Origin of the sequence: Mesorhizobium sp. M0870 (assembly GCF_040319775.1) — a bacterium.
Taxonomy (GTDB): Bacteria; Pseudomonadota; Alphaproteobacteria; order Rhizobiales; family Rhizobiaceae; genus Mesorhizobium.
In genome coordinates, this window is record NZ_JAMYOI010000026.1 from 57,672 (window position 1) to 106,199 (window position 48,528).

The 48,528-nt window shown below is 63.5% G+C and carries 51 protein-coding genes; 13 read left to right on the plus strand and 38 right to left on the minus strand.

Annotated elements, in window-relative coordinates; all coding sequences use genetic code 11:
• Positions 1 to 28: 28 nt before the first annotated feature.
• The 3 genes from NKH97_RS25850 to flhA are packed head-to-tail and all read right to left on the minus strand — an operon-like array spanning position 29 to position 3,251.
• Complete coding sequence (locus NKH97_RS25850) at positions 29 to 412, minus strand: hypothetical protein (protein ID WP_352722610.1); 384 nt, start codon at positions 410 to 412, stop codon at positions 29 to 31.
• A gap of 2 nt (positions 413 to 414) precedes the next feature.
• On the minus strand, positions 415 to 1,167 hold the full coding sequence (gene fliR, locus NKH97_RS25855) for a flagellar biosynthetic protein FliR (protein WP_352799063.1): 753 nt from the start codon (positions 1,165 to 1,167) through the stop codon (positions 415 to 417).
• The gene (gene flhA / locus NKH97_RS25860) at positions 1,164 to 3,251 is read right to left on the minus strand and encodes a flagellar biosynthesis protein FlhA (RefSeq protein WP_127326668.1); all 2,088 of its coding nucleotides are present in this window, start codon (positions 3,249 to 3,251) and stop codon (positions 1,164 to 1,166) included. Before flhA ends, fliR begins: the two co-directional genes overlap by 4 nt.
• Positions 3,252 to 3,374: 123 nt before the next feature.
• Between flhA and NKH97_RS25865 the strand changes: the two genes are divergently transcribed.
• Positions 3,375 to 3,674 carry a putative quinol monooxygenase gene (locus tag NKH97_RS25865; protein WP_352794855.1) on the plus strand — a complete coding sequence of 100 codons (300 nt, stop codon included), beginning with the start codon at positions 3,375 to 3,377 and terminating at the stop codon, positions 3,672 to 3,674.
• 127 nt (positions 3,675 to 3,801) lie between these two features.
• The gene (locus tag NKH97_RS25870; RefSeq protein WP_352441893.1) at positions 3,802 to 5,583 is read left to right on the plus strand and encodes a chloride channel protein; all 1,782 of its coding nucleotides are present in this window, start codon (positions 3,802 to 3,804) and stop codon (positions 5,581 to 5,583) included.
• A gap of 49 nt (positions 5,584 to 5,632) precedes the next feature.
• Here the strand turns inward: NKH97_RS25870 and NKH97_RS25875 are convergent, their stop codons facing one another.
• From NKH97_RS25875 to NKH97_RS26025, 31 genes are all read right to left on the minus strand, one after another.
• Entirely contained in the window at positions 5,633 to 7,276 is a 1,644-nt protein-coding gene (locus NKH97_RS25875) for an MFS transporter (protein ID WP_023810021.1), read from the minus strand.
• A 229-nt stretch (positions 7,277 to 7,505) separates the two neighbouring features.
• Positions 7,506 to 7,772, minus strand: a complete 267-nt coding sequence (gene fliQ / locus NKH97_RS25880; RefSeq protein WP_013529773.1) for a flagellar biosynthesis protein FliQ — start codon at positions 7,770 to 7,772, stop codon at positions 7,506 to 7,508.
• 24 nt (positions 7,773 to 7,796) lie between these two features.
• Positions 7,797 to 8,204, minus strand: coding sequence for a flagellar hook assembly protein FlgD (gene flgD, locus NKH97_RS25885; protein ID WP_013529774.1), 408 nt, complete (start codon positions 8,202 to 8,204; stop codon positions 7,797 to 7,799).
• Entirely contained in the window at positions 8,204 to 8,647 is a 444-nt protein-coding gene (gene flbT / locus NKH97_RS25890; RefSeq protein ID WP_023810019.1) for a flagellar biosynthesis repressor FlbT, read from the minus strand. The genes flgD and flbT overlap by 1 nt, the downstream gene beginning before the upstream one ends.
• Positions 8,644 to 8,991 (minus strand): flagellar biosynthesis regulator FlaF, encoded by a 348-nt coding sequence (gene flaF, locus NKH97_RS25895; RefSeq protein ID WP_023810018.1) that lies wholly within the window; start codon positions 8,989 to 8,991, stop codon positions 8,644 to 8,646. Before flaF ends, flbT begins: the two co-directional genes overlap by 4 nt.
• Positions 8,992 to 9,022: 31 nt before the next feature.
• The gene (locus NKH97_RS25900) at positions 9,023 to 10,066 is read right to left on the minus strand and encodes a flagellar hook-associated family protein (RefSeq protein WP_023810017.1); all 1,044 of its coding nucleotides are present in this window, start codon (positions 10,064 to 10,066) and stop codon (positions 9,023 to 9,025) included.
• Between the two features lie 4 nt (positions 10,067 to 10,070).
• Positions 10,071 to 11,525: a flagellar hook-associated protein FlgK gene (gene flgK / locus NKH97_RS25905; RefSeq protein WP_352799064.1), complete on the minus strand. Its 1,455-nt coding sequence runs from the start codon at positions 11,523 to 11,525 to the stop codon at positions 10,071 to 10,073.
• A 27-nt stretch (positions 11,526 to 11,552) separates the two neighbouring features.
• On the minus strand, positions 11,553 to 12,809 hold the full coding sequence (locus NKH97_RS25910; protein WP_256745508.1) for a flagellar hook protein FlgE: 1,257 nt from the start codon (positions 12,807 to 12,809) through the stop codon (positions 11,553 to 11,555).
• Between the two features lie 79 nt (positions 12,810 to 12,888).
• Positions 12,889 to 13,557: a response regulator transcription factor gene (locus NKH97_RS25915; protein WP_013529780.1), complete on the minus strand. Its 669-nt coding sequence runs from the start codon at positions 13,555 to 13,557 to the stop codon at positions 12,889 to 12,891.
• A 222-nt stretch (positions 13,558 to 13,779) separates the two neighbouring features.
• Positions 13,780 to 14,367: a transglycosylase SLT domain-containing protein gene (locus NKH97_RS25920; RefSeq protein WP_050592657.1), complete on the minus strand. Its 588-nt coding sequence runs from the start codon at positions 14,365 to 14,367 to the stop codon at positions 13,780 to 13,782.
• The gene (fliK, locus tag NKH97_RS25925; RefSeq protein ID WP_352775073.1) at positions 14,297 to 15,403 is read right to left on the minus strand and encodes a flagellar hook-length control protein FliK; all 1,107 of its coding nucleotides are present in this window, start codon (positions 15,401 to 15,403) and stop codon (positions 14,297 to 14,299) included. Before fliK ends, NKH97_RS25920 begins: the two co-directional genes overlap by 71 nt.
• A gap of 263 nt (positions 15,404 to 15,666) precedes the next feature.
• On the minus strand, positions 15,667 to 17,046 hold the full coding sequence (locus NKH97_RS25930; protein WP_352441897.1) for a MotC family chemotaxis protein: 1,380 nt from the start codon (positions 17,044 to 17,046) through the stop codon (positions 15,667 to 15,669).
• Positions 17,043 to 18,377 carry a MotB family protein gene (locus NKH97_RS25935; protein WP_023810012.1) on the minus strand — a complete coding sequence of 445 codons (1,335 nt, stop codon included), beginning with the start codon at positions 18,375 to 18,377 and terminating at the stop codon, positions 17,043 to 17,045. Before NKH97_RS25935 ends, NKH97_RS25930 begins: the two co-directional genes overlap by 4 nt.
• Positions 18,374 to 19,000, minus strand: coding sequence for a hypothetical protein (locus NKH97_RS25940; RefSeq protein WP_023810011.1), 627 nt, complete (start codon positions 18,998 to 19,000; stop codon positions 18,374 to 18,376). The genes NKH97_RS25935 and NKH97_RS25940 overlap by 4 nt, the downstream gene beginning before the upstream one ends.
• A gap of 3 nt (positions 19,001 to 19,003) precedes the next feature.
• Complete coding sequence (gene fliF, locus NKH97_RS25945; protein WP_352775076.1) at positions 19,004 to 20,650, minus strand: flagellar basal-body MS-ring/collar protein FliF; 1,647 nt, start codon at positions 20,648 to 20,650, stop codon at positions 19,004 to 19,006.
• 123 nt (positions 20,651 to 20,773) lie between these two features.
• Positions 20,774 to 21,838: a flagellin N-terminal helical domain-containing protein gene (locus NKH97_RS25950; RefSeq protein WP_127290416.1), complete on the minus strand. Its 1,065-nt coding sequence runs from the start codon at positions 21,836 to 21,838 to the stop codon at positions 20,774 to 20,776.
• A 267-nt stretch (positions 21,839 to 22,105) separates the two neighbouring features.
• Complete coding sequence (locus NKH97_RS25955) at positions 22,106 to 23,092, minus strand: flagellin N-terminal helical domain-containing protein (RefSeq protein ID WP_023810008.1); 987 nt, start codon at positions 23,090 to 23,092, stop codon at positions 22,106 to 22,108.
• A gap of 198 nt (positions 23,093 to 23,290) precedes the next feature.
• On the minus strand, positions 23,291 to 24,022 hold the full coding sequence (gene fliP, locus NKH97_RS25960) for a flagellar type III secretion system pore protein FliP (RefSeq protein ID WP_128304917.1): 732 nt from the start codon (positions 24,020 to 24,022) through the stop codon (positions 23,291 to 23,293).
• A complete protein-coding gene (locus NKH97_RS25965) occupies positions 24,019 to 24,513 on the minus strand; it encodes a flagellar basal body-associated FliL family protein (RefSeq protein WP_352733656.1) in 495 nt (164 codons plus the stop codon). The genes fliP and NKH97_RS25965 overlap by 4 nt, the downstream gene beginning before the upstream one ends.
• Before the next feature lie 17 nt (positions 24,514 to 24,530).
• Positions 24,531 to 25,238 (minus strand): flagellar basal body L-ring protein FlgH, encoded by a 708-nt coding sequence (gene flgH / locus NKH97_RS25970; protein ID WP_127290408.1) that lies wholly within the window; start codon positions 25,236 to 25,238, stop codon positions 24,531 to 24,533.
• A complete protein-coding gene (locus tag NKH97_RS25975; RefSeq protein WP_027038251.1) occupies positions 25,235 to 25,819 on the minus strand; it encodes a MotE family protein in 585 nt (194 codons plus the stop codon). The genes flgH and NKH97_RS25975 overlap by 4 nt, the downstream gene beginning before the upstream one ends.
• 9 nt (positions 25,820 to 25,828) lie before the next feature.
• Complete coding sequence (locus tag NKH97_RS25980) at positions 25,829 to 27,070, minus strand: flagellar basal body P-ring protein FlgI (RefSeq protein ID WP_023810004.1); 1,242 nt, start codon at positions 27,068 to 27,070, stop codon at positions 25,829 to 25,831.
• On the minus strand, positions 27,067 to 27,594 hold the full coding sequence (gene flgA / locus NKH97_RS25985) for a flagellar basal body P-ring formation chaperone FlgA (protein ID WP_352799065.1): 528 nt from the start codon (positions 27,592 to 27,594) through the stop codon (positions 27,067 to 27,069). Before flgA ends, NKH97_RS25980 begins: the two co-directional genes overlap by 4 nt.
• A 3-nt stretch (positions 27,595 to 27,597) precedes the next feature.
• Positions 27,598 to 28,386 (minus strand): flagellar basal-body rod protein FlgG, encoded by a 789-nt coding sequence (flgG, locus tag NKH97_RS25990; protein ID WP_013529795.1) that lies wholly within the window; start codon positions 28,384 to 28,386, stop codon positions 27,598 to 27,600.
• Between the two features lie 11 nt (positions 28,387 to 28,397).
• Entirely contained in the window at positions 28,398 to 28,724 is a 327-nt protein-coding gene (gene fliE / locus NKH97_RS25995; RefSeq protein ID WP_023810002.1) for a flagellar hook-basal body complex protein FliE, read from the minus strand.
• Positions 28,724 to 29,140, minus strand: coding sequence for a flagellar basal body rod protein FlgC (gene flgC / locus NKH97_RS26000; protein ID WP_013529797.1), 417 nt, complete (start codon positions 29,138 to 29,140; stop codon positions 28,724 to 28,726). The genes fliE and flgC overlap by 1 nt, the downstream gene beginning before the upstream one ends.
• A gap of 2 nt (positions 29,141 to 29,142) precedes the next feature.
• Positions 29,143 to 29,523 carry a flagellar basal body rod protein FlgB gene (gene flgB / locus NKH97_RS26005; RefSeq protein WP_352775081.1) on the minus strand — a complete coding sequence of 127 codons (381 nt, stop codon included), beginning with the start codon at positions 29,521 to 29,523 and terminating at the stop codon, positions 29,143 to 29,145.
• 80 nt (positions 29,524 to 29,603) lie between these two features.
• Positions 29,604 to 30,446 (minus strand): hypothetical protein, encoded by an 843-nt coding sequence (locus tag NKH97_RS26010; protein ID WP_023810000.1) that lies wholly within the window; start codon positions 30,444 to 30,446, stop codon positions 29,604 to 29,606.
• On the minus strand, positions 30,433 to 31,836 hold the full coding sequence (gene fliI, locus NKH97_RS26015; RefSeq protein WP_352775084.1) for a flagellar protein export ATPase FliI: 1,404 nt from the start codon (positions 31,834 to 31,836) through the stop codon (positions 30,433 to 30,435). Before fliI ends, NKH97_RS26010 begins: the two co-directional genes overlap by 14 nt.
• A 3-nt stretch (positions 31,837 to 31,839) precedes the next feature.
• Complete coding sequence (gene flgF / locus NKH97_RS26020; RefSeq protein ID WP_013529801.1) at positions 31,840 to 32,562, minus strand: flagellar basal-body rod protein FlgF; 723 nt, start codon at positions 32,560 to 32,562, stop codon at positions 31,840 to 31,842.
• Between the two features lie 7 nt (positions 32,563 to 32,569).
• A complete protein-coding gene (locus tag NKH97_RS26025; protein WP_023809997.1) occupies positions 32,570 to 33,691 on the minus strand; it encodes a DUF1217 domain-containing protein in 1,122 nt (373 codons plus the stop codon).
• A gap of 146 nt (positions 33,692 to 33,837) precedes the next feature.
• Between NKH97_RS26025 and motA the strand changes: the two genes are divergently transcribed.
• From motA to NKH97_RS26055, 6 genes are read left to right on the plus strand one after another with little or no spacing between them, the layout of a single operon-like run.
• Positions 33,838 to 34,713: a flagellar motor stator protein MotA gene (motA, locus tag NKH97_RS26030; RefSeq protein ID WP_023809996.1), complete on the plus strand. Its 876-nt coding sequence runs from the start codon at positions 33,838 to 33,840 to the stop codon at positions 34,711 to 34,713.
• A gap of 32 nt (positions 34,714 to 34,745) precedes the next feature.
• The gene (locus NKH97_RS26035) at positions 34,746 to 35,693 is read left to right on the plus strand and encodes a FliM/FliN family flagellar motor switch protein (RefSeq protein ID WP_352775089.1); all 948 of its coding nucleotides are present in this window, start codon (positions 34,746 to 34,748) and stop codon (positions 35,691 to 35,693) included.
• A 16-nt stretch (positions 35,694 to 35,709) separates the two neighbouring features.
• The gene (gene fliN, locus NKH97_RS26040; protein WP_023809994.1) at positions 35,710 to 36,096 is read left to right on the plus strand and encodes a flagellar motor switch protein FliN; all 387 of its coding nucleotides are present in this window, start codon (positions 35,710 to 35,712) and stop codon (positions 36,094 to 36,096) included.
• A 43-nt stretch (positions 36,097 to 36,139) separates the two neighbouring features.
• Positions 36,140 to 37,150, plus strand: coding sequence for a flagellar motor switch protein FliG (locus tag NKH97_RS26045; protein ID WP_027038262.1), 1,011 nt, complete (start codon positions 36,140 to 36,142; stop codon positions 37,148 to 37,150).
• Positions 37,151 to 37,159: 9 nt separating this feature from the next.
• A complete protein-coding gene (flhB, locus tag NKH97_RS26050) occupies positions 37,160 to 38,242 on the plus strand; it encodes a flagellar biosynthesis protein FlhB (protein ID WP_127290384.1) in 1,083 nt (360 codons plus the stop codon).
• Entirely contained in the window at positions 38,239 to 38,676 is a 438-nt protein-coding gene (locus NKH97_RS26055) for a BspJ family T4SS effector nucleomodulin (protein WP_023809991.1), read from the plus strand. Before flhB ends, NKH97_RS26055 begins: the two co-directional genes overlap by 4 nt.
• 35 nt (positions 38,677 to 38,711) lie before the next feature.
• On the opposite strand, the gene NKH97_RS26060 is transcribed toward NKH97_RS26055, so the two are convergent.
• The 4 genes from NKH97_RS26060 to NKH97_RS26075 form a co-directional block, all read right to left on the minus strand.
• The gene (locus NKH97_RS26060; protein WP_128304927.1) at positions 38,712 to 39,482 is read right to left on the minus strand and encodes a helix-turn-helix transcriptional regulator; all 771 of its coding nucleotides are present in this window, start codon (positions 39,480 to 39,482) and stop codon (positions 38,712 to 38,714) included.
• The gene (locus NKH97_RS26065; RefSeq protein ID WP_352775093.1) at positions 39,479 to 40,189 is read right to left on the minus strand and encodes a helix-turn-helix transcriptional regulator; all 711 of its coding nucleotides are present in this window, start codon (positions 40,187 to 40,189) and stop codon (positions 39,479 to 39,481) included. The genes NKH97_RS26060 and NKH97_RS26065 overlap by 4 nt, the downstream gene beginning before the upstream one ends.
• Positions 40,190 to 40,736: 547 nt before the next feature.
• Entirely contained in the window at positions 40,737 to 41,768 is a 1,032-nt protein-coding gene (locus NKH97_RS26070; protein WP_352441906.1) for a histone deacetylase family protein, read from the minus strand.
• Between the two features lie 26 nt (positions 41,769 to 41,794).
• Positions 41,795 to 42,556, minus strand: a complete 762-nt coding sequence (locus tag NKH97_RS26075) for a TetR/AcrR family transcriptional regulator (protein WP_352441907.1) — start codon at positions 42,554 to 42,556, stop codon at positions 41,795 to 41,797.
• A gap of 156 nt (positions 42,557 to 42,712) precedes the next feature.
• Here NKH97_RS26075 and NKH97_RS26080 point away from each other — a divergent pair, with 156 nt between their 5' ends.
• The 5 genes from NKH97_RS26080 (at position 42,713) to NKH97_RS26100 (ending at position 48,402) form a co-directional block, all read left to right on the plus strand.
• Positions 42,713 to 44,392 (plus strand): amidohydrolase, encoded by a 1,680-nt coding sequence (locus NKH97_RS26080; protein ID WP_352441908.1) that lies wholly within the window; start codon positions 42,713 to 42,715, stop codon positions 44,390 to 44,392.
• A gap of 141 nt (positions 44,393 to 44,533) precedes the next feature.
• Entirely contained in the window at positions 44,534 to 45,628 is a 1,095-nt protein-coding gene (locus NKH97_RS26085) for an ABC transporter ATP-binding protein (protein WP_352441909.1), read from the plus strand.
• A gap of 2 nt (positions 45,629 to 45,630) precedes the next feature.
• Positions 45,631 to 46,551: an ABC transporter permease gene (locus tag NKH97_RS26090; RefSeq protein ID WP_352441910.1), complete on the plus strand. Its 921-nt coding sequence runs from the start codon at positions 45,631 to 45,633 to the stop codon at positions 46,549 to 46,551.
• Entirely contained in the window at positions 46,544 to 47,344 is an 801-nt protein-coding gene (locus NKH97_RS26095; protein WP_023809983.1) for an ABC transporter permease, read from the plus strand. Before NKH97_RS26090 ends, NKH97_RS26095 begins: the two co-directional genes overlap by 8 nt.
• A gap of 23 nt (positions 47,345 to 47,367) precedes the next feature.
• On the plus strand, positions 47,368 to 48,402 hold the full coding sequence (locus NKH97_RS26100; protein WP_023809982.1) for an ABC transporter substrate-binding protein: 1,035 nt from the start codon (positions 47,368 to 47,370) through the stop codon (positions 48,400 to 48,402).
• Positions 48,403 to 48,528 lie beyond the last annotated feature (126 nt).

Here is a 48,528-nt window from a genome sequence, read left to right on the forward strand (position 1 = left end):
TCCGCTTCGCGCCACACAATCCTCCCAGCTACTCCTCGCCCTGCTTCTGCGCGATGATATCGAGCCGCTCGCGGTCGGAGCGTTCGCGTTCGTCGCGGTTGCGTACGTCCTTGTAGGCGCGCTCGACCATGTTGGTGCGGGCGGTCGCCGCGGCGATGAGGTTGGCTTCCTGCCTGGCGCTCGCCAGGTTCGCCTCCTGGCGCACCACCGCCTGGGCAATGCGGCGATGGTAGAGATCGGGAAACAGGGCGGAGAGCGAATCGGCCTGGTCGAAATGGCCGACCAGTTCCTTGGCCTCGGCCTCGGCGGTACTGGCCGCCGCAAGGAAGGTGGCGTGGCGGGTTTCGTGCAGCGCCTTCAGCTGTTCCTGCACCTTGACCAGCTTCTTGAGGCGGTCCTTGCGCGTGCTCATTTCTACCTCGCCAATGTCAGGTCGACGAAGCCGTCGACGAACAGCGACAGCATGGTGCCGACGGCGAAATAGAAGATGATCATGCCGCCGGCGATGATGAAGGGCTGGGAGATGAAATAGATGGGGATCTGCGGGGTCAGCTTGTTGACGAAGCCGATCGTCAGATTGACGAGAATGGCATAGGCGACGAACGGGCTGCCGAGGCGGATGACCAGGAAGAAGGTGTCCGACACCGTGTCGGTGACATCGACAAGGGCTGCCTGCGGGTTGAAGAAGATGTTGACCGGCGCGACCGTGTAGGAGGAAACCAGCGCGCGTATTATTTCGTGGTCGAAATCGAAGACGAACAGCATCAAAAGCGCCGAGAACGAGATGATGGCGGCAAGGGCTGCCTGGGGTTCGGGCTCCTCGATCGCCGGTCCGCCGCTGCCGCCATAGCCCACCAGCATGGCGATGGCCGAGCCCATGAAGCGCAGGGCTTCCATGTAGAGCCTGGTCATGGCGCCGATCAGGCCGCCGACCAGAAGTTCCGAGATGATCATCGGCACCAGGATCTGGGGGCGCGGGTCGACGAAAGGAAAGATCTTGTCCCACAGGAAGGCGAGCAGGCCGCCGGTGGCGGCGACCGCCACGAACAGCCTGACCTGGAGCGGGACGCGGGCGCTGGAGAGGCCCGGCATCAGCATGAAACAGGCGCCGATGCGGCAGAAAGCCAGGAATGCCGCGATGACGACGCCTTGCGACAGCACGCTCACGATATGGTTCCGAGCACCTTGATCTCGACGCCCTTGGCGATTTCAACATGGCTGAGCACCGGCAGCGTGGTGAACAGGCGCTCGATGATCATGCGCACATAGGGGCGGGCGTCGGGCGCGGTGACGAGGACGAAACGCTCGCCGGCTTCCAGATATTTCTTGATCGCCTTGGTCGCGTCCTGGCCGAACTCCTCGAGCTGGCGCGGGTCGATGTCGAATTCGCGCACCTCGCCCTTGGCGTCGCGCTTGAGGCTCTGGTGGAAGGCGAGGTCCCAGCGGTTGCCGAGGCGCAGCACCTTCAGCACGCCGCCCTCGGACAGGTCGCCGCAGATCTGCTGGGCCATGCGGATGCGGACATGCTCGACGATCTGCTCGGTGCGGCGCACATGCGGCGCGATCTCGGCGATCGCCTCGATGATCAGGTGCAGATTGCGGATCGAGACGCGTTCGGCCAGCAGCAGCTTCAGCACCGCCTGCAGGCCGGGATAGGAGATGTGCGTGGTGCAGATCTCGTCGGCGAGCTTGCGGTACTCCTGGTCCTGGCGTTCGAGCAGCGCCTTCATGTCCTTGTAGGACAGAAGCTGCGGCAGGTTGTTGCGGATGACCTCGGAGAGATGGGTGAGCAGCACCGACATGTTGTCGGCGAAGGTGTAGTTCTCGCGCTTCAGATCCTCGGCGAAGGCTTCGACCACGGAATAGGCGCGCATGCCGAAGGCCGGCTCGCGGATTTCCTCGCCCGGTATCTCGGGTATGTCGCGGTTGCCGAGCAGCACCATGATCTCGCCGACGCGCATCTGATACTCGGCCACCACGGTGCCGTGCACCTTGATCTGGTAGCTCTTCGGCGGGATGGCGAAATCGTCGGCGACGCGCACCTCCGGCACCACGAAGCCATATTGGGTGGCGAATTTCTTGCGCATCTTGCCCATGCGGAAAACCAGTTCCTGATGCGACGTCAGCAGCCTTGTCGACAGCTGCTTGCCTATCAAAAGCTCGATCTCGGCGGTGGCGAGCGAGGCCTTGACCGAGTTCTTCTCCTCCTCGACCTTAGTCGCCTTTTCCTGGTCCTTGATCGCCTCGGCTTCGGCGACGGCGCGGTTGGCGCGCATCGGGATGACGTAGCCGAGGCCGGCCATGCCGGCGGCCAGCGCAAAGAACGGGAACAGCGGCAGGCCGGGCATCAGGCCGAGCAGCACCAGCAGCGATGCCGCGACATAGAGGGCGCGCGGGTGGGCGCCGAGCTGGCCGAACACCGCCTGGTTGGTCGAGCCGCGCGTGCCGCCCTTGGAGACGAGCAGGCCGGCGGCGAGCGACACGATCAGGGCCGGGATCTGGGTGACGAGGCCGTCGCCGACCGACAGCTTGATGAACACGTCGGCGGCTTCGCCCATGCCCATACCGTGCCTGATGTAGCCGATGGCGATGCCGCCGACGATGTTGATGGCGGTGATGATGAGGCCGGCGATGGCATCGCCGCGCACGAACTTCGAGGCGCCGTCCATCGAGCCGAAGAAAGAAGATTCTTCTTCCAGTTCACGGCGGCGCAGCTGCGCTGTCTTGTCGTCGATCATGCCGGCCGACAGGTCGGCGTCGATCGACATCTGCTTGCCTGGGATGGCGTCGAGGGTGAAGCGGGCGCCGACTTCGGCGATACGGGTGGCGCCCTTGGTGATGACTATGAAGTTCACCACGATCAGGATCATGAAGACGATCAGGCCGATGACGAAGTCGCTGGCCATCACCAGCTTGGAGAAGCCGGCGATGACATAGCCGGCGGCATGCGTGCCCTCATTGCCATGCGACAGGATCATGCGCGTGGTGGCGATGTTGAGCGACAGCCGCAGCATGGTGGCGATGAGCAGCACGGTCGGGAACGACGAGAAATCGAGCGGCCGCTGGATCCACAGCGCCACCATCAGGATCAGCACCGAAAGCGCGATCGAGAAGGCGAGGCCGATGTCGATGAGAAAGGCCGGAATCGGCAGAAACAGGACGGCCAGGATGATGACGATGCCGATGGCGAAGAAGACGTCGCGGCCGTTCTTGGCCACCGCGCCGGGCTGAATGCTTTCGCTGATCGCCATATCGTCCTCAAACCCCGTAGACTGCCGAGCGCACGACAGCCCTGTGAGGGTAGTCCGCCAAGCTTGCGCGAGGGTGGGAGACTGGCTACTGCGCCTTGGTCCGCGTCTTCGAAAGGAAATCGCATGCTGCTGATCATTGGCACAATCCGCCTGCCGCCCGATAAGCTTGAGGAGGCAAAGCCTGCCATGCAGCGCATGGTTTCCGGCAGCCGCGCGGAACCCGGCTGCCTCGAATATTGTTACGCGCAGGATGTTTTCGATGCCGGGCTCATCCGGGTCACGGAAGTCTGGAGCGACAGGGCGGCGCTCGACGCGCATTTCGCCTCGCCGCACATTGCGGACTGGCGTGCGAGCTGGCCGGCGCTTGGCATAGGCGAGCGCAACCTCGTGCTCTATGAAGCCGGCGAGCCCATGCCGACCTGAACGGTCCATCGGCCGATCGATATCGCGCCCGCTGTGTGATGTCTGTCGGCATTGTGGTTGCCATGCCGTGCCGCCGGGCGTATCAGGCTGGCTTTCCACTGCCTTTCGATATCGGCGAGCCGCCCGGGTGCTTTCCAGAAACCACAGCGAAGTCTACGCCCGCCGGTTGCGCGCGGTGCTGGTCAGGTCGTTGCCTCTGCTCGAGGCACGCGGCATCGTGGTGGTCATCCTCGCAGGTGTCGTAGGCGTGATGGCTGGCATATTGGTCACGGCGATGAGCCAGATCGTGCAGGACCTGCACGGGCTGCTGTTCGGCGTTCAGCCAGGCGGCCGGCTTTCCGGCATGTTCTCGCTCGCCAATCCGATGCAGGCGCTGATACCGGCGATCGGCGGCATGCTGCTGGGGCTGACGGTGGTCTGGCTCAGGATACGGAAATTCCGCACGCCGATCGACCCGATCGAAGCCAATGCGCTCTATGGCGGGCGCATGTCGCTGACCGACACCTTCATCATCGCCGGCCAGACGATGATCTCCAGCGGTTTTGGCGCCTCGGTCGGGCTGGAAGCCGGCTATACGCAGGTTGGCTCCGGGCTGGCATCGCGGCTGGCGGGCATCTTCAGGCTGCGCCGCAACGATGTCCGCATCCTGGTCGGCTGTGGTGCGGCCGGCGCCATCGCCGCCGCCTTCGATGCACCGCTGACCGGCGCCTTCTACGGCTTCGAATTGGTCATCGGCATCTACTCTGTCGCCAATGTCGCACCGGTCTTGACAGCCGCGATCTGCGCCTCGCTGACCGCCGAAATGTTCGGCGGCGTGCCGTTTCCGCTCGAGCTTTCGGGCCTGCCTGCGCTCACCGCCAGCCAGTATGTGCCGTTCCTGCTGCTCGGCCTGCTCGGCGGTGCCGCCTCGATCGCCATCATGCATCTGGTGACGTTGATCGAACGTGGTTTTGCCAGACTGTCGATCGATGCGGCGCTGCGCCCCGTCATCGGTGGCGTCATCGTCGGGCTGCTGGGTCTTATCACCCCGCAAGTGCTGTCAAGCGGCCATGGCGCGCTGCATCGCGAATTCTCGATGAATTACGGGCTGGCCGTGGTGGCCAGCGTCTTCGTGCTCAAGCTGACGGCGTCGGCGGTGTCGCTGGGGTCGGGTTTTCGCGGCGGATTGTTCTTCGCCTCGCTGTTCCTCGGCGCGCTGCTCGGCAAGGCATTCGCGGATGTGATGATTGTCGTCTCGCCGGCAACCGGCATCGACCCTGCCGTTGCCGCCGTCGTCGGCATGACGTCGCTCGCAGTCGGTGTCGTCGGCGGTCCGCTGACGATGACCTTCCTGGCGCTGGAATCGACCCGCGACCTGACGCTGACCGGCGTTGTGCTGGCCGCCTCGATCATGTCGGCGATCCTGGTGCGCGAAACCTTCGGTTACTCGTTCTCGACATGGCGCTTCCATCTGCGCGGCGAGACCATCCGCAGCGCCCACGATGTCGGCTGGATGCGCAGCCTCACAGTCGGTTCGATGATGCGCAAGGACATCAAGACCATCTATGCCTCGACGACGCTGGCAGCCTTCCGCAAGCAAGTGCCGCTCGGCTCTGCCCAGCGCGTCATCGCCGTCGACGCGGGCGACCACTATGTCGGCGTGCTTATCGTAGCCGAACTGCACAGCGATCCTTCCGGCGGCGAGGTCCCGGTGCGCGATCTTGCCAAATACAAGGACGCGGTGCTGGTGCCGAGCATGAACGTGCAGGCCGCCGCGGAAACATTCCAGCGGGCGGGCGCCGAAGAACTCGCTGTCGTCGAGGATTTCACCGACCACATCGTGCTGGGGCTGTTGACCGAAGGCCATTTGATGCGGCGCTATGCCGAGGAGCTCGACAAGGCGCGCCGGGACCTGTCGGGCGAGGGGTGACGGGAGGGCCAAGCGGGGTGCCTGCGACAGGGGGCGCGGTTGCGGAGCCCTAATGCTCGATCGGTCCCTTGGCCATCACCAGGGCCGTGCCGGCGGTGGTCGGGCGCTCGATCATGCGTCGCACCCGCGGCGGTTCGTCGCCGCTGTGCAGGGCCCGCACGCGTTCGCCGATGACAGCGTCGGCATGGGTGATGCGTCCATTGTGCCTGATATATTCGATCCAGGTCGGCGTGTGATAATGCTCGATCCATACGGTGGGATTCTCGAGATCGCGCGCCAGCGTCCAGTTGCGGGCGCCGTCACGACGGCGGATGCGGCCGCGTTCGGCCATGATGGCGAGGAACTCCGGTTCGTCCTCGTGCCGGATCACATACTCGATCATGATGGCGATGGGACCACTGCGCGGCTTCAGGTCAAGCGCAAGGTGCGGTTCCTTGAAGCGATTGAGCGGGTCGAGGTTGAGCACCTGCTGTTGCGGCAGCGGGAGCAAAAGACCGATGGCGCCGCCGGCCAGCATGGCGACGCTGGCTGCGATCAGCGCGGTTTCGGCGCCGTGCGCATCGGCGACGACACCCCAGATCCAGCTGCCGAGCGCGATGCCGCCGAAAGTCGCGGTCTGGTAGACCGACAGCACCCGGCCGACCACCCAGCGCGGCGTCGCCATCTGCACCGTGACGTTGAAATGCGAAAGCGCGATCACCCAGCAGGCGCCGCCGACAAGCAGGCCGAGCGACGTCTGCCAGGCATGCTGGCTGACGGCGGCATTGAATGCGCAGACAGCGAAGCCGGCAAAAGCACAGCGCACCATCGTCTCGCTGGACAGCAACTGCCGCAGCCTGACGCTGATCAAGGCGCCGCCGACCGCGCCGATGCCGAAGGCGCCGAGCATGATGCCATAGGTCAGCGCATCGCCCTTGACGACATCGCGCGCCACCAGGGGCAGCAACGCAAGCACAGCGCCTGCACTGAAGCCGAACGCAGCACCTCTGACCAGCACCTTGCCGATGTTAGGCGACATGGCGACATAGCGCAGGCCGGCGCCCATGGCGGCCCCCAGCGATTCGCGCGGCAAGGTCGATACCGGCACGTCCGGCTTCCAGCGCGCCAGCACGACGATCAGGCCGATATAGCTCACCGCATTCGCCGCGAAGGCGGCCGCCGCACCGGCCGCGGCGACGATGATGCCGCCGATCGCCGGACCGACGCTGCGCGTCAGGTTAAAGCCCATCGAATTGAGGGCGACGGCCGCCGGCACCTTGTTGCGGGGTACGATATCGCCGACGGAGGCTTGCCATGACGGGCTGTTGAGCGCGGTGCCGCTGTCGATCAGGAAGGTGAAGGCAAGCAGCGTCCATGGCGTGATCAGGCCGGAATAAGTGAACACGGTCAGGAGCACCGACACCACCAGCATGAAGGTCTGGGCGACCAGCATCACCTTGCGCCGGTCGAAACTGTCGGCGATGGCGCCGGCTACGAGTGCAAACAGCATGATCGGCAAGGTGGTCGAAGCCTGGACCAGGGCCACCTGATAGGGCGAGGTGGCGATCGTGGTCATCATCCAGGCGGCGCCGACACCCTGGATCAGGCCACCGAAATTCGAGACGAGACTTGCGCCCCATACGGCGCGGAAAATGCCGTGACGGAAGGGCGCCAGCGCCGAGACGCTCTCGCTGTCCGGCTTTTCGTCAATCATTTGGGGTTCCTGCCATGTCGTGCCTGCTCGTCAGACAATCCGTTTGCGCAGACCGTTTGCCGAAAGTAGGGCATGGCGCCGCAAAGGGCAAAAAAGCTCATGGTCCAACAATGGGATAGAGGCGGTCCAGGCCTTGTCCGCCGTGGGTCCGGAGGTGCCGCGGGGATCGGCGGCTCTGTCTTCAGACAATTGCGAACGGCATGCCGCGGCACACCATCCTGGAACAGGTTCAGAATCCGTTCTGGATGCGCTCGAAGATGACGTTGGTGAAGGCCGATATCTGGCTGCCGATGAAGGGGCCGGTCAGCGCCACCACCAGCATGATGGCGACGATTTTCGGCACAAAGGTCAAGGTGATCTCCTGCACCTGCGTCAGCGCCTGGATGAGGGCGATGCCGATGCCGACCACCATGGCGACCAGCACCACCGGAGCCGACGCGACGAGCACCGTCCACACCGCATACTGGACGATGTCGAGAGCGTCGGCCTCATTCATGGGACTGGCTCTCTGCCGAAAGCGTCAGCTTGCTGCCTTGACCGAAACTCCCGGACCGACCGCGACTTCGGTGCCGTTCTGCAGCACGGCGATGAGACCGTTGCTGGCGAGGCGCACCGAAGCCACGGTGCCCGTCGTCAGGCCGTCGGCGGAGGTTATCGAGCGCCCGATCAGTGCGTCGGCCTGCGACAGCGCCGAGGACTGCATGATCTGATTGAGCTTGGTGTTGGTCTGCACCGATTGCTCGACCTGAGAGAAGGTGGCGAGCTGGGCGACATATTGCGTCGAATCCATCGGCTTGGTTGGATCCTGGTTCTTCATCTCGGCGATCAGAAGCTTCAGGAACGACTGGTAGTCGACCGCTGTCTTCGAGGTCGACGCCGTGGCCTGATTGGCGCCGGTCGGAATCGTCGTCGTCATGTCCACGTTCATCAGTATCGTGCTCCCACAGCCAACGGGCGCTCGGCACCCGAAACATCGTCATTACCACCCAGCGCGCGGCGTTCGAGCGGATAAAGCGCGCGGATCGCCTTCAGCGCCTCGTAGATATGATCCTCGCCGACCATGCGGTCGATCTGTTTCAGCGCGCTGCAGATCTGGGTGTCCTCGAAGCTTGCCAGAAGCAGCGGCAGCGAACGGCGGAACATGTCGCGTGCGGCGGCGGCGCCGGCCGGGTTCATCAGCATGACCTGCAGGATGAAATAAAGCTGCTTGAGCGGCGTCGAGGCATCGTCGGCCTGAATCACGTGGCTTTCGAGCAGGAACTGGACGTCGTTCATCAATTCGACGGTGACCTTGCGGTCGACCCGGATGACGGCGCCGTTGATGTAGATCTTTTCGTTCGGCTTCAGCGATATCTTCAGCGTGTTGGTCATTGAATGCCGTCCCTGATGATCTGGGACACCTCGATCAACCCTTCGAAATTGTTGGTGCGGCCCTGACGGATGTCCTCCGCCTCGCGCAGCAGCCACAGGCCGATGGAAATGAGGTTGGCGCGCAGTTCCTTGGGCAGGGCGTTGTCGCTGGAGCCAAGATCCTCGACGAAGGCGGTCCAGACGCGGTTGGTGAAGTGAAGCGCCTCGATCGCCTCCATCGAATCGTGGCCGGCCGCTGCTGCCGCCGCCAGCATGTCGATCGAGCGGGTCAGAAGCTCCCGCTCGCGGTCCTTCGCGTCGGCAACGGAGTTGCTCTGGATGTCGGCGTAGGAGAATTGGTACATCGTTGGGGCTCTACCGTTCCGTTAAGCGTTGTCAGGTCAGGTAATTCAACAGGCTGAGCTGCTGCAGGCGTGCGGTCAACGCGAAAGACGTTTCGATGTGCTGTGTCAGGTCCGCGACCCGTGTCGCGGCTGCCGCCGGATCGACGGCTTCCAGATCGAGAATGTGCCGTTCGAAAAGGTCGACCTGCGTTTTCATCCGATCGTTGGCATCGGAAACCCGCTTCTGGACGATGCCGGTCTCGGATTGAAGCTGGCCAATGCCGCTCAGCGCTTCGCCAACCAATGTGGTCGAGCGGCTGACAACCGTATTCTTCGCCGCCTGGCTGATGTTGCTGGACATCAGGCTGCTGACCATGGCTGCCGCCATGGCGAGTTTCTGAATGCCATCGCTGTTGGCGCTGGTCGAAGTCGGTGTGGTTTCGTTGAGTGCGATGCGGCTGACGATCTGCTGGTCGGTGGCGTTCGACCAGTTGCCTTGCCAACCCGCGCCCGTGAACTGCGGCACGACATCATTGGTGATGAAATCGTCCATCTGGGCAGCCGTGATGTTGGCCGCTGCCGGGTCGTCCTGGGTGAAACCGAAATTGGTGAGGAAAGCGGTATCGAATGCAGCCTTGGCAGGAGAGCCGGCAGCGGTGAAATCGTTGATCGGCTTGACGTCTGTGTTGGTGCCGGCAAACAGATATTCACCATTAACGCTGGTGTTGAGGATCGAGGTCAGCTGCTGGATGGTCGCCTTGCCGGAGTCCCGGGTGAGGCTGTTGGACGAGTCGCTCGAGGAAGCGGTGGTCAGGGCGGACAGGAAGGTCTGCGCGGCGGTGGAGAGCTGACCAAGCGAGGTCTGCGTCGAGGAAAGCCGGGCGCCGACCAGGCCGTTGGAATCGATGATGACGTTGAGCCGGTCAAGATCGCGCTGGAAGGTGACGGCCTGGGTGGTGCGCCCACCGAGAGCCAGGCCGACGTCAGCGACCCGGCCCGTCGAGGATTCTTTGGTGGCTTTGACGAGTTCGGCCTGCATGCGCATCTGCTGGGAGCGCATGGCATTGGAGATTGCGGCCGAGGAGACTGAAGTCATGGAATTATCCCACCGCGTTGAGCAAGGCCGTCAACATGTCGTCGACGGTTTTCATCATCCGGGCTGATGCCTGGTAGGTGTGTTCGAGGTCGAGCAGCAGCGACATTTCCTGGTCGACATTGACCCCGGTCGCGTTGGACAGCGCCTCGGCGCTGCGCGATGCCAGTGCTTCCTTGGCGTCGGAGGCGGTCGAAGCCTGCTGGCGCACGCTCTCGAACCAACCGATCGAACTGGCGGCGTAGTCGGATACGCTGGAGGTTGCCGAAACGCCGGCGGCGGGGTCGAAAGTCATCGGCTGGTCGAGCCGGTCACCATAGGCAACCAGAAGGGTGGAATAGGACGCGCCGCCGCCCGTGTTGGCGACATAGGCAGCACCATTGGCGCCGCCGTCGCGCAGCAGCGTCGGGTTGCCGCCGGTGCTCGGGTCCATCGCTGCATTGACGCTGATGGACGCGGCAAGGCCGGTGACCAGCGTGCCGGCGGCCGGCACGGCCGGCGCTCCCGACCAGGTGAACAGGCCGGCGGCATTGGCCATCGAGGGTGCGGTCTCGGCAAAAGCGGTGATCAGGCCACGCGCGGTCTCATCGAGCTGGCTCTGCATGGTCGAGGCGACGCCGTCGCGCAATTGCAGCAGGCCGGCAAGCGTGCCGCTGGCGCTGGTGTTGCCGCCGGCTCCCGCCGAGATCGGCACGTTGTCGATGTAAACGGCATTGCCGGCGGCACCCGCGGTATAGCCTGCCGACGCCGCGAAGGTGACCGTGCGCGGTATCGTCTCGAACAAAGTCGTGCCGTCACCGGTGGTGATGACCATGTCATTGTCGCCTCGCGTGAAGGTCGACACCGGGACATAGTTCGAAATCTTCTTCAAAAGCGCGTCGCGCTGGTCGAGCGCATCGGAAACGTCGGTGCCGGAACGGGTTCCGGACATGACCGCCGTGTTGGCATCCTGGAATTGGCCGAGCAGCGAGTTCAGGTCATCGACGGCCGTGGCGATCTGGCCGTCGGTCTGGGTGCGGAAATCCTGGACTGCCTTGGAGCCCTCATTGAGCGAGCGCACGACCTGCTTGGCGGCGTCGATGACCGAGGCGCCGAGGTTCTGGTTCGACGGCGAGGTGGCGTAGAGCTGCAGCGCCTGCTGCAGGTTGGCGATCGCGGTCGAGGCCGAGGACGCATTGTCGACGCCATTGACCGCAACGCCCAGCTGATCCATGCCGCTGTAGAGCGCGTTCTGCCCGCTCCAGGCCGACAGCGCGCCGAGATTCTGGCGAAACAAAAGCTCGTTGGCTGCGCGCTGGATATCGACCGAACGCGCGCCCGGCGCCGTGCTGGTGACGACGGCCTGACGCCGTGAATAGTCCGGGTTGGAGGCGTCGGCCACGTTGCGCGAGACAACGCTGGTCTGTCGCGCGGTGTTCATAAGCGCCGACTGGGCGATACTCAATGCGGTAGACAGTGACATGCGGGTCTTTCGCGGGCGACGCCCGTCTTATCTCTTCAGGTTGACAAGGACGTCCATCAGATCGGAACCGGTCTGGAAGACTTTCGAATTGGCGGTGTAGCTGCGCTGCGCCGCGATCATGTTGGTCAGCTCTTCGGCGATGTCGACGTTGGAATTCTCGAGCGCGCCGGAGATGATGGAGCCGAGCTTGCCTTCATTGGCAAAGCCGACACGAACCGCGCCGGACTCGGTGCCCTGCGAATAGACGTTGCCAGGCAGCGCGGTGAGCTGATCCGGGCTCTGTACGTCAGCCAGCGGGATCTTGTAGAGCGGCTTGGTGGAGCCGTCCTTGTACTGCGCGTAGATGGTGCCGTCCTTGCTGATCTGAACCTTGTCGATGGTGCTCGGCGCGTTGCCGTTGACCTGGGCGTCGGAAACCGTGAAGCCGGCGCCAAGCTGGGTCAGCGCAGACAGATCGAGCGAAAAGGCGGCGCCGTTGGGCACGGTGAGGGAGACGCTGTCAACGGCGCCGGTGAGCTTGCCAGTGGTGGCGTCGAACGTCAGGTTGGCCGAGCCCAGCGCGCCGCCGGTATAGGGGAATGCTGTCCCGGCCGTGGCCTGAGACTGATCGAAGACCGAGACCTGCCAGGTGCCGGCGCCGGTGTTGGTGAAATAGACGTCGAGCAGCTTCTTGTTGCCGAGATTGTCGTAGGCAACCATGGAGGATTTTGAGGTGTACTGCGCGCCGACAGCATTGGTGGTGGGCAGATTGCCGGCGGCGATCGGGGTCGCGCCGGCCGGCAGGTTGCCGGCATAGCTGCCCTCAGTGCTCGGTGTTGCAGTCATTCCCTGGTCTGAGATGACAACCGGGACCAACCCCTCGAAGCCATTGACCGTCGCTGCCGGTACGCCGTTGTCGTAGCTGTACGCCATCAGCTGGAAGCCGGCCGAGTTGACCAGTCTGCCTTGACCGTCGGGAACGAAAGCGCCGGCCCGGGTCAGGTAGGGGGTGCCGCTCGGATCCTGAACGACAAAGAAGCCATCGCCGCTGACGGCAAGGTCGGAAACCGAGGTCGTGTATTGAAGCACACCCGGATCGCTGACCGCCTGGCGGATCGTCGTGGTGACGCCGCCGGAATTGTAGGCACCGCCGGTCGACGGCATGACCAGCGTCGAGAATTCGGCGGAGGAGCGCTTGTAGCCGGTGGTGTCGGAATTGGCGATGTTGTCGGCGACCGTCGATAGGCGGTTTGCCTGGGCGTTCATGCCGGAAACGCCGGTCCGCATCATTCCGTAGAGGCTCATCGAAACGTCTCCGCTGTGTCCATGCTGCTGGCTACGAGGCTACGCATGTTTTCTTGCGCGAGGCTGGCGCGGCGCTGCATCAGAAGACGAGCCGGTAGCCGAGGAAACGCTTGGAATCGATCGGGTCGGTGCCCAGCTTCTCGCGCAGCTTCTTGCGCAGTTTGCTGATGTGGCTTTCCACCACGTTCTCTTCGACCTCTTCGTCGAAGATGCCGTAGATGGCGTTGAAAACCTGGGTCTTGGTGACGCGGCGCCCGCGATTGCTCGCCAGATATTCGAGGATGCGGCGTTCACGGCGCGGCAGGGGGAGGGGCTGACCGTCGATCTCGGGGTCGCGGCCGTCCATGAAGATGCGCATGGCGCCGATCTCAGTATAGGCGACGTCTTCCTGGGCGCGGCGGCGGATGGCGGTGATGCGGGCCAGGATCTCGCGGATATGGACGGGCTTGCGAATGACGTCGTCGACGCCGCTCTCGAACAACCGCAGCGTGTTCTCCAGCGAATGCTGTTCGCTGAGCGCAATCACCGGGGCGCCGGTGCGGTCGCGGATCTGGCGCGGAGAGATGGAACCCTCGCGGCAGTCGCCGATGAGGAAGGCCCTGACCGAGCGCAGATCGGTGTCCGCGGCCGAGTTCACCCACTCACCGAATTCGCCGGACGCAAAGCCTGCACAGGCGATGCCCTCACGATCGAAAAGTGAATTGTATCCCTCTGTTACGAGCTCGCGCTCGTCAACGATCACAATCATCGGCCCCGCCTTCCGAATCAAATCATTTGCCCCGTGAAGAGAGGCGTATCCGCTGGCGGGAATCCTGAACAACCGTCATTTCTTGTAGCTAGTTTCTTGGGAGTCTGGAATCGTATCGGTTGCATTAGCGGGCGGCCAGATGTGCTTTCGGCGGCAAGGTATGATCAAGTCAAACCAACAATTCGGGTTGTACGGTTGGTCTATTAGTAACGGGAAATGCGCTTACGGGTTGCAGAAGCCGCGGGCGTTCGCGGTCCATTTTCCAAAGCCGGTGGCGACCATGTTGGCAATGACGCGGCAGACATAGATCTTCTGCGCCGGGTCGTTGTCGGGACCGGCATGATAGCGGGCAACGGCCATCGACCAGGTCTCGTGACGGGCATGAAGGCTGGCCAGGAAGCGCGCCGCATAGTCGACGTTCTGGCGTGGGTCGAGCATGTCCTCGACGCTGCGAAAATGCGATGCGTGATAGTGGTGATTGATCTGCATGCAGCCCAGATCGATCAGGGTCTTGCCCTCGCGCCGGGCATTGGCGAAGGCGGCAAGGGCCTCGGTCCGGCTCCTCGGAAAGACTGCTTTTCCTTCTATATTCAAGGCATTGGGTTGAAGGCTGCCCTTGTTTCCGGTCTCCGTCAGGCCAACAGCATAGAGGATGCCGGCGGGCACGCCATAACGATCGGCGGCGCGCAGGATCTCCGGCTCGCAGGGGTTGGCCGCGGCTGCGGCGGCGTTTGCCGCGCTAGATAAAGATATCGCCGCCAGCGCGCTCGCGAGCAGGCGAAGTGCCGCGGCCGTAGTCCTGCGCGTCATCGTTGCGTTTCCCTGAGGATTGCTGGCCCGGTTGCTGGCCGCCGGCTCCACCATTGCCGCTGCCCGAATTCCCCGGTTGAAAGGATGCTGGATCGCGGCCTGTCGCCGCCGCCATAGGAGCGGTTGCATCCGTCCGGGTTGTAGCGGGAGCTGCTACCGAAGGTTGCAGTATCGTGACCTTGTCAACCTCAAAGCCGAGCCCCCGCAGTGACTTGACGATGGCCTCGCTGTCGGCGGACAGCCGACGATAAGCGTCGTGCGTTTCAGGCTTCAGCTCAATCGAAAGTTGTTCCCCGGAGAGGCGAAGATTGGCCGTCACCATGCCGAGTTCGGCTGGGTGGAGTTCGATCTTCAACACATGTGTCGGAACGGCAACAGAGCTGGCCAGATGGGTGGTCGTGGGTGAGGCTGAAAGCGCCTTTTGCGGCCCGGCGTCGGCGGCTATGGCGTTGATCACATTGAGGGCTGCCTGGCTGATGGGACTTTGCGGCGGTGCGGGGAAACTCCGTTCCGACACCACGTCGATGCGCGCAGTGGACAGGGACTGTTTTCCCGCTTCTGGACGCATCGAGGACTGGACATCCTCGATGCTCTTCATCGCATTCGCGGTGTGCTTCGACCGCACGCCGGGCACATCGGCGGCCGGTGCGTCCGACAGCTTCTGGGCCGCCGCAGCGGCGTCGCGTTTTGGCGCGCTGGAGGCAGCGCTCGGCGACTGACCGTCAAGCGCCGTCAAAGGTCCGTCGACGATCGACGCCTGCTCCGGCTTCGACATGGTTTCGAGTGCTTCGCGTCCGCCCGCGGCTTTTGGCCGGTAGGTCTTTGGCAGTGAAGCCTGCCCATCGAGCGCCGGGTCCGACGGATTCTCGCCGGTGGCCGTATTGCCCCCGGCTGCCTTGGCCGTTGTCGCGAAATGCCGCAGGTCATGAAACGCGATCAGCAGCGGCAGGTCGTCCTGAAGCGGCCCGGCATCCGGCGCCGTATCTTCAGCGTCGGCCTTCGCGTTTTCTTCCAAATCGTCCTTGCCGGTTTTCACGTTTGCCACTTTGGCCGAGATGGTCCTTCCGGGCTCGGCCGATGCCGGTTCGGCCTTGGCGTCATGCCCGGCAAGGCCGGCAGCGAGCTTGCTCCAGCGCTGGTCGCGCGATCCCGCCTCTGTCGACGGCTGCCGTTCCGGGCGGGCATCGTCGCGCAGCATCTTGCCGAAGCCGGCGTCATCGTTCCTGCCGTTCGCGGCAGGCTGCTCCGACGTCGCGCGCGTGGAGGCAAATCCTGGCAAGGCCGAGCCGAGGCTGGTGGTCATTTTGGGGCGGCTCCAAGCATCTGGTCGATCAGGTCGAGCTGTCGACGTGTTCTGGTCATGGCGGCGTCGGTCGGATCGGCGGGCTCTGGACCGGCTGCGGGCGACAGTGCCGACGCCGGCATGACAGTCGCAGGCTCGGCGGATGCCGCTGCTGCCATGTCCGGGGCATTGGCGGCTGGTCCGCCGGAGGCCGCGGTGACGGCGGGTTGCTCCGAGATGGCGCCTTCGACCGGTGGCAGGCCACTGTCATCGGCGCCTTGCGCCGTGGCGATCTCGGGCACCGGCTGTGCCGCGGCGGCAGGAACTGGGGCAGGCTTTTCCGCCGGAAGGGCGGTGGGCGGCGCGACGACCTCGCCGGCAATGGCCTGCGCGGCGTCGAGCAAAGCGCGGTCGCCCTCCGACAGCCGGCTGCGGTCGATCTTGCCGAGCTTGGCGCGAACGTCCTCGATTGTACCCGAGGTGACGGTGGAAAGGCTGGCATAGAGCAGGGCGCGTGGATCGTCCTGATTGGTGTTGCCGTCGCGGCCCTGTTCCGCCCGCGCCGAAGCGAAGGCCGACAAGTCGTTCAGGCCGTCTATCGCGGCCCGGCGGGCGATGCGCAGATAGATCACCTTCTCGCGCTCGGGATCCATCATCGAGGTGATGTCGCCCAGCTTGTCCTGGCTGATCGACATGTGCAGCGCGATGACGCCGGAGACGAAGGAGTCGGCGAACTGGCTGGCATAGGGCGAATAGAGATAGCGCTCGACATATTGGGTGGAAGCAAGGGCGAAGCGTGCCGCGTCGCCTTGCGCGACTGCAAGGCCAACCGAACGGCGAAGTGCCGCTTCCTCGACCAGCGTGCCGGGGCTGAGCAATCTTGCCTCGTCGAGCAGACGGAGTGCGGTCGCCGGTTGATCGCCGGCAAGCAGTGAGCCTTTGACCAGGGCGAGGAAGGCGCCGAGATCCGGAGGCAGCGCCATGGGATCGATCGGCCTCAAGGCTTCGATAGCCTCGCCGGGCCGGCCGTTGAGGTAATCAATCACGCCTTTGGCGATGGCAAGGCTTTGCGGGTCCGTCGTAGCGCGCGACGTGGCCGCTTCGACGGTCACCGGGTTGCCGCCGCTCATGCCATAGACAAGCAGAGCTCGAAAGTTCTTGGGATCCTTGTAGTCCTCGGCATTCGCCGCCCGCAGGCGCGCATCTGCCATCTCCAGCAGCTTGGCTTGCATCGGCAGGGCGGCATGATCGCCGGCGGCTATGCGGTCCTGGATGAGTTGCAGCGAGCGCACCAACTGATACGGCTGCAGCGTATCCTGGGCGAAACCGGTCGACGGGTGTCCGCCGGCCAGCAGCAACAGGCCAATCAACCGGCGGGTGACGGCCGCTCGCTTCATCCGCCGGTCGCCATCAGGATCTCGATGCGGCGGTTCGCGGCCGCCAATGGATCGGCTGCTATTTTCGGCTGGCGGTCGGCGAAGCCGGCGACCTCGGTGATGCGGCGTTCGTCGACGCCGCCGCGCACGAGCATGTAGTAGGCGGAATGCGCGCGCGCCGTCGACAGGCGCCAATTGTCGTAGCTGTCGCCGCGGAACGGCCGGGCGTCGGTGTGGCCGTTGATGCTGATGGTGCCCTTCTGGCTGTTGACGATGCGGCCGATCTTCTCCATCGCCAGCACCAGTTCGCGTCTCGGCAATGCCGAGCCGACCTCGAACATGCCGAAGTCGAGCTGGTCGGTGATCGAGATGACGACCCCCTTGTCGGTGGCTTCGACCGAGACGCCGTCGTGCAGCTTGTCGCCGGGCTTGAAGGCATCGGCCAGTTGCCGCTTGACGTCGGCCGCTGCCTTGACGGCAGCCGCGGTTGGCGCCTTCTCGCCGACGTCAGGCTTGGTGGCGTTTTGCGTCGCGGCTTTCGCTCCGCCCGCGACCGTGGTGCCGTCCGGTTTGGTCTCGCCGGCCATTGCCGTGGCAGGGTTCGCGGCCTGCTTGCCGGTCGCGTCCTTAGCCAGCGGCTCGAGCGGTGCCGCGACAGGCGGCACGGCTTTGACTTTGAGCACTTGCGTTTCGGCGGTCTTGTCGCCGGGCTTGGCCGGATCGCCCTCGATCTTGGTGCGCTCGGCGCTGGCCTCGGCGCCGGGCGCCGCGACCTGCTGCGACCAGAAATCCGGCTCGAAGGGATCGCGGTAGGAGGCGCCACCGGAGGCGCCGGTAGCCGGTCCGGCAGCCTGCACGCCGCCGTCGCCTTTCTGGCTGACATTCTGCATGACGCCGGTATCCGCGGCGATTTCCGAAAGCACCGCGTAGGGGTCGGCGAAGAGATGATCGTCGGTGCGTTCCGCCTGCTGCGGCTCCTGCTTGTCCTGCTTGCGGTCCGACGCGCCCGCGCCGGCATTGCCGTTCTGTCCGGCTTTGCTGGTCGCCTCTTGCGGATCGTCGGCCGTCAGCCCCATGGCGCGCGGGCCGTCGCCGAGATCCTCCAGGCCCTTGCGGCTCGAATTGCGGTCGACCAGCTTGACCGGGTTGAAGTAGCTGGCGACGGCTGCCTTGGTCTGCTCGTTGGCGGCGTTGATCAGCCACATGACCAGGAAGAAGCACATCATGGCCGTCATGAAGTCGGCGAAGGCGATCTTCCAGACGCCGCCATGGTGGGCTTCGTCATGGTCGTCATGACTGCGCCGCACGATGATGATCTCGTGGCGGCCGTGATCGGCGTCGGCGACGCTCATGCCAGGACCTCCGAGAGGGTCGTCGACCATTCGGCCATGCGCGTCTCGAACACCGCCTCGTCGATGGCGACGGTCAGGTCGAAGCCTGGCGCCTCGACAAAATCGAGATTGGCGGCGCGGGGTCCGAGCGACGCCTTCAGTGTTTCGAACATCGAGAGCGGGCCGCGCACGACGATGCGCACCGCTTCGGCATCGCCAACCGCTTCGCGAACGGCGCCGGCCAACGCATCGATCGAACGTTTCTGCAGATCGTCGCTGACGATGCCGCCGATGATGCGGGCGACCGTGGCGGCGACAAGTCCGGTCACGCGCGCCTCCATCGCATCGATGCGCAACGAGACAGCCTTGCCGACATCGTCGCCGAGGCTTTCGAGAAATATCCTTGCTTCCTCGGCACTGGCCTGGCGTTCGGCTTCGAGCGCGGCGTCATGCGCAGCCGACAGGCGGACCTCCAGCGCTGCCTCCGCCTGGGCAACCGCCTCGGCGATCAGCGTGCCGATATCGGCTTGTGGCGCCGGCGTCTCGGGCTTGTGGTCGGGATCGACTGCTGCCCGGGGCTGGCCGGCGCGTTGCGCGCGCGTCCCGAAATCGGGCAGAAGGTCGAAGAGGGCTACGGAGGGCATGGTTTACACCGCCACTTCCTGGGCAGCCCATTTGCGCAGGATCTGCGCGGTGCGCTCCTCGTTGAGATCGACCATCCTGGCAAGCCTGTCCTGCGGCGCCGGCCGGATCTTCTGGCGAAGATCGTCGAGCGGCGTGGGGCCTGGGCGTGTGCCTGGCAAGGTCCCGATCGCGGCACTGTCGGTGGCCGCCATTGCCTCCGGCGTCGGCAGCGAGCGCTGGACGTCGTCGAAGCTGGGACCTGCCAGGGCCGGAGTAGCCTTTGCCGTCAGCGCCGCGGCCATCGGCCTCAGGCCGAAGAAGGCGACCAGGAACACCACGACGATGAAGGCACCGGCATTGATCATCGTGCCGGCATGCTGGCCGATAGAATCGAGCATTCCCGCCTGCGGGATCGCCTCGCCATCCAGGCCGTCGATGAACTCGACCGCCGAGACGTCGATGATGTCGCCGCGCTTTTCGTCCAGGCCGGTGGCGGACGTGACCATCTTCTGGATCTCGGCGACGCGCTTGGCGATCTGCTCCGGCGTGGCGTCCTTGCCGAGGATGGCCGTCAGCCGCTGCTGGTTGACAACCACGGCAATCGACATCTTGGTGACGGTGTAACCGTTGGAGACCGTGGCGATCTTCTTGGAATTGATCTCGTAGTTGGTGATCTCTTCCCTGCGGTCGTTCTGCGAGGAGGATTGCGGACCATCGGTGGCGGTTGCCTGGGTCTCGGGCAGGTTCTGCTCGACGCTGGCCGGAGTGGAAGCCTGCTTCTGGTTGTTGTTCTCGTTGGCCCGCACCGACTGCACCGAGCGTTCGACGCGGGAATTCGGATCGAAGATGGTCTCTTCCGTCTGGCGGGTGTCGGTGTTGACCTCGGCCTTGACGCTGGCGCGGAAATTGTCGGGGCCGAGATAGGCCGTCAGCGCACGGCGGATGTTGTCTCCGATCTGCGCCTCGACGGTCTGCTCGACGCCGAGCGTGCGGGCGGCGCTGGTGTTGGAAGGGTCGTCGCCCGCGGCCAGCAGATTGCCGCTGGAATCGAGAACGGTCACCTTGTCGGCCGACAGGCCGGGAACGGCGGCGGCGACGAGATGGCGGATCGACATGGCGCTCTTCTCGGCGTCGATGCCGGCGTAGCGGATGACCACGGAAGCGGAGGGCTGCTGCTCGTCGCGGCGAAAATTGGCGCGTTCGGACATGACGATGTGGACCCGCGCAGCCTTGATGCCCGATATCGACTGGATGGTGCGGGCGATCTCGCCTTCAAGCGCGCGCACGCGGGTGATCTGCTGCATGAAGGAGGTGAGGCCGAGCGAGCCGACATTGTCGAACAATTCGTAGCCGGCATTGGCGCTGGTCGGCAGGCCCTTTTCGGCAAGCAGCATGCGGGCTTGAGCGGTGGTGCCGGCCGGCACCAGAACCGAGGTCCCATCGGCGCCGACATCGAAACCGATACCGGCTTCGCCCAGCACCAGGCCGATCTGGTTCACGTCGGCACGGTCTAGTCCCACATAGAGCGTGTCGTAGGCGGGGCGGTTGAGATAGACCGAGGCGATGCCGATTACGCCCATCACCAGAATGGCGATGCCCGCCAGCATGGCGAGGCGCTTCACGCCAAACCCGCGGAGATTCGAGATGATGCTCTGGATCTGTTCCGGCACGGTTCAACGACTCCCAGCATGATTGTCCGCTGGAACTCTAGTCTTCGAAGCTTGTGCGAAAATGAAATCGGGCCGCGCTTGCGGCGCGGCCCGATTATCTGATGGGAAGGTGGGCGCCCGTGATCAGCTCTTGAACAGTGACAGGATCGACTGCGAGGCGGCGTTGGCGATCGACAATGCCTGGATGCCGAGCTGCTGCTGCACCTGCAGGGCCTGGAGGCGGGTCGATTCCTTGTTCATGTCGGCATCGACGAGCTGGCCGACGCCGCGGTCGATGGAGTCCATCAAGCTCTGGGTAAAGGTCTTCTGCAGGTCGATGCTGCTCTTGGCCGAGCCGAGGATGGTGGCGGAGTCGGTCAGTTGAGCCATGACCTTGTCCATCCTGGTTACCATCTGCGTGATGATGTCGTCGGTTACCCCTGGGGCCGTGATGTCGAGGTTATAGGCGGAAATATTGTCGACCTTGGCGACCGCTCCCGCCGCCGTCTGGCCGGCGGTGTTCGCGGCGATATCCGTTCCTCCGCCCGCGATCACGCCAGCATAGGCGTTATCGTACAGGGTCTGGGCGGCGCCCGTGGAATAGATGGAGGTTTTGCGATCGAGGGTTCCGGAATTCTTGACCTCGGCGGCGAGGCCGTAGTCGAAAAGCTTGGTGCCCTCGACATCGATGTTGATCGTTCCGATCGACACTGCGCCGGATGAGGAGCGATTGAATGAGGACACGATCTGCGAGTCGGGCTGAACGCCATCATTGGGGGCGGCAGTCTGCTTGGAGGTCACCGCCAGGAAATTCGAGCCGGAGAAGGTCGCCGCATCGGCAAACGACTTCATCTGCGTCTGAAGCGCCTTGATCTCGGTCTGGGTTTTTGCCTTGGCGGCATCCGTCTGACCGACCATGGACAGCACCTTGGTCTTGATCTGCCCGATCGTTGTCAGCACATTGTTCATGCCGGTGTAAGCGGCGTCGACCTTCGAGGCGCCGAGGCCGAGTGCATCCTGCACGGTCGACAGGGCCGCGTTGTCGGAGCGCATCGTGGTGGCGATCGACCAGTAGGCGGCGTTGTCCGAGGCCTGCGAGACCCGGTAACCGGTCGATATGCGGGCCTGCGTCTGTTCAAGCGACTTGTTGGTGGCGCTGAGGCTTTGAAGTGCGGTTAACGCCGAAGCGTTGGTCATGATGCTCGCCAAGAAAGTCGCTCCTTCTCAAAAGCCGACATGCTCAGACATGCCGGATGGGCCTGTTCAACGGGTGGCATCGTGCCGGTCGGACCGATTCGCCAACTGTCGTAAGCTATTGGTTAACCATAACTAGCGCGGCATGGTTAACAGCCTGTTAAAAGCTGGCTTTTGAGAGTTAAGCATCGAGGGTTGCGTGGGGCTGGAGCAAAACGCAAATCGGGCCGCGCTTTTGGCGCGGCCCGATTTTTAGTGCGAACTGTGGTTGAGCGAAGGCGATTAGCCGCGGAAGAGCGACAGGATCGACTGCGACGAACCGTTGGCGATCGACAGCGCCTGGATGCCGAGCTGCTGCTGGACCTGCAGGGCCTGCAGACGGGTCGATTCCTTGTTCATGTCCGCATCGACGAGCTGGCCGACACCGCGATCGATGGAGTCCATCAGGTTCGAGGTGAAGGTCTTCTGCAGGTCGATACTGCTCTTGGCGGCGCCGAGCGTGGTGGCGGCGTTGGTCATGGCCTTGAGCGCGGCGTCGACGACGTTCATCTGCTGCGCGATCTGGCTATCGCTGGCAGCCGTGCCACCCGAAAAGATAGTGAGCGAGGCAACCGAATAGGTGTCGGTTGCCGCTGCTGCAGCACCCAGGGTGGGGTTCGAGGCCGTGGCAACAGCAGCGCCCGTGGTGCCGAGGCGAGCCGTGTCGAGAATACCCTTGGCGGTTGGTGCCGCGCCGGCATCGTACAGCTTGATGCTTTCCACATTGACATCGATCGTCGAGATCGAAGCCGCGCCGGTCGCGTCGCGGTTGAAGGCCGAAACAATCTTCACGTCGGCCGCGGTGCCTGTCGCAGTGGACACCGAAAGCATGTTGGTGCCGGAGAAGGTGGCGCCATCGGCGTAGGCCTTCAACTGGTTCTGAAGGGCGGCGATTTCGACCTGGGTCTTTTCCTTGGAGGCGTCCGTCTGGCCGTAGGACGCGACCAGCTTGGTCTTGATCTGGTTGATGGTATCGATCGCGCTACTCATGCCGGTATAGGCTGTGTCGACCTTGGAGGCGCCGAGGCCGAGAGCGTCCGAAACGGTGGACATTGCCTGGTTGTCGGAGCGCATCGTGGTGGCGATCGACCAGTAGGCGGCGTTGTCCGAAGCCTGCGAGACCTTGTAGCCGGTCGAGATGCGGGCCTGGGTGTCGGTGAGGGATTTGCTGGTGGCGTTGAGGCTCTGCAGGGCCGTCAATGCGGCGCTGTTCGTCATGATGCTGGACATGGTACTCGTACCTTGATTTTACAGGTATTTTTTACATACCGGCTCTACCGGTATGACGGTGCGGCATCATGCCCATGATCTCTCAAAATCGATCACCCGCCATCTGCGAGCGAATATGCGGGCAAGTCCCTACCAAAGGGCTAAACCGGACGGTTAATCGAAAATATATTGCTGGGATTTCGAGCCGGCGCGGCAGGATCAGTTGAAGGAGCGCACCAGGCTGCCGACAAGCAGGTTCCAGCCGTCGATCAGGACGAAGAACAGGATCTTGAACGGCAGCGACACCACTGTCGGCGGCAGCATCATCATGCCCATCGCCATGGTGATCGTGGCGACGATCAGGTCGATGACCAGGAATGGCAGCACGATCAGGAAGCCGATCTCGAAACCGCGCCGGATCTCCGAGATCATGAAGGCCGGCACCAGGATGCGCAGGTCGACGGTGTCACGCGAAACGGTCTGGCCGCGCTCGCGGGCGAGGTCGGCGAAGAGGTCGAAATCTTTGTCACGCACATTGTGCAGCATGAAGGTGCGGAACGGGTCCGAAATCTTGTCGAAGGCTTCGGTCTGGGTGATCTGGTTGTCCATCAGCGGCTTGACGCCGGTGTTCCAGGCCTGATCGAAGGTCGGCGCCATGACATAGAAGGTCATGAACAGCGACAGCGAAATCAGGATGAGGTTTGCCGGTGTCGACTGCAGGCCGATGCCGGCGCGCAGGATCGAGAAGGCGATGACGAAACGGGTGAAGCTGGTCACCATGATCAGCAGGCCTGGCGCCACCGACAGAACGGTCAGCAGGCCGAACATCTGGATGATGTAGCCGACGGTGGTGCCGTCAGCCTTGCCGATGCCGCCGAGATCGAGTTGCTGGGCCGCCGCGATGGAGGTGGCGGCGGCGATCATGGCCGTGGCGAGAAGGAGTTTTCTCATTCGAGCAGCAATGTCCTGATGAGTACCTGTTTGGCGTGACCCTGGCTGCGGATCGCGGCGCGGTCTTCGAGGTCGGCCTTCAGGTGCTGGTAGCCGCTGGCGCCCTCGATCTGATGCATCTTCAACGTGCGCACCAGGGCCAGAAGGTCCTGGTGGATGTCATCCGACATTGCCTGTGGCTGCGGCGCGTCATAGACGATGGACACCTCCATCCTGATCCAGGTGCCGGCAGGCGAGGCGATGTTGGTGGTGATCGGCGCCAGCACGACAAGCATCGGGCCCAGGCCTGGCTGCTCGGCCGCGGCGGGCTGCATGATCTTGCCTTCGTTCTCAGGCGCGACCGGTACCGAAGCCGGTGCGCCAACGCCTTTGAGATAACCGCCGGACATCCAGCCCATGCCAATGGCGGCCGCCGTCACAAGCAGCAGCAGGCCGGCCTGGATGGCAGGGGAGGGACCCTTGCGTGGCTGAACCTGTTCGATATTTGCCACGGCGCCCTGCTCCGATCCTAGAACGGAAGAACCTGGTCGAGAATCTGCTGGCCGTAGGCAGGCTGCTGGACCTCGGTGATGCGACCGCGTCCGCCGTAGGAGATGCGGGCCTCGGCGATGCGTTCGTAGGGGATGGTGTTTTCGGCGCCGATATCGGCCGGCCGCACGATGCCGGCGAGCGTCAGCACCCTGAGCTCGGCGTTGACGCGCACTTCCTGCGATCCGGTGATCATCAGATTGCCGTTGGGCAGCACATCGGTGACGATCGCCGCGACATTGAGCTCAAGCGTCTCCGAGCGCTTGATCTCGCCGTCGGCGGTCGTGTCCGTGGTGGAGCTGAGAGCCCCAGCGCCCTTGCCGGCGGTGCTCCACTTGTCCCACTGCGCGCTGAGGTCGTAACCGAGCTTGCGATTGGCGGTGCGGCTCCTGTCGTTCTGGTTCTTGAAGTTGGCTCGATCGTTGATCTTGATCTTGACCGTCAGGATGTCGCCCTGGGACAGCGCCCGCGGGTCGGTGAACAGCCGGCTCTGGCGGTCGTCCCACAACGAGAATTTCTTGACCGGCGCGGGCGGCGTTTGCGGATAGCGATAGAGGGAGCCAGTGCTGCCGCCATCGATGCCGGAGCCGACCGGGGACAGGGCCGGCTCCCTGCCGACCTCCTTGAGGTTGGTTCCGCAACCCGACAGCACGGTGACCGCGCACAGGACAAGCATTTTCCGGATCATGACGGATCTACCCTTCGGGCTGCGCTGGCCATAATGCCGGTGAGCGTCGCCGCCGCCTTCTGGTCCATTTCGTTGAGGATGACGCTCGCCTTGCGTGAATCGAGCTTCATCAATATGGCCGCAGCCAGATCGGCGTTGACGATGGCCAGCCGCTCGGCGGCGGCGTCGGGTTTCATGCCGGCGTAGATCTGGACGACGCCGTCCTCGGCCCGGGCCAGGAAAACCTCGCGCCGCTTCAGCCAGGTCTCGTATTCAGCTTTCTTTGCATCGAGAGCTTTCATGCGCTCGTCAATGCCGGCCTGGAGCTGCTTCAGCTCCTCCGCCTGCAGGACATAGCGGCGGTCGCGGGCGGCGTCGGCGATGTTTGAGCAGAAGCGCTCGATCTCGCTTTGGTCCGGCGCCTTTTCCCGTGTCAATTGCTGCGGCGCCGCTGCCACCGGTGCTCCCGGCAGAACCTGGCGGACCGTCTCCTCGCCGCGTGCGGTGTCGCCGGCAAAGGGCAGCGCCGCGAGAATAGCGGTCGCAAGCAGGATCGCGGCTTTGCGGTGTCTGCCGTCATGGCGTGGGAAGGAGCGCGTCATCGGCATCGCCTATTGCAGAACCAGGTCGGCCTGCAGGGCCCCGGCCGACTTGATGCCCTGCAAAATGGCGATGATGCCGTCCGGCTTGACCCCGAGGCGGTTGAGGCCGGAAACGAGGGTTTGGAGATCGGGTCCGTCAAGCACGGCAACGCGGGCGTCGGGCCGGCTGGCGTCGATGGCGGTGAACGGTTCGATGGCGGTCTCGCCCTTGGAGAAGGGCTCGGGCTGGACCACGCGCGGCGCTTCGGTGATGCGCACGGTGAGCGTGCCGTGGCTGATGGCGACCCGCGAGATCTTGACGTCATTGCCGATGACGATGGTGCCGGTGCGCTCGTCGATGACGACACGGGCCGGCGTGTCGGATTCGACCACCAAATTCTCGATTTCGGCATAGAAGCGCGCCGCCGAGACACCTTTCGGCCTTCTGATCTGCACGGTGCGCGAATCGCGCTCCGCCGCCACCCGCATGCCGAAGCGCTGGCCGGTGTAATCGTTGATGGCGTCCGCGATGCGGATAGCGGTCGAGAAATCGGGATTGCGCAGTTGCAGCGTCAGGATCGCCTGATCGTCGAACTCGGCCTGGACAGCGCGCTCCACGATGGCGCCGTTCGGCACGCGGCCGGAGGTCGGCACGCCTTGCGTCAGTTGCTCGGCCTGTCCCTGGGCGGTAAAGCCGGACACGATGACCGAGCCCTGGCCGACGGCATAGATCTCGCCGTCCGCTGCCTTCAGCGGCGTCATGATCAGCGTGCCGCCGGAAAGCGAGGTCGCGTCGCCCATCGAGGAGACGTCGATGTCGATGCGGGCGCCCGACTGCACGTAGGGCGGCATGTTGGCGGTGACGATGACGGCGGCGACATTCTTGGCGCGTGCACTGCCGCCTTCGGTGGCGATGCCGAGGTTTTCGAGCATCGCGCGGATAGACTGTTCGGTGAATGGCGAGTTGCGCAGGCTGTCGCCCGATCCGGCAAGGCCGATCACCAGGCCGTAGCCGACGAGCTGATTGTCGCGCGAGCTCTGCAGCTGGGCGATGTCCTTGATGCGCGAGGCGACCTGGCCCGGCGGCAGCGAACTCGGCCCGGTCGACACCCGGAACATGCGGCTGGTGGTGGCCGGATCATATTCGGGATCGTTGTAGACGCCGCCATTCTTGGCGGCGAGCTCGCGCTTGGCCTTCGGCGTCAGGCCGTCGGCCAGCGCCGGCTGCAGGCCAAGCACGGCTGCCAGTATCAGGGTAAGCCCGCGCATCATGAAGCGCTGACCTGGATGGTTCCATCCGCCATCACCGTGCCGGACAGGACTTTGCCGCTGTCGATGTTGCGAACCTTGACGGGGTCGCCCGCGGCTCCCGGCTGCAGCGTCACGGCGGTGGCCGAGATCGTCAGCCCGCCGGCGATGAAGAAGATCTGCACGGAAGCACCCTGTTCGACCAGCCAGGCCTCGCGGATGGCGGTGGAGGGAATGTAGCGGCCGGGCAGCAACGTGCGCTTGGCGACCTTGCCATCCAGTTCCTCGACCCGTGTGGCGACCGCCTCTGGCTTGTGCTTGCCGACGATAAGGGTGACCTGTTTCAGGGCAGCCAGGTTGATGGTCTCGCCGGGATAGATAACCCGGCTCGGAATAAGCACCACCTCGCCGACAGCTTGATTGCTGGCGATCCGGGTGGCCGACTGGTTGGCCGATTCCTGGGCAAAAGCCGGCATCGTGCCGGTCACCAGCGCAAGGACGAGCGCGCTGCGGCGGAATGCGGACAGGAGGCCGGGCGTCGACATCATGCGTTACCTGATGTTCTTGGAGACCACGGAGGCCATGTCGTCGGCGGCCTGGATGACCTTGGAGTTCATCTCATAGGCGCGCTGCGCCGAGATCAGCTCGGTGATTTCCTTGACCGGGTCGACGTTGGAGGCTTCGAGATAGCCCTGCTGGATGGTGGCGAAGCCTGGATCGCCAGGCACGCCGACATTGGCTGGCCCCGAAGCCGTGGTTTCCTGGAACAGATTGTCGCCGAGCGGCGCCAGGCCGGCCTCGTTGGCGAAATTGGCGATCTGAAGCTGACCGAGGTTCTGCAGGTCGGTCTGGCCGTCGATGCGGGCGAAGACCTGGCCGGTCTTGTTGACGATGACCTCGACGGCATCCACGGGGACGTTGATTGCCGGAATGACGGCAGCGCCGTCGACCGTCACCAGCTGGCCGGTGGCGTTGGTGTTGAGAGCGCCGGCGCGGCTGTAGAGCGTGCCGCCGTCGGCACCCTCGATCTGAAACCAGCCCCTGCCGGTCAGCGCCAGGTCGAAACTGTTGCCGGTGCTGGTCAGTTCGCCCTGTGTGTGCACGTTGCGCACGGCCGTCGTCTTGACGCCGAGGCCGATCGAGACGCCCTCCGGCACCAGCGAGGCGTTGGAGCGGTTGGGCACGCCTTGCGTGCGGTCGACCTGATAGAGCAGGTCGGAGAATTCGGCACGGGCGCGCTTGTAGCCGGTGGTGTTGATGTTGGCGATGTTGTTGGCGATGACTTCCAGATTTGTCTGCTGGGCATTCATGCCGGTGGCGGCGATGGCAAGTGCTTTCATGGCGGAATTCCTCAGATGCCCATTCGACTGACTTCGAGATACGCGGAAACCACCTTGTCGCGGATGGCGACGGCGGTCTGAAGCGCCTGCTGCGCGCTCATCACGGCGTCGACCACCTGACGGGTGTCGGCGTCGCCCTTGAGCGCCTGCATCGATACCTGCTCGGCATTCTGCATCGTGTCGACGGTCTTGGAGGCTGCCTGGCTCAGCGCCTCGGCAAAGGAGGTGCCGACATTGCCGCCGGCCGAGGGTGTTGCGCCGCCCTGGAGCAGGCTTGTCGCCGTGTCATCGCCGCCGATCGACGGCTTGAACTGAAGGGCTCCGATACCGCTGATCATTACTGGTTCCTCATCAGGTCGATGGTCATGGAAATCAGGTCACGGGCCTGCTTGACGACCTGAAGGTTGGCCTCGTAGGAGCGGTTGGCCTCGGTCATGTCGGCCATTTCGATCAGCACGTTGACGTTGGGCATCTTGACGTAGCCCTTCTCGTCGGCTGCCTCGTTGCCGGGCTGGAACTCGACTGGAAAGTCACTGGGATCTCGATCGATCGAGTTCACTGCAACCGTTGAACTGCCGGAGGCCCGGTCAAGCTCGGAGACGAAGCTGATGGTCTTGCGGCGATAAGGATCGGAGCCGGGCGCGGTGCCGGTCGACTGGGCGTTGGCGAGGTTTTCGGAAACCACGCGCAGGCGCTCCGACTGGGCGCCGAGGCCGGATGCTGCGACTTTGAGGGCTGCGGTCAGTGCGTCCATGGTCAGCTCTTCACCGCCATCATCATCATCGTATGAAACGCCTTGACGATCGCCGTGTTGAGTTCGAAGGAGCGGCGCACCTCGCCGGCTTTCAGCAACTGGTCTTCCAGAACGACGGAGTTCTTGGACGGCATGACGACGCCGTCATCCTCCTGCGGCTTGATGGTGAAGCCGGCATTGCTCGCTGCATTGCCGAGATGGCCGGCCTGGGTGGCCTGCAGCGATACGGCGGCGCGGTCGAGCACCTTTTCGAATGGCTCGACGTCGTTTGCCGTATAACCCGGCGTGTTGGCATTGGCGATGTTGCCGGCGACTGCCGACTGGCGCACGGCCAGCCATTGCGCTTGCTTGGCGGCGAGATCGAAAAGGGAAACGGGCTCCATGGGAATCTCCGAGCAGGTACCCAGAGACTAGGCCGCCAGTCTTGCGCGGGCCTTGCGGATGGCCGGAAGCCGGAGATCGTTTATCTGGAGAGTTCGATTACCCGGTCGGCACTGGTGACCATGACCCATTTGCCGTTGCGCTGCTCGATGGAGGACACCTGACTGGAGTCAGGCAGTATCGAGCCGCGCTGGACGATCCAGAGGCCAGCGTCGTCCTGGATCATGGCACGGCCGTTGGCGACATGAACCATGCGGAATTTCGCCGCGTCGGCCGGAAACGGTTGCTCGTCGGGTGCGGCTGCGGGATTGGCATCATCCCGCACCGTTCCGGTGGCAAGAAGATCGAGATTGGCCGCGGGAATATCCTTTGCCGTCAGCGGCGCGCTGCGTTCGGCGACCACGCCGCCGCCCGCTCGCCCGGAATTGGAGCCGGTGCCGCCGAACTTCATCGCCTGGACGCCAAACTGGTCCTGGTTAAAGAAGATGTACCAGGGAAACAGGGCGCAGATCAGGCCGAGCGTGATGCCGAGCGCGGCTATGACGAAATCGCTGCGTCGGTCGGACTTCTTCCTCAGTCGGGGAAACGGTGCCTTTGGCGGCTGCGGCCATTCGGTGCGCGGGAACAGCCCGTTGATCAGCGAGTCGCGGCTCGCCTGCGTCATCTCGGCAGCCACCGCCTGGACAGCCCGGGGCAGAGCGGGTTCGACGGGCCTGGCCAGAAGATCAGGATCGGCTCTGCCAGCCCGTGGCAGGATTGGCTTGACGGCTCTGGCCAGAACGGCCTCGGCTTTGGCTGCGATGATACGGGCAGCCTTTGCCTTGGCGGTTCTCGCTTCGTCAGCCTCGGCTTGCTCCACGGCATTGGCCTCGGCGATCATGTCGCGCAGGATGCGCTCGGTATATTCGCGTTCAGTCTCCGGCATCGGCGTTCAGCTTGCTCTTGAGGTGGCGGGCGAGATCGGAGAAAGGGTCGGCCGACGGGCGATCCTTCGGCGCTTGCGTCAGCGCCTCATAGATCAGCGGCACCTGGCGCACGGCGATGTCGAGTTCGGCATCGACGCCCCCCTGATAGGCCCCAAGCAACCGGATATCGCGCGTGTCCTCGAAGCGCGAGATCATCGACTTCAGCCTTGTCACCAGCGCGCGCTGTTCGACGCTCCAGGCCTTTCCGGCCAACCGCGATATGGACGACAGCGGGTTGACGGGGGGATAGCGACCCTGTTCGGCGATCGTGCGATCGAGCACGACATGGCCGTCGAGGATGCCGCGCACGGAATCGGCTACCGGGTCGTTGTGGTCGTCACCGTCGACCAGCACGGAAATGATGGCGGTGATGGATCCTTTGCCTTCCCCGCCCGGCCCGGCGCGTTCGAGCAGCTTGGGCAGTTCGGTGAACACCGAGGCCGGGTAGCCGCGCGCGACCGGCGGCTCGCCGGTCCCCGTCGCCACCTCACGCAGGGCGTGAGCGAAGCGGGTGATCGAATCCAGCACCAGCAAAACGCGATGCCCCTGGTCGCGAAAATGCTCGGCGACGCGCATGGCGGTGTCCGGCGCACGCCGGCGCATCATGGCGCTTTCGTCGCTGGTGGCGACGACGGCGACGGTCTTGGCCATGCTGTCGCCGATCGTGTCCTCGAGGAATTCACGGACTTCGCGGCCGCGTTCGCCGATGAGCGCCACCACGACGGTATCGAATGCGTCGGCGCCGGCGAGCATGGCGAGCAGCGTCGACTTGCCGACGCCGGAGCCGGCAAAGATGCCGAGGCGCTGGCCGAAGCAGAGCGGCGTGAAGATGTCGATGACCTTGACGCCGGTCATGAAGGCAGTGCCGACGCGTTGCCGCGCCATGGCCCCCGGCGTCGTCTGGGCGCCGCGCGTCGTGTCGTCTCCCCGGGCGAGTGGCGGGCCGCCATCGATCGCCCTGGTGAGTGCGTCGATGGTGCGGCCGCGCCACGAGGCATGCGGCGCCACCACGAGCGGACCGCGGCGGAACACGGCATCACCGATGCCGGAATCGGCGCTGCGTTCGAAGGGCGCCACGACGGCCTCGTCGCGGCCGATCTTGACGATCTCGCCGCGGCGCGCACCGGCATGGCCGCGCTGCTCGACGATGTCGCCCAGTCTGGCGAAGCCGGAAAGGCCGTGCACCTTGTAGTGCGTGGGCGTGACTTCGATGACGCGGCCGCCGCGCTTGAGCAGCGCCTCGGCGTCGGCGAAACGCCGCCAGACCCTTTCCAGCGCGGCAAGCCGGTCTTCCGGCGCCGGCTGGAGTTGTCTTTCGGGTGCGCGCAGGGATGGCTGGTCGAGCGACATGGATTATTTCGAGCCGAGCGTCTTGATCGCCTCGTCGGTGGACGAGTCGGTCTGCCGCATCAGGGCGGCGGTGTTCTCGAAGGCGCGCTGGACCATGATCAGCCTGGTGATCTCCAGGACCGGATTGACATTGGACTCTTCGAGAAAGCCCTGGGCAACGCCGATATCCGAGCGATCGGTGACAGGCTCCGGGGTGCGTGCCGGAACGATGCCGGAATTGCCGTAGCGGACGAAGTTCGCGCCTGGATCGAAATTGTAGAGACCGATCGAGCCGACAAGCTGATCGTTCTGGCGCAACGAACCATCGGCCCCGGCCTTGGGCGGGCCGTTGCGGGGGTCAAGCTGGATCGGCGAGCCGCCGGCATCGAGCACCGGGTGGCCCTCGATCGACATCAGCTCGCCGTTCTCGTTCATTGAAAAGCGGCCGTCGCGGGTCATGACGGTGCCGACCGGCGTCTCTATGGCGAACCAGGCATCGCCCTGGATGGCGAAATCGAAGGGATTTCCGGTCTCGCTCAAGGCACCGTGGGCGCCGGAAAGGTAGGTCTTGCCCGGGGAGGCGAAGGATACCGATTTCTGCCCGGTGCCGGAGACGACGTCCTCGAACTTCACGCCGGTGGCGCGAAAGCCGATCGTCGAGGCGTTGGCGACGTTGTCGGCGATGGTGTCGAGGCGCCGCTCGAGCGCGATCTGCGACGAAAGGGCGACGTACAGGCTGTCCCGCATGATGGTCTCAGAACCTCAGTTTCTGCATGGCCATCATCAGGTCGGTGGAGATGCCGACGGTGAGTGGCTGGGCAAACAGCACGCTGACCGAGGCGACGGCCGATGAAGTCGGGTGGTTGATCTCGTACATGCTGGTGAAGCGCGTCAGGAACTTGCCGAGTTTTTCGGGGTCGGAGAAATCCGAGATGTCGAGTTTTTGCTCGAACAGCTGCGCCTGCTTGTCGACGTCGGCGGTGGCGAAGGAATCGGGCAGGCCGAGCACGGTGCGCACGACACTGGCAAGCGCGGTGTCGGCCAGCACGTCATACCAGCTGGTGATGGTCGGGGCCTTGCGATCGAAGTAAAGCGCCAGCCGCACGCCCTGGTTCGTCTGACCGGCATCCTCCTCGAGGGTCTGGCGCATGTATTTGTCGACGGTCGGCTGCTGCGCCGGATTGATGGTGGTGGTGTTTTCGCCATAGGCTTCGAAGTTGAAGGCGGAGGCAAGCGCGGCATAGGTCTTGTCCGTCATCTTGTTGGCGACACTGTCGGGGTCGCGGACGCCGCCCTGCAGAACCCGCTTGATGAGATCCTTGTCCTCCGTCGCCGAATCGAGACCGAATGACGCCAGCGCGTATGTGTAGAGCCGGTTGTTCGACATCAGATCGTCGATCGACTTCACCTTGGTGATGTTGGCAAGATAGTATGTCGTCTCGCCCTTCACATAGGCCGAATTGGGATCGAGGCCGGCGATCTGCGCCTGGGTGGCATAGTTCTTGGTCACCAACTGCTGTGTCTTGTTGTAGATGGTCGCATCGGCGCCGTTGGCGGCGAAGTTGAAGGCGCTGACGAATTCGGCGTAGCGCTTGTCGGTCAGCTTGTTGGCGAAGCTGTCGGGATCGGAGACGCCTTCCTTGAGTGCCTTGACCATGAAGGCCTTGGCGTAGTCCATGTCCTCCAGCCCGTAGGCCTTCATGGCATACTTGAACAAACGGTCGTTTTTGACGAAATCGTCGATCGATTTCACCTTGGTGATATTCGCGAGATAATATTTGGTGTCGCGATCAACCACGGGCTGCTGCTCGATCCTGTCGATCGATTTTGAAATGTCCTTGGTGATGAGCTGGTAGCTGGTAAAGGTATTGAGCAAAGACGTGCCTCCGGCCGAAGCTATGCCGGCACAATACCCCTACTTCCTTGCGCGAAACTGAATCGCTTCCAAGCCCTCGATTCAAGCCTCACACAAGGCACGGGGACTATCCCTAGCTCCTGATGTGAAATGCGGAAGGACCTATCGTGGGCATTCTGATTGGACTGGTGGTAACGCTCGGCTGCGTCCTTGGCGGCTTCATGGCCATGGGCGGCCATCTTCATGTGCTGATTCAGCCATGGGAAGCCGTGATCATCTGTGGTGCGGCTTTTGGCACCTTCCTCGTCGCCAATCCGATGAAGACGGTCAAGGACACCGGCAAGGGCATCCTCGAAGCCTTCAAGCAGGCGGTGCCGAAGGAACAGGACTATCTCGAGACGCTCGGCGTGCTGCACTCGCTGATGCGCGAGCTGCGCTCGAAATCCCGCAGCGAAGTCGAGGCGCATATCGACAATCCGGAAGAGTCGGCGATTTTCCAGGCGTTCCCAACCGTGCTGCATAACCACGACCTGACGCATTTCATCTGCGACTACTGCCGTATCATCATCATCGGCAATGCCCGCTCGCACGAGATCGAGGCGCTGATGGACGAAGAAATCCAGACCATTAAGTCCGACAAGATGAAGGCCTATCACGCGCTGGTGGCGGTGGGCGACGGCTTGCCGGCGCTCGGCATCGTCGCCGCCGTGCTCGGCGTGGTCAAGGCGATGGGCGCGCTCGACCAGTCGCCTGAAATCCTCGGCGGTTTGATTGGTGCCGCACTTGTCGGAACGTTCCTCGGCATCTTCCTGTCCTATTCGGTGGTCGGGCCGGTCGCCACCAAGATCAAGACAGTGCGCGAGAAGAAGAACCGCCTCTATATCATCGTCAAGCAGACGCTGCTGGCCTACATGAACGGTGCGCTGCCGCAGGTGGCGATCGAGTTCGGCCGCAAGACCATCTCGTCCTATGAACGGCCGACGATCGACGCCGTCGAGCAGAGCACGATGAATACCGGCACCGTCGAAAAGAAGGCCGCCTGAACGATGCGCGACAGATCGGTCCCGGCACTGTCATGACCAGCCTGGGCAGTCCAGCGGAAGCGCGCTCGCTGATCATCGAGCGTCTGGTCGGCGACAGCGGCGAGGCCACGCAGGTCATCGACGCAGGCCGCGCCATGGCCGAACGCGCCGTACCGCTGTTGCAGAAAAGCCTGACCAGCGAGCTTGGCGTTCCGGTCGTCGTCGAACTCAAAGCGATCGAGGTCAGCCGCGTTCCCGAGGCGCGTTCGCGTGCCGGCGACACGTTTGCCATGACCGTGATCGGCTCGTCGGCGTCCTCCGATGCGATGACCTTGGTGATCGATGCTCCGGCGATCGCGATCATGGTCTGCACGCTGTTCGGCGGCGATCCGGATCTGCCGGCATCGCCGATCGAACGCGATCTGTCGCAGATCGAAATCGATGTTTCGACCATGGTGTTCCAGCAGGTCGCGCAGGCCCTCAACGGATCGGGAAAGCGCTCGCTCGACCTGCGCCTGCCCGCGCCGCGAGCAATGTCCGGCACCGAGGCGAAGCGGTATGTGCTGCGCGATGGCGCGGCAATCCGTATCGTGCTTGGCATCTCGACGCCGGCCGATAGTGGCACCGTCACGGTGACGATGCCGCAGCGCGTCGTGCTGGCCAGCCGCGACGGAGCCGTTTCTGTCAGCGACGACGATCACGGCCCCAGCTGGCGCGCCCGCTTTTCGGAAGAGGTGATGCGCTCCACCGTGGCGCTCGAGGCCACGATGCCGCTGACGCGGCTGACGCTCGGCGAGCTCGCCGGTTTCCAAATCGGCGACGTCATCGAATTCGAGGAAACGGCCCAGTCCCAGGCGCGTCTCAGCGCACGGGGCAAGACGCTGTTCGTATGCGAGTTCGGCAAACTGGGACAGAGCTACACCGTCCGGATCAGGCATCCTTACGACGCCGGACAGGACTTTATCGACGGGCTGATGCCGGCAGCCGCCGGACGCGCCTGAGAATTTGGAGACGATCATGGCCAAAACCAAGGCGGAAGCCGACCTCGACCAGCCGGACGAGCAACTCGACCGTGCCATCGAAGAGTTGCGCGGTGTCCTGCATGAAGAGGAGCAGCGCCCCGATGCGGCGTTCAGGGCGGCCTCATCAGCCAATTCGAGCGTGATCATGAACATCCCCGTCGATGTCCAGATCATCCTCGGCAGCACGGAGATGCCGGTCTCCGATCTGATGGCGCTGCAAAAAGGGTCGACCGTGGCGCTCAATCGCCGCATCGGGGAACCCGTCGACGTCGTGGTCAACGGCCGCAAGATCGCGCGCGGCGAGATCACCGTGCTGGAAAGCGATCCGTCGCGTTTCGGCATCAGGCTGACCGAAATCATCGCCGGCACGAAGGGCGCCTAGACATGGTTTGCGGGGCTTGCCGGTGGCGGCGGAGGCGAGTGGCATGACGACGCCGGTGACCTTGACCCGCGCGCAGAAGGCGGCCGCCATACTTGTGGCGATGGGCAAGCCGTCGGCCAGCCGCCTGCTGAAATTCTTCAAGCAGGAAGAACTGAAGGCCCTGATCGAGGGCGCCCGCCTGCTGCGGACGATTCCGCAAAGCGATCTTGAGCGCATCGTCGCCGAGTTCGAAGCCGAGTTCACGGAAGGGGCGGGGTTGCTCGATTCCGCCGACAGGATGGACACCATCCTCAACGAATCGCTCTCGCCCGAAGAGATGAGCGCGATCATGGGCGACAAGAAATTCGAGGTCGCACCGGAAGGCCCGCCGCCGATCTGGCCCGAGCTCGAAAAGCTCGAGCCGGCGCGGCTTGGTGCCTTCCTGGCCGGTGAGCATCCGCAGACGGCGGCCATGGTGTTGTCGAAGCTGGCACCGCAGGTGGCGGCCAACGTGCTGCTGACACTGACCAAGCCGATGCGTGGAGAAATCATCAAGCGCATGGTGACGATGGCCAATGTTCCCGACGCTGCCGCCAGGATCGTCGAAAACCGGCTGCGTACCAGCGTGCTGGCGGAAACCTCGACCAAGGACACCTCGGCCGGGCAGGCGCGTGTCGCCAGCGTTCTCAACGAACTCGACAAGCCGCTGCTCGAGGAGGTCATGCAGGATCTGGAAGCCGCCGGCACGCCTGATCTCGACGGTGTGAGGGCCCGCCTGTTTGCTTTCGACGATTTGCCGCTGCTCACCCAGAAAGCGCGGGTGCTGCTGTTCGACGGGCTGTCGACGGAGTTGGTCACGCTGGCCCTGCGCGGCACTTCGGCCGCACTCGCAGAATCGGTGCTGTCAGCCATCGGCGCCCGCTCGCGGCGCATGATCGAAGCCGAACTCGGACAGGGCTCGGACGGGGTCCCTCTCGCCGACATCACGGCGGCGCGCAAGACGATCGTTACGACGACGATCCGGCTGTCGCGCGAAGGTGCCTTCGAACTACCCTCGACCCAAGACGCCGCCTAAGACCGCGCCATGGCTGACGCGGTCGACAAGGATTCGAAAACCGAAGAGGCGACGGAAAAGAAGATCCGCGACACCATCGAACAGGGCAAACTGCCCCATTCGCGGGAGACAGCGCTCTTTGCCTCGTTCGTTGCCATACTGGTGTTCACCGTCTTCTACGCCAAGGATGCGATCATTGATCTCGGCATGTTCCTGTCGATGTTCCTGGAGAAGCCGGAAGCCTGGCCGATGGACACGGAGACCGACGTCATCGCGCTCTACAAAATCGTCCTCCTCGAGGTTGGCCGCGCCGTCCTGAGCCTGATGGTGCTGCTGACCGTCGCCGGCGTCGGCGCATCGGTGTTCCAGAACATGCCGCAATTCGTAGGCGAGCGGGTCCGGCCGCAACTCTCGCGCATTTCGATCGCCAAGGGGTGGAACAGGCTGTTCGGCATCCAGGGTTGGGTCGAGTTCCTGAAGTCACTCGGCAAGGTCGGGTTTGCCATCGTCGTGCTGAGCTTCACGCTGTCGGAAGACCACCGAAAGCTGCTCGCCGGGATGATCACCAATCCGGTCGCCTTCGGTCTCGTCATCCGCGGCATCGCCGTCGACATCCTGGTGGCGATCGTCTTCGTCATGGGGCTGATCGCGGCAATCGACATCGTCTGGTCGCGCTTCCACTGGAAGCAGGATCTGCGCATGAGCAAGCAGGAGGTCAAGGACGAGTTCAAACAGTCCGAGGGCGACCCGATCGTCAAGTCGCGGCTGCGCTCGCTGGCGCGCGACCGGGCGCGCAAGCGGATGATGACGGCGGTGCCGCGCGCGACGCTGATCATCGCCAACCCAACGCACTTCTCGATCGCGCTGAAATATGTGCGCGACGAGGACTCGGCACCCATGGTGCTGGCCAAGGGCCAGGATCTGGTGGCGCTGAAAATCCGAGAGATCGCGCGGGAACACAACATCCCGGTCTTCGAGGACGTGGCGCTCGCCCGCTCCATGTACAAGCAAGTTTCGGTCGATAGTGTAATCCCATCACAATTCTACCAGGCCGTCGCCGAACTGGTGCGGATCGTCTACTCGAAAAAGGCTGAGCGCAGACAGATTTCATGAACCGGCAACCGCACGCAAAATCCCGCGAGATCATCGTCGCCAGCGCCATCGAGCAGGTGGTGGGGGAACTCAGGCTGATCGATGTCGCCGACTACATCGCCTTTATCCGGCTGGAGCATTTCGCGTGCCTGTCGGACCTGGTCGATTCAGCGGTTGAGTTGTTCTTCATGCCGGGCACTCTACGGCTCGGCCATGGTGGTGAGGCGCATGTCGACTGGAGCGGCAGCCCGCGCATCGTGCTCGATCTGGAACTGAGGCCGCCCGGCGTCACCGTCTATTTCCAGCTGACGCTGAGCGAGCTCGGCGCATCGGTGGCGGTCAACTACGTGTCGTTCGAGAAGCCGGGCGAAGACCCGGAGCACAATACGGCGCTGCTCGAGGCGGTGATCGAAGAGGCGCGTATCCGCAAGGTCGAGCCGCTCGCCTATCGCTGACCGTCGGTCGCCTTTCGAAGCGCTGTCGAATTCCCCTATTCGATCAAGCCCAGCCGCAGCGCCTTGGCAACGGCCTGGTTGCGATTGACGGCGTTGAGCTTCTGGGTCGACTGGGTCAGATACTGGTTGGCGGTGTGCACCGACAGTTTCAGGAGCCGCGCGATCTCCTCGCTGGTGTTGCCGTTGGCGGTCAGCTTCAGGCATTCGAGTTCGCGCTTGGAGATTGCGCGCATGCGGCCGGTATCGCCCGGACGGATGCGGGCGACGGCGGCGAACAGCGAAAAGCAGCGGGCGTGTATTTCGTAGAGCGCATCCTGCTGCATGGTCATCTCCGAGCCGAGGAACACGACAAGGCCGCATTGGCCGCGGTCGGCGTGAACGGGAAAAGCGATGCCGCTGGTTCCGGGCACCAGCGCCGCCATCTGCTCGGTCCAGGTGAGATCGCCAAACAGCTCCGCCATGGCAGGGACGCCGTCATCCGTCCACCAGCGCGGTTCGGTCGAGATGCGGGTGTGGCGCACGATCTCCTCGCCGTTGGCGCCTGAGATGAACTTGGTCGCCACGGCAATGCCGGGATAGTCGGAATCAAAGCATGGGACTAGCCGCGCCCGCTCGGGCGAGGGGCTTACGAAGAAGAGGCCGAAAGCCGAGGCATTCATGTCAACGGCGATCCAGCGGCAGCGGCGCACGGCATCGGGAATGGTGACCGCGTGATGGGTTTCGGAGCCAAGGGTGAAGGCTCCGAACGGGTTGCGCTGCTCGTTGAAAAGGGCTTCGGCCGTTTCCTTGATATCGGCGTGTTTCAAATGATGCCGCTCCTGATCGCCGTGGCGATGGCCATCGCGCGGTTGCTGGCCGCGAATTTCTGGATGGCGTGGGTGATGTAGCTGTTGACGGTGTTGGAGGAGACGCCAAGGATGACGGCGACCTCGTCGGTGGTCTTGCCTTCGGAAACCCAGAACAGGCATTCGCGCTCGCGATCCGACAACGGATCCTGCATGGCGGCAGCGGCAATGAGTTGCGGGATGTGCGAGAGCGCGTAGCAGCATTTCAGCTGCGCCCGCATCAGCGCCGGCTGGTCGATGCTGCCGGCGGTCGCCGCAGAGAACAGGGCGAACAGGCGCTGGCGACCGACATTGAGGCGCAGCGAATAGATTTCGGCATGGCCGAGCACGTCGAGAAGGCGGGCTTCCTCGCCGGTGATCAATCCGTCTGTTTCTGGTGCCCGGGATGCCACCAGCGGCTGTGGACGGATACCTGGCGCGACGGTGAGCGCGCCTTGCGCGAGCCCGGCGATCAGCCGCTTGCCGATCAGCTCGATGGCATCGAAAATCCAGTTGGAGGAGACGATGCGCGCATCGTTGCGGTCCTGGTCGTGGACGATGGCGACCAACATGTAGCTGTCGGCGCCGCTCTCGGCGGTCAGTTGCATGAAAAAACTGGTGAGATCGCCGCGCGACGTCAGGCGCGAGCCCAATGTGTCGGATTGAAGAAGTGCGGCGGGACTGCTCATTCTTGTTGCTTTTGGCCGGAATCGTTTCTGCTGTCCGGATGCTGGAAGCCGCCGAACCCGAATACGCATTACTTTGACGAAGACACACGCGTGGCGCAGGGCTGCGCCGAACCAAATCCCGAATCCATTCAGGGAACGCGAAGCCGTCCGCGTCTGGTGCCGGAAAAGCTCCGGAACAAGAGACTTTGGGTGGTCGCCGCGCCCCCCGAGGACCGGCTGATTCGGGTCTAATCTACCCGCAGTTGAATCTGACATCAAACGCGATTTGACAAAATCGAATCCGATGGACTCAGGTGCGACTCAGAGGTCGGTTTTCGCGCCTTGGACAGAAGACCGGGACGCGAAAGTCTTCGCCGGTCCTCTCGGCGGCTGGTCGATTTCGCCAGGCTCGGGAGCATTGAACAGATGGGCGCGCCGGTTGCTGTGCCGAAGGCTGGTGCCTTGGCCCGATAGTGGGAACCGGGCGATGTTGCCGCCCGGTCCCGGTGGTCCTTTGCTATGCCTGTCGTTGTCCCAAAATCGCTAGATGCTCCTGGACGATAGGCATTTACCGATCCTCGAACCCGGTCAGCACGCCGACCGCGTTGATGCCGATCTCCTCGACGGCATAGCCGCCTTCCATGACGAACAGCGTCGGTAGGCCGAGCCTGGCGATGCGGCGGCCGATCTTGGGATAATCCGATGTCTTCAGCTTGAACTGGCTGATCGGGTCCTTCTCGAACGTATCGACACCCAGCGAGACGATGACGACATCCGGTGCATAAGCGGTGAGCCTGGCGCAGGCATCCTCGAGCGACGCGTTCCATGCATCCCAGTCGGTGCCGAAGGGCATTGGATAGTTGATGTTGAAGCCTTCGCCTTCGCCTTCTCCGCGTTCGTCGGCATGGCCGAGGAAGAACGGGTACTCGATCATCGGATCGCCATGCAGATTGAGCACCTGGACGTCAGCACGGTCGTAGAAGATTTCCTGCGTGCCGTTGCCGTGGTGATAGTCGACATCGAGGATCGAGATGCGTTTGGCGCCCCGGTCGCGGAACCATTGCGCGGCGACGGCGGCGTTGTTGATGTAGCAATAGCCGCCCATGAAGCCAGCCCCGGCATGGTGGCCGGGCGGACGGCAGAGCGCGAAGGCGGAAGCCTCGCCATGCTTGACCAGGCCGGCGGCGGTCAGCGCCACATCGTACGAAGACTTGATCGCGGTCCAGGTACCTTCGACGAAGGTGGCGCCGGCATCGAAGGAATAATAGCCGAGCAGCGCGTCGACGCGCTTTGGCGGCACGTCGCCGCGCAACCCGCGCGTCGGCCAGGTGAAGGGCATCGCCGTGCCCGTGAGGCCTGCTTCCAGCCATTGCGGCCAGACCGTCGGGAGAAAGTCGATATAGTCTGATTTGTGGATGCGCTTGGCGGCGGCGAGGTCATGTTCGTGCGGCGCGATGATGGGACCCAGTTTCTCGCTTTCGACCCGTGCCTTGATGAATTCGGCCCTCGATGGCTTTTCGAAGCCCGGCACGATGGCCGATGTGACCAGTTCCATTTGGCCGGCATGGCCGGCGTGCAGGGGGGAGAAAACAGTCTTCATAAATTCCTCTCGAAGTGTGAAATCAGTCAAGATTCAAGATTGAGATAAGGGCTCACCAGAGCGAGCCACATGGTTTCCACATCGTCCTCGATGAGGTCGAACGTCCTGCGATCCTTTTTCAGCCCCACAAGCCGGCAAACGTGTCCGACCTCCATCATCAGCACACCGAGCCGGCTGGCGATCTTGTCTTCAAGTGCCGGGTTCACATGCTGCAGCCATGCGGCGTAGAGGGCGATGATCTGGTCGTCATATTCGTTCTGGATCGGCCTGAGGTCGGCGTTGCCTGAAATGGCCTCGATCACCGGCATCAGGCTGGCGTTTTCCAGGTAGAGCCTGGACGTGTCGGTGAAGAGCCTGCGCACTTCGCGCCGAAACTCTTCACGGTTGGTGGGCGGGGCGACCTTGATACGCTTGGCGATCACCTCGGGAAAGGATGACAGCCAGCGCCGGGCGAGGTCCAGAAGAATGGCTTCCTTGTTGGGAAAGTATTGGTAGATCGAACCAACCGACAAGCCTGCGCGCTGCGCAATGGCGAGCGTCGTCGGCGTCTTGGTTCCTTGCTCGCGCGTCAAGACCAGCGCTGCGTCGAGAATCCGGTCGACCACCTTGCTGGAGCGTTGTTGCCGCGGCTGTTTGCGCGGTTCGAGCGCTATCCTGGTTTTGCGGTCGAGACTGCGCTTCACGGCTTGATGTCCTCGTTCCCCGCCTGGTCTCAACATGGTGGGAGCTTGCTGTCCACAATACATTCCAGATTCGGTATGTTGACAAACGCGAATAATCAGTCGCATTCTTTATCCACGCTGCCTCTTGGGATGACAAGGGGAATTTCCAAGACAGCGCGCTGGCATTCTTTTTCGTCCCATGGCGCCGCTCCGGTGGAGTGGCAGGTCGTTGGACATGAGGGGTTGTCGGTCCCAGTCAGTCGTCAAAAGCGCGGAGTCGCGATGTCTGTCACAGGTGCGGGTCACAATGCGGATCTGATCGTCATCAACGGTCGTGTACGGACCATGGACGACGACAATCCCGCCGCCGAAGCCGTCGCCGTCAAGGACGGCGCCATCATCGCCATCGGCAGCCGCGCCTCCATCGAAGAGTTCAAGGGACCGACCACCAAGGTGATCGACGCCAAGGGCGGTTCGGTGGTCCCGGGGTTCATCGAAGCCCATATGCATTTGTTTTCGGGCGGGGCTGAACTTGCCCACCTTCAACTCACCGGTATTCATGGCCTCAAGGCGCTGCAGAAGGCGATCCGCGACTATGCGCCGACCCGGCCCGACGCGAAGATGCTGGTCGGCCAAGGCGTCGACTACACCGTGCTCGGCAGCGAGCGCGTGACGCGCCATCACCTCGACGCCATTTTGCCCGATCGCCCGTTCTGCATGGCGGCGCCCGACCATCACACCATGTGGGCCAACACCAAGGCGCTGGAAATGGCCGGCATCCTGCAGGGGTGCACGCTCGGCCCTGGCAATGAGATCGTCATGGGTGACGATGGACTGGCCGCCGGCGAATTGCGCGAAGGCGAGGCCTTTGGTCCGGTGCTCGATCTTGCCGGCGAAGGCCGGGTTCGGCTGGGGCTGTCGACCGGCGGCGAGCCGGACCCGATGCCGACGGCGGCGGAGCGGGACGCCGACCGCGACATCATGCGGCGCGGGCTCGCCTGGTGCGCCCGCCACGGCATCACCTCGATCCAGAACATGGACGGCAATCTCTATCAGCTTGAGCTGCTGGCCGAGATCGACGCCGAGGAAGGCTTGCCCTGCCGCGTCAAGATCCCGTTCCACTACAAGAATTTCATGACGCTCGACATGCTCGACAAGGCATCCGATATGGCCGAACGCTACAACAGCGAATGGCTGTCGTCGGGCATGGTCAAGGTGTTCTACGACGGCGTTCTCGATTCCTGGACAGCTGTCATGGTCGAGCCCTATGCCGACCGCCCGGACTGGGTTGGCGAGCCGCTGTTCACGCCGCAACAATTCATCGATCTGGCCGTCGCGGTCGACAGACGCGGGTTGCAGATCGCCGTGCACTCGATCGGCGACGGCGCGGTGCGCGCGGTGCTCGACGGTTATGAGGCGGCGCAGAAGGCGAACGGCAAGCGCGACAGCCGTCACCGCGTCGAGCACATCGAGGTCACCACCACCGCTGATGTGCCGCGTTTCGCCGAACTCGGCGTCATTGCCTCCATGCAACCGCCGCATCCGCCCGGCGCCATGGATTTTCCGTTGGAGCCGACAGTGTCTCGCATCGGGCCGGCGCGCTGGCCGCTGAGCTATGCCTGGCGGACCTTGAAGGATGCCGGCGCGCATGTCGTCTTCGCATCCGATTGGCCGGTGTCGCCGATCGATCCGATCCTGGGCATTCAGGCGGCAGTGTTGCGCAAACCGTGGGCAGAAAGCGACCCGGACCAGAGTTTCTCACTGCATGAAGCGATCGCCGGTTACACGATCGAGGGCGCCTACGCCGAATTCGCCGAGCACCGCAAGGGCACGCTGAAATCAGGCTACATGGCCGATCTGGTGGTTTTGTCGATGGATATCGAGAACACCGCCCCGGCCGACCTGCACAAGGTGCGGCCGGTGACGACGATTTGCGGCGGCAAGGTCACCTATCAGGCCTGACTATGGCATGGGGCTTGCAGGCCTCAATGACTGATTGAACTGTGACCCAATGCCGGGCTTGCCAACCCACCGGCCATGTGGTCACATCGAACAGGGGAAGAGCTCCGCCAGCAAGAGCGGGGTCAACAGTGAGGCGTAATCGTGCCGGACAAACCGGATCGGAATGCGATTGAAGTAGTAAACGTCAGCAAAATTTTCGGATCAGGTGAGGGGCAGGTAGCTGCCCTCGACACGGTCTCGGTATCTATCCGGGAGAACGAATTCTTCACGTTGCTGGGGCCATCCGGCTGCGGCAAGACGACGTTGCTCAGGCTGATCGCCGGCTTCGACTTTCCAACCGCCGGTGAAATCCTGCTCTACGGCCAGGACATCGCGCCGCTGCCGCCCTTCAAGCGGCCGGTTAACACCGTTTTCCAGTCCTATGCGCTGTTCCCGCACATGACGGTCGCCGACAATATCGGCTTTGGCCTGGAAATGCTGGGCAAGCCGAAGGCGGAGATCAAGGCGCGCGTCGCCGAGATGCTGAAGCTGGTCAAGATGGAGGCACTCGCTGGTCGTCGCACCAGCCAGATCTCCGGCGGCCAGCAGCAGCGCGTGGCTTTGGCCCGCGCTTTGGCGCCGCAGCCGAAGGTGCTTTTGCTCGATGAGCCGCTGTCGGCGCTTGACTACAAGCTGCGCAAGGAGATGCAGATCGAGTTGAAACGGCTGCAGCACGAGACCGGTATCACCTTCATCTTCGTCACCCACGACCAGGAAGAAGCGCTGACCATGTCAGACCGCATCGCGGTGATGTCGTCGGGCAAGATCCTGCAGGTCGGTTCGCCCTGGGATATCTACGACAAGCCGGCGGAGCGCTTCGTCGCCGACTTCATCGGTGAAACCAACTTCCTCACCGCCGCCATCAGCGAGATGGCCAACGGCAAGGCGCGCGCCACGCTCAAATCCGGTGCGACCATCGAGGCGACCGTGGCCCAGGGTTTCCAGCCCAAATCCAACGCCACGGTGGTGGTTCGGCCCGAACACGCCAAGCTGACCAAGGCCAAGGGCGAACTGTCGGGGACGGTCGAAAACATCGTCTATTTCGGCACCGACACCCACATCCATGTTCATCTCGACAGTGGCGAACTCTTCACCGTACGCCAGCAGAACACGCGCAGCGCGGGCTGCGGTTTCGAGAAGGGCGACGCAGTCGGCATCCTCATCGGCAGCGATGCCGCTCAGGTCCTGAAGGACTGACGATGGCGACCGCGGAAGAAGTCGCCAAGGCAGCGGAGCGGCGCGATGTCCGTGACCGCTGGCTTTTGTCAGCGCCAGCGCTGCTGGTCATTTTCCTCGCCGCGACCGGCCCCTTGCTGATCGTGCTCGTCTACTCGTTCCTGACGCCAGGCTCCTATGGCGACGTGAAGTGGCAGTTCTCGCCGGAAGCCTGGACATCGGTGTTTCTGGAACGCGATATCTTCGACGACACGCTTTCGATCGCCGCCGCCCACGTCACCATCTTCCTGCGCTCGATCAAGCTCTCGGTGGTGACGACGATCGCCACTTTGGTGCTTGGTTTCCCGACCGCCTATTTCATGGCGACGCGCAGCGAAAAGACCCGCGATCTCTGGCTGTTCCTGATTACCATTCCGTTCTGGACCAACCTTTTGATCCGCACCTTCGCGGTGCTGCAGATCATCCGCAACGAAGGCATCGTCAACACGATCCTGCTCAAGCTCGGCATCATCTCGGCGCCCATCCAGATACTCTACACCGACACGGCGATCCTGATCGGCATGGCCTATGTCTACCTGCCACTGATGGTGCTGCCGATCTATGCCAGCATGGAAAAGCTCGATTTCCGGTTGGTCGAGGCGGGGTACGACCTTTACGCGTCGCGCTTCCAGGTGCTGCGGCGGATCATCTTTCCGCTGGTCAAGCCGGGCGTCATCGCCGGCTCCATACTGGTCTTCATTCCAGCGCTTGGCGCCTATGTGACACCGAGCGTTCTTGGCGGCGGCAAGAACATGATGCTGTCCAACCTGATCGAATTGCAGTTCGGGCAGGGCCGCAACTGGCCACTCGGCTCGGCGCTGTCGATCGCCGTCATGATCATCGTCATGGTGGCGCTGCTTGCCTATGTGCGCAATGCCGGCAAGTCGGGGGTACGTCATGGCTAAGAACTTTTCCATCAAGCACCAGCCAGGATTCACCGCGATCGCCGCGACCTGCTTTATCGTGCTGTATCTGCCGATCATCGTGCTGGTCATCTATGCCTTCAACGCGGCGAGCTCGACCTCCGAATGGGGCGGCTTTTCGCTGAAATGGTTCCAGTCGGCATGGCAGAACACGCAGGTCGTCGATGCCACGCTGCGTTCCTTCCAGATTGGCTCCATCGCGGCGGTGCTCTCCACGATCTTTGCCACCATGGCGGCGCTCGCCACCACCCGCACCGCGCCCTATCCCGGCCTCACCTTCAAATATGCGGCGATCAACCAGCCGCTGATGGTGCCCGAGATCGTCACCGGCGTGGCGCTGCTGATCTTCTTCTCGCGCATCAAGATCTTCACCGGCTATTCCGGCATCGGCTATCTGGTCGCCGCGCACACGGCGTTCTGCATTCCCTTTGCCTATTTGCCGATCCGGGCGCGGCTTGAGAATATGGACCTGACGCTGGAGCGTGCCGCAGCCGACCTCTACGCGACGCCCTGGAAGGCTTTCCGGCGCATCACGCTGCCGCTTCTGTGGCCCGGCATCCTGGCCGGGCTGATGCTGGCCTTCGTCATCTCGCTCGACGACGTCGTCATCACCGAGTTCGTCAAATCAGGCGGCCAGGACACGCTGCCCACCTACATGCTCGGCCAGATCCGCCGCGGCATCACACCCGAGATCAACGCGATATCGACCGCCTTCCTGCTGCTTTCGGTCGCGATCGTCACGTTGTTTTTCTTCGTCAGCAGGAAACGAGACTGAACCGAAAAATGGGAGTTAAAACCATGAACTGGAAGACAACAGCAACCGCCATGGGGTTGGCGTTGCTCGCCTCGACGGGCCTGGCCCGCGCCGACGGCGTGCTCAACATCTACAATTGGGGCAACTACACCAGCCCCGACGTGATCAAGAAGTTCGAGGCCAAATACAACGTCAAAGTGACCATCACCGACTACGATTCCAACGACACCGCGCTGGCCAAGGTTCGCCAGGGAGGCACCGGCTTCGACATTGCGGTGCCGTCGCAGACCTACGTGCCGATCTGGATCAAGGAAGGCCTCATCCAGGAGACCGATCCTGGCAAGATGGAAAACTTCAAGAACGTGGCGCCGGAATGGGCCAATCCCGATTTCGATCCGGGTCGCAAATACAGTGTTCCATGGGCGTGGGGCACGATCGGCGTGGTCGTCAACACCGATGCCTACAAGGGGCCGGCCGATAGCTGGGGTATCATCTTCAACACGCCTGACGAGCTCAAGGGCAAGGTCAATGTCGTTCCGGAGATGGGCGATGTGATGTTCGCCGCGATCAAGTATGTCGGCGGCCAGCAATGCACCGACGACAAGGCGGTGCTGAAGAAGGTGCGCGACCTGCTGGTGGCGGCCAAGCCGAACTGGATCGCGATGGAATACAACACCATCGAGAAGATGGGCGCCGGCGACTTCAAGGCGACCAGCGACTGGAACGGCTCGGCGCTGCGCCAGCGGCTGGCCAACCCGGCCATCCACTACAACTATCCGAAAGAAGGCTTCGGCCTGTGGAGCGACAACGTCGTCGTTCTGAAGGAAGCCAAGAACGTCGAGAACGCCAAGCTTTTCCAGAACTTCATCATGGATCCGGAAAACGCGGCAGGTCTCTCGGCCTTCCATCGCTACGCCAATGCCATCACCGGCTCGGACAAGTACATGCCGGCCGACATGAAGGACGCGCCCGAAGTCATCATTCCGGCCGCGGACAAGCCACGCGGCGAGCTGCAGCAGATGTGCTCGCCGGAGACCCAGGAAATTTACACCAAGATCTGGACCGAGTTGCAGAAATAAACTGGGTTCGACGGGCCCCGGGGGGGCCCGCCCCGGGGGCCGGTTTAGGGTTAAAAGGGAGGGGCGGGGTGGGGGGCCATGGGCAATACGCGGCGCCGGCGGCGCGGAAGGCCGGGGGGCCCGCCG

Bases quoted from the DNA above. Each gene is read 5' to 3' on its own strand.
- NKH97_RS26045 (WP_027038262.1), top strand. From the start codon at position 36,140: ATGACGACGCCGGTGACCTTGACCCGCGCGCAGAAGGCGGCCGCCATA.
- NKH97_RS26065 (WP_352775093.1), bottom strand. From the start codon at position 40,189: ATGAGCAGTCCCGCCGCACTTCTTCAATCCGACACATTGGGCTCGCGC.
- NKH97_RS26095 (WP_023809983.1), top strand. From the start codon at position 46,544: ATGGCTAAGAACTTTTCCATCAAGCACCAGCCAGGATTCACCGCGATC.
- NKH97_RS25980 (WP_023810004.1), bottom strand. From the start codon at position 27,070: ATGATGCGCGGGCTTACCCTGATACTGGCAGCCGTGCTTGGCCTGCAG.
- NKH97_RS25875 (WP_023810021.1), bottom strand. From the start codon at position 7,276: ATGATTGACGAAAAGCCGGACAGCGAGAGCGTCTCGGCGCTGGCGCCC.
- NKH97_RS26055 (WP_023809991.1), top strand. From the start codon at position 38,239: ATGAACCGGCAACCGCACGCAAAATCCCGCGAGATCATCGTCGCCAGC.
- NKH97_RS25900 (WP_023810017.1), bottom strand. From the start codon at position 10,066: ATGACTTCAGTCTCCTCGGCCGCAATCTCCAATGCCATGCGCTCCCAG.
- flgK (WP_352799064.1), bottom strand. From the start codon at position 11,525: ATGTCACTGTCTACCGCATTGAGTATCGCCCAGTCGGCGCTTATGAAC.
- flbT (WP_023810019.1), bottom strand. From the start codon at position 8,647: ATGACCAACACGCTGAAGATATCGCTGAAGCCGAACGAAAAGATCTAC.
- NKH97_RS26075 (WP_352441907.1), bottom strand. From the start codon at position 42,556: ATGCGACTGATTATTCGCGTTTGTCAACATACCGAATCTGGAATGTAT.
- fliE (WP_023810002.1), bottom strand. From the start codon at position 28,724: ATGATCAGCGGTATCGGAGCCCTTCAGTTCAAGCCGTCGATCGGCGGC.
- NKH97_RS26080 (WP_352441908.1), top strand. From the start codon at position 42,713: ATGTCTGTCACAGGTGCGGGTCACAATGCGGATCTGATCGTCATCAAC.
- flgB (WP_352775081.1), bottom strand. From the start codon at position 29,523: ATGGAGCCCGTTTCCCTTTTCGATCTCGCCGCCAAGCAAGCGCAATGG.
- NKH97_RS25865 (WP_352794855.1), top strand. From the start codon at position 3,375: ATGCTGCTGATCATTGGCACAATCCGCCTGCCGCCCGATAAGCTTGAG.
- flgD (WP_013529774.1), bottom strand. From the start codon at position 8,204: ATGAACGTGGACATGACGACGACGATTCCGACCGGCGCCAATCAGGCC.
- flaF (WP_023810018.1), bottom strand. From the start codon at position 8,991: ATGTACCAATTCTCCTACGCCGACATCCAGAGCAACTCCGTTGCCGAC.
- NKH97_RS25975 (WP_027038251.1), bottom strand. From the start codon at position 25,819: ATGACGCGCTCCTTCCCACGCCATGACGGCAGACACCGCAAAGCCGCG.
- NKH97_RS26090 (WP_352441910.1), top strand. From the start codon at position 45,631: ATGGCGACCGCGGAAGAAGTCGCCAAGGCAGCGGAGCGGCGCGATGTC.
- NKH97_RS25910 (WP_256745508.1), bottom strand. From the start codon at position 12,809: ATGAGCCTCTACGGAATGATGCGGACCGGCGTTTCCGGCATGAACGCC.
- NKH97_RS25915 (WP_013529780.1), bottom strand. From the start codon at position 13,557: ATGATTGTGATCGTTGACGAGCGCGAGCTCGTAACAGAGGGATACAAT.
- flgA (WP_352799065.1), bottom strand. From the start codon at position 27,594: ATGATGTCGACGCCCGGCCTCCTGTCCGCATTCCGCCGCAGCGCGCTC.
- NKH97_RS25935 (WP_023810012.1), bottom strand. From the start codon at position 18,377: ATGAGCGTCGCCGACGCCGATCACGGCCGCCACGAGATCATCATCGTG.
- NKH97_RS26035 (WP_352775089.1), top strand. From the start codon at position 34,746: ATGACCAGCCTGGGCAGTCCAGCGGAAGCGCGCTCGCTGATCATCGAG.
- NKH97_RS26100 (WP_023809982.1), top strand. From the start codon at position 47,368: ATGAACTGGAAGACAACAGCAACCGCCATGGGGTTGGCGTTGCTCGCC.
- fliP (WP_128304917.1), bottom strand. From the start codon at position 24,022: ATGAGAAAACTCCTTCTCGCCACGGCCATGATCGCCGCCGCCACCTCC.
- fliN (WP_023809994.1), top strand. From the start codon at position 35,710: ATGGCCAAAACCAAGGCGGAAGCCGACCTCGACCAGCCGGACGAGCAA.
- NKH97_RS25850 (WP_352722610.1), bottom strand. From the start codon at position 412: ATGAGCACGCGCAAGGACCGCCTCAAGAAGCTGGTCAAGGTGCAGGAA.
- flgH (WP_127290408.1), bottom strand. From the start codon at position 25,238: ATGATCCGGAAAATGCTTGTCCTGTGCGCGGTCACCGTGCTGTCGGGT.
- flhB (WP_127290384.1), top strand. From the start codon at position 37,160: ATGGCTGACGCGGTCGACAAGGATTCGAAAACCGAAGAGGCGACGGAA.
- flgF (WP_013529801.1), bottom strand. From the start codon at position 32,562: ATGCGGGACAGCCTGTACGTCGCCCTTTCGTCGCAGATCGCGCTCGAG.
- flhA (WP_127326668.1), bottom strand. From the start codon at position 3,251: ATGGCGATCAGCGAAAGCATTCAGCCCGGCGCGGTGGCCAAGAACGGC.
- NKH97_RS25940 (WP_023810011.1), bottom strand. From the start codon at position 19,000: ATGCCCTCCGTAGCCCTCTTCGACCTTCTGCCCGATTTCGGGACGCGC.
- flgG (WP_013529795.1), bottom strand. From the start codon at position 28,386: ATGAAAGCACTTGCCATCGCCGCCACCGGCATGAATGCCCAGCAGACA.
- NKH97_RS26010 (WP_023810000.1), bottom strand. From the start codon at position 30,446: ATGCCGGAGACTGAACGCGAATATACCGAGCGCATCCTGCGCGACATG.
- fliQ (WP_013529773.1), bottom strand. From the start codon at position 7,772: ATGAATGAGGCCGACGCTCTCGACATCGTCCAGTATGCGGTGTGGACG.
- NKH97_RS26070 (WP_352441906.1), bottom strand. From the start codon at position 41,768: ATGAAGACTGTTTTCTCCCCCCTGCACGCCGGCCATGCCGGCCAAATG.
- NKH97_RS25920 (WP_050592657.1), bottom strand. From the start codon at position 14,367: ATGACGCGCAGGACTACGGCCGCGGCACTTCGCCTGCTCGCGAGCGCG.
- flgC (WP_013529797.1), bottom strand. From the start codon at position 29,140: ATGGACGCACTGACCGCAGCCCTCAAAGTCGCAGCATCCGGCCTCGGC.
- fliI (WP_352775084.1), bottom strand. From the start codon at position 31,836: ATGTCGCTCGACCAGCCATCCCTGCGCGCACCCGAAAGACAACTCCAG.
- NKH97_RS25930 (WP_352441897.1), bottom strand. From the start codon at position 17,046: ATGAAGCGAGCGGCCGTCACCCGCCGGTTGATTGGCCTGTTGCTGCTG.
- NKH97_RS25955 (WP_023810008.1), bottom strand. From the start codon at position 23,092: ATGTCCAGCATCATGACGAACAGCGCCGCATTGACGGCCCTGCAGAGC.